This is a genomic window from Vibrio sp. 10N.247.311.13 (assembly GCF_041467595.1).
Classification (GTDB): domain Bacteria; phylum Pseudomonadota; class Gammaproteobacteria; order Enterobacterales; family Vibrionaceae; genus Vibrio; species Vibrio crassostreae_C.
The window spans coordinates 1-47,503 of the sequence record NZ_JBFSUX010000032.1 but is presented as its reverse complement, the minus strand read 5'-3'; the positions used below and the strand labels follow the sequence as shown (position 1 = coordinate 47,503).

Sequence of the window (47,503 nt, the reverse complement as noted above, 5' to 3'; positions counted from 1 at the left end):
GCTTGTACGGTGGTGTGAGAGGACGGAGGCCGTGAGGCCTCCTCCTACTCGATTGGTTGAGGTTTAGTTTGCCAGTGAGCTATTTGTATTTGGTCAGCTTACGGTATTCGGTAAAAGTTGCGTGTTAAATGGTGTTAACCGTTTCGCAAGCAGAGCTTGGTGCCATCGAACTTCAATTTTGCCAACAAGTGTTTAGCGTTAGCTCGACCAATATCATCAAATTCCACACCGTATCGAGCGTAGTGTGTCGATTTCTGTAGATTGCAGACGATGCCTCGCAATGGCGGAATCAGTGGTCCGTTGTAGTTCTCAGGGGTTATCTCAATAGACACGCGATCGGCAATCTGAATCGCACGAGAGGTTGGTGAGGTAACGAAACGACAACCACTTTTCGATAAGTCTCTTATCTCACAGTTTGCTCGCTGGTCGTTGAAGATGATTCTTGAAGCCAGATTCACTTCATAGCGTGTTTCTTTACGTAGCTGTGTCACTTGCATCGTGCTTGGTGTAGACAGCACTAGAATAGGGAAGGGTTCACCAATCTTATGGTGAATTTGGCTTCTAAAGTGGATAAGCGCGCCTTCACCTCGTAGAGAATACGCACGAGCGGTCATCCAAAAACCTTCTTGAAAGAAAAAGTTCAGATCTTCATTGGATACCTCGGGAACCTCAACCACAATACAGTTATCACTGTGCGTTCCGATAAACTTGGTGGTGGCGAGAAACTTCGTGCCAACGGGAGTCGAGACATTTAATGTCAGCTCACTGCCGTGCTCAATCATGGCCAGTGCATCAGTGCTATTGATAGTGGAAACGGTGCGATTACGAGGGTCTTGAAGTGCCTGATTATGCTCCAAAGGCTTCTTCAGGGGTGCGTTCATTATATGTTCTCCATGCGCCAACATGCGTCTGTTAGTTATATTGGTAACTTGCTAACAAGGGGTTATTACGTGCTAGATTTAGTGGACGTACTCACATAGATTTATAGAGTGCCTTTTATCATTGCTGATTTTATATTAAGCCGATTGCACTGAATTATTTGCTGTGTTTGTAAGTACTTAGTTTTATTTATATGCACTTGCGCTAGTCTATTACAAGGAACTCATACTTCAAACTTTTATTGTTTGTCGTATCAATTATTTGCAGGAGTTGAGAATGCAGGCAGTAAAATGGGATCAAGAAGTGAACCAGATCACGGTAGAGTTAGAACCCAACCAGTTCGCGGTCGTTAAGTATCAAAAGGACGGAGATGTACTACATATCACGTCGACACGCATTCCTGATGAACTGCAAGGCAAGGGCTTTGGGAAGGTGATGATGGAGTCGGTATTGCCTGAAATTGAACAAGCGGGCTTCAAAATTGTGCCGGTTTGTAGCTATGTGGTTCACTACATGAATAGGCAGCCACAGTGGTCACACCTTCTATCCGATAAAGCATAACAACGAGTAATATGTCTCAATCAATATCGTCGAATAATCGAGCTCAACCTGAAGCGGGTTCAAGTCAAAATCAGCCAGAGCTTTATCAACAAGAGTTTTATCAAAATGAGCTTTATCAAAAAATAGCGACCTCGCTGGGTTGTCATGAAGGGTTTGATGTCCAAGTGATTCAACGCCTATGGGGTGGATATGGCGAGTTAGTTCGCTTAGTCTTTTCTCAAGAAAGCAGTGCGGAACTCAAGAGTGTGATTGTTAAACATGTCGCGTTGCCAGATAAAGCTGAACACCCAAAGGGTTGGAATACCAAACTCTCTCACCAACGAAAGGTACACTCTTACCAAGTGGAAACAGCTTGGTATCAGTCATTCACCCAACAATGGGACGAGCGCTGCCCTGTACCTGTTGGGCTGCAATGTGAACTAGAAGAGAATGAGTGGCTGATAGTGATGCAAGACTTAGCGGATATAGGTTTTCCGTTAACCTCTCAGTTTGATGTACTTGCAGCTTCTGACTATCAGGTATCTAGTTACACACGAGAAGAGCAAAAACAACGTAATGCTTGCCTTAAATGGCTCGCTAACTTTCACGTAAAGCACATCAATATCAATCAAGAGCAGTTGTCATCATTGTGGCAAGTCGGTACTTATTGGCATCTAGATACACGTCCTGATGAGCTCAATGCCTTGGCTGATTTACCATTGAAGAACCAAGCCAAGCACATCGACCGTTTACTAAAAGAATCTCCATATCAAACCTTGGTACATGGCGATGCCAAGCTCGCCAATTTTTGTTTTGATTCTGAAAGCGAGCGAGCAGCTGCGGTCGATTTCCAATATGTGGGTTACGGCTGTGCGATGAAAGACGTCGCCTTGTTCATGAGCAGCGCGATTAGGCCACAAGATTGCGCAGAGCTTGAATCAGAAGTACTAGATGCTTACTTCCACTACTTGAAAGAGGCATTGGCGTACTATCAGCCACACCTTTCATTTGATGAGGTAGAAGCAGCATGGCGGCCAATGTTTTACGTGGCGTGGGCCGATTTCCAACGTTTCGTAAAAGGCTGGAGCCCAGAGCATTGGAAGATTAACCCTTATACTGAGCAGTTGACCTTACGAGTGCTCACTCAATTAGACGAACAGGAGTCCGTCAATGTTCGATAGAACCGCGAGCTGGAAAACGCCGCAAAACTTTTTATTACTGATTTCGATTGTTGTACCGATCGCGTTTTCGAGCTGGATGGCTTTACTTAATAACTTCGTGATTGAGAAGGCGAACTTTGATGGTGCGGATATTGGCTTGCTGCAAAGTGTGCGTGAGATCCCGGGTTTCTTAGCATTTACCGTAGTGTTTGTGTTGGCATTCATTCGTGAGCAACGCTTCATGTTGATATCGCTGGCGATGCTCACTGTAGGCACGGCGATAACCGGTTTATTCCCTTCACTCACTGGATTGTTGCTGACTACGGTTTTGATGTCGACGGGTTTTCACTATTTTGAAACGCTGAAGCAGTCTCTGTCACTGCAATGGTTGAGTAAAGAAGAAGCGCCCGAGATGCTGGGTAAAATGATCTCCGTTGGCGCGTTGGCATCCTTAATCACTTACGGATCTATCTGGGTGATGCTAGAACAGCTGAAGCTCGACTTTGCTTGGGTGTACGGCATTACTGGCGGCATTGGTTTTATTCTGGTTTTGGTGATGACCTTTGGCTTCCCTGAGTTTCAGACCAAAACGCCACAGAATAAGAAGTTGGTGCTGCGAAAGCGTTACTGGCTCTACTACGCGCTAACGTTTATGAGCGGTGCGAGAAGACAAATCTTCACTGTGTTTGCAGGCTTCTTGATGGTAGAGAAGTTTGGTTACTCGGCTGCCGACGTCACATTGTTGTTCTTGGTTAATTACCTATTTAACTTCTTGTTTGCGAAGCGCATTGGTCGATTTATCGGTGTGGTTGGCGAGCGTAAAGCGTTGATCTTCGAGTATGTTGGCTTGATTGGTGTGTTTGTCGGTTATGGTTTGGTGCAAAGTGCGGAATGGGCGGCGGCACTTTACGTGATCGATCACCTGTTCTTTGCATTGGCGCTGGCGATCAAAACTTACTTCCAGAAAATCGCAGACCCGGCAGACATGGCATCAACTGCTGGTGTCTCTTTCACCATCAATCATATTGCAGCGGTCGTTATTCCAGTGGTGTTTGGTGTGATTTGGTTGTCTTCTCCTGCAACGGTTTTCTATATTGGTGCAGTGATGGCCGTGGTTTCTCTAGCGCTATCTTTAAACATTCCGAAGAAACCTGAAGAGGGCAACGAAGTGCGAATGTTTAGCTGGCGTTAATGTTGGTCTCGATATTATGAAATAAGCAAAAAGCTCCAATAGTGATATTGGAGCTTTTTGTTTATGTGGGATATGTATATCTAATCCGCAAAATAGGTTTCACGCGGATCAGTTTCTTACGGTTTTTAATTCGGTACGCAGCTTGAAGATTCCCTTTGGTGCTTTGGTCAGTAAGATGCCGCAAAGTAGAGGAATCATCATTACAAGTGACTGTTCAGATAGAACCTCACCATTGATGTAGCAAGAGATCAGCAGCGCAACCACTGGGAAGATTAGGAAGCAGATAGACGCTTGGAAAGGGGGCGAAACCTGACCTAATTTAAAGTAAGCCACAATGCCGCCAACACTCGCCACAAAGCCTAGGTAAACCACAGCAAAGATTGAGTCCCAAGTGAAAGATTCAATATTCACGTTTTCACCTATAGCTGATACAGCAAATAAGAATAGAGCTGCAATTAAGCTTGGTACGGCGTTGTAGGTCAGTACTTCAATACCTTTGCAGTGCTTTTGAACCAGCACATACATCACTGCGTGAATCGCAACAGCAAGGCCTAAGCAAACCGTGCCAATTAGGTAGTCATCGCCACCCATCTGCATTTCATTACCAAGGATTAGACATAGGCTCACAACAGCAGCGATCAACCCGAATATCTGGTGCTTCGCTAGTCGTAGACCTAAGAATAAGCCAGACATCAACATCACAGCCACAGGCATGTTGGCGAAGATGATCGACGCTAAACCTGAAGAGATGTATTGCTCGCCATAGATCATCAACGTAAACGGAATCGCGAAATACATCAACGCAACAATAAGCAGCCATTGGCGCTTACCTTTAGGGAACAGCAGTGGTTGGTTGAAGACTTTCGCCAATACTGCAAGCAGAGGTGCTGCAAGTAAAAAGCGCAACGCAGTAGCAAAAATAGGTGGGATAGAATGCAATGCTACTTCCATAGCGAACCAAGTGGTTCCCCAAATTAAGCAAACAGAGACAAAAAGCAAAATAGTTAGCGACTTCGAATTCATGGTGACTACTCATTAATAATTATTTTAAATCATAGGCTTGTAGCGCCTTAATGACGTGGCACAGTATAGAAAGGTAGTCGGAGAAAAGTTTTGTCTTTTTATCTCTAATTTGAGTTTTTTGTGGAAATTAAATTTCTAGTATGATTATTTTATAGAAAATAAATTCGCTTTAGATAGTTAAAGTAAAGTCATTGTTCTTTGTGAGGGGTTGGTGGGAGATAGAAGGTTGAAATTGAGGCCGAAGTGAGAAGATTATTTAAGGTGATTGTTTTATTCTTGATTGGTACTAAAGACTTAGTACGAGGCAAAAAGCCCCTTTATTGAATCAGACTATAAAGGGGTGAGAGCTACCACACGAAACGGTAAACTAAAAACGTAGGTTGAAGCCTAACTCGACGATGCCATCAGAACGGGTACGGTCACTTGGACTAACGCGCTTTTGACCGAATGTATATTTCACATACGGTTCCACCCATTTGGGCTTTAGGGTAAAAGTAACGTCTTGGCTGTTGTAATAGCCTTTTGAACCCGTTAATTGACGATCATGGCTGAATGAATAAGAAAAGTTCATAAACTGTGTGGGAGAGTAACTGGTACCAACCGTGTTCTTCCATTCCCTATCTGTCATATCTATGAGGGATAAAGAAACATCGCGCCATTCATGCGATGTGTTCGCAAATACGATAATATTGTTCGTGATTGCAGTACCACCAAATAAGCCTATATCGTAGATATCGATCAGGTCTGCTCGGCCATAACTCACGAAAGCTTCAGTGTAAAAGTTACCCAACATCAAGCCGTAACCCGTCCCTATTTCTAGGTAACCTTCCGAGTCAATTTCTGCACTGATGTTGATTTCTTCAGTTGCTTGAATGACACCAGAGACTGTACCTATCCAGCTGTCTCCGGCTTTGGCTGTTTGAAAACTTAAACTTGGCTCGTGGTAGCTTAATGTTTGTAATTGATGGTCGTTTGCATATATGGCAAAGGGCATCAATAAAGTGATCAATAGTCGTTTCATCGTGTTCTCAACTCTCAAATAAAAAGGAGCCGCTAATAAGCGGCTCCTTTGCTTTTATCTTTATTATTTTTTATTAGCTACGACTAGCGCGGTCTTTTACTGCTTGTTTAATTTGCTGACGTTGCTCTTGAGAAAGAGATTGAATTTTTTGTTTCAGCTCTGCTTTTGTAACATCTTGGTTGTCACGGTCTATGTTGGAGCCATCAAATTTATTATTGATAACTGAACCGCCAACTTCAATGTACCGGATAGAATCGTCTTGGTTACGAACGATTGCTACTTGGTGCCAGTTATTATTATTGTTGTTAGTAATATTTAAAACAGTCAGATACTTACTATCGGTTTCGACTCGGATTTCGTAGGTATCTTTTAGTTTATCTTGGATCTTGTTTACGATACCTTCAATGTTACTACCGTCGAACTTGTGATTGAATATTGTCCCACCAATTTCAACATAAAGCAGATTACCGTCTACATCGCGACGCACAACAACTTGATGCCAGTTCCCATTTTCGTCATTCTTAATGTCGTAAGCAGTTAGGATCTTTGTATCGATAATTACTTCTGTGGTGAAGATGTCACCTAATTTATCTTTAAAGCCAGGTAGCTCGTTATTGGGGATTCCTTCGATAGGGTTTGATGGTGTAGCGTCTTCTATAGGATTAGATGGCTCTACATAAATCGGGTTTGAAGGTGTAACAGGAAGTCCATAGTCAGGATCGATAGGACCATGTACATCAGAAGCTATTAAGCGCCCGTCTTCTACACTGATTACAAATGTACCACCGTGTGTACCTACAAAGATTAGCTCACCATTTTTACTTTGAACATCACCAACTTTTTGTCCTTCTGCATCACTTACAATGTTATTTTCTACTGTGTACGCTTGTCCGTTAATTAGAACGTAACTTTTTCCGTCAGCGCCACGTACAATTAACGAATTATGTTCACCTTCATCGCCATTGATACGAGCAACTTCTACGTTTTCGCCTTGGAAATATGTAACATCTGCAATACCGTCTTGTGGATCAATACCGCCACCGTTGTCACTTGAACCAGAAGAAGAACAACCAGCTAGGAAAGAGGCTGCGATAAGGGTACTTAATAGTTTTAGTTTCATTGTTTACTCTCAAATATTGTATAGGAACAAGGTTTGCTTCTTGCAGTGTTATGTGGCGTTCCTAGCCGATGAGAGAAGTATATGGACTGAATAAAAAAGCCTCTAATTCCTTAAAAGAATAGAGGCCTTAACGATTAGTTATTAATGAAACAGAGTAAAGAGGGTGATAACTACTGGTTATTATTGAGAAGGTTATCCAATATCTTCTTAAGCCATAGAGTTGTAGGACTGTTACGATGTTTGTGGTGAAAGTATGCACACACGATAGGGTTGATATCCTTGTTGTCAAATAAGATGTCGATGGCCCGTAAGGAGGTTTTCTTCTCTATGCCTAAAAATTTCGAGGCAGGGAACATCATGTCGGAGTTTTGTACTACATCAATAACCGCTGATGGCAGCTCTGAACGGAAGCCTATTCTTGCTTCTAGTCCTTTGATTTTCATTATTTTTTCTGCAAGTGTTTGATGAGAGTTCCAATCTATCGCAATAATTGTAGCTAGCTCAAACTTAACGCCATCTTTGATTTCAATAAAATCTTTCTGATAAGGATGGCCTTCTCTCAAGTAACCTTTAAAACTGTCTTGGGCTATCGGTTGTTGTAAGAGCTCCTTGGGGGCGTGGTTAATTTCATAATTGAAACCAATCAGCACCTCATCATTAATGATGTCAGCCATCGTTGTTTTAGACCAGCTTAATAGCTGAACTTGAACATGCGGAGCTTGAGAGCGAATTGCTTTGAATAACTTACTTGATAGTGAGCTAAGGAGGAAAGGAGATAACGCTAACTTGAGGGGCCCGCGTAGTTCACTAGGGTTGAATTCATTACTATTATTGAGTGCTGAAGAAAGATCATCCAAGATTGGTGAAATGCTTTCCGCTAACATTGTCGCGTGATCAGTCGCGCGCAAGCCATGGTGTGTTTTTACAAACAGTTCATCGTCAAAATGGTCACGCAGCCTTTGTAGGGCTTTACTGACCGCTGGTTGAGATACAAAGAGACGTTCAGCTGCTTTTCGCATGTTTCGTTCTTGATGCAAGATGATAAAAGTGCGAAGAAGATTTAAGTCTAAGTTGGAGAAGAGATCTTTTGCCATATCGAACGCCTGAATTGATGATTGAATTCATAATAAGGTGTGCGTCGTTAGAGAACAAATAGATATATTATATAGATGTGAAGTCGGTAAAATAAAACCCGCACTTGGCGGGTTTTTGTGTAGGTCGTTACTATATGTAAATTCTATTGCGTAACAGGCTTAACTTGTTTGGTTTGTCTTACCGCAAGGATAAGTTGTGGTAGCAGTGACATCACTATCATGCCGGTCATTAGTGAGTATTGTACTGCAGTGAATGATTCACCCATCAACACCATACCGGTCACGATGCCAGCTACTGGGTTTGCGATGCCACCGAAGGTGAAATCAACCACCGACATACGCTGTAGCAACCACACATACATGCCGTAACCCAGCGCTGTGTTTAGCCCAATAACCCATACGAGTCCCATAGCATTACGAGTATCGAAATGAGTGACAGCGTTAATATAAGGCTGCGGATCGATGAATGCATGAACGCCAGACGCGACAGACAAAATCGTACCGCCCAGAATCAGTTGCCATGTTAATACCTTCCACCAGTGCATGCGGTTACCCAGTGACTTGGTAATGCTGCTGCCGATGACAATACACATTATTGCGGCAAACATTGCGCCTAAACCGATTGGGTTCAGAGCAATTTGGCTTGGGTTAAACAGTATCCACGCTAAGGTGATCAAGCCAATACCCGAAAGGGCTTGAATCAGATGCGGGCGCTGCTTTTTCACTACCCAATGGAAGATCATCGCGAACACAGGCACAGAGATCATACCCACGCCAGAAATCGCTGAAGGCAGCGTTAGTGCCATCACGAAGATCAGGCCAAAGAAGGTCGCAATATTGATAAGACCCAATGTGAAAATGATCTGCCACTCGCCGTTTTTAGGCAGTGTCGGCTTTACTGCTAGCAATAACAAACCAGCAGGTAACGCACGCAAAGCACCTAATAATAATGGTGGCCACTCCTGTAGCGTAAATTGCGTCACTGCATAGGTTGTTCCCCAAAAGAACGCGGGGATCATTGCTAATAATATGTTCATTTAAAATATCTTTACGTTAAGATAACTATTGTGTGAACTGTATACTGAGAACTAGTGGTTGTAAAGTATCTTTATGTTAAACTAGTTTGAAGTAAACAAGACTAATCACGGAGCTAGATTGCAAATGGATGCTATCGACCGCGTTGTAGAGCAATGGGCAAAGGAAAAGCCCGAATTAGAAACTGAGCCTATGGCAATGATGGGCCGGATTATGCGTATTGCCAAGTATATGGAGACGCAAGTTGCCGAGCTTCATAAAAAATACGACATGAAGCTGGGTGAGTTTGATGTGCTGGCGACGTTGCGACGTTCTGGAAAGCCTTACCGACTGACTCCGTCAGAATTGATCGGCTCGATGATGCTGACATCAGGCGCGATGACCAATCGCCTTGATAAGCTAGAAGCGAAAGGGCTGATCAGTCGTGAGCACAGTAAAGAAGACAGACGCAGCGTGAGTGTTCAGTTAACAAAAGATGGTCTTATTCTTATTGACCAAATGATGACTGAGCATGTTGAAACGCAGAAGAAGCTTGTGAAATCTCTGTCTGCGAGCCAGAAGAAAAATACTAACCAGCTGCTGAAAACATGGTTGAGTGCGTACGAGTAGTTTTTCTGATCTTCCTTTAGATTCAATAAAAAACCGAAGCTTAATCGCTTCGGTTTTTTTGTGCTTGTTTAAGAACTTCAAGTACAGCGAATTCGCGAGTTAAGCTTGCAGCATCTCGTCACTGAACAGTTCTGCACAACCAATGCCGTTGATGGCGCAACTTTCGTCGATGTCTGAGATGTCACCGCTGACCCCAATCGCACCAAGTACCGTTTTATCCTTATCTCGAATCAGTAGGCCCCCTGGCACTGGCACCATGTTTCCGTGTGCGAGTACGTTTACGGCGGAGATAAATGCTGGTCGATTATCAGCATCTTGGGCGAGTTTTCTAGAGGAACAACCCAGTGCGAGTGCTCCCCACGCTTTAGCAATCGCGATGTCTGGTCGCATCATGCTAGAGCCGTCTTGACGTTGCAGAGAAATCAGCTTGCCACCGCTGTCTAAGACGGCGACCGTCAAAGGTTCTGTGTGGATCTTGTTTCCTGCTTGTAAGGTGCCATCAATGATGGTTAACGCTTGTTGTAGAGTCAAACTTCCCATGTTATCTCCTAGTTTTTCAAGGGGCTGTGTACCAAGCTAAGTCAGCCAATCATTACTCTTGTTGTGAATATCATCGACTGATTCATCTCGGTACAAGAGTCCTAACTGGACTCTTGTAACAGCCCATAGCTGGGTAAAGTTAGGAAGGCGGCGAACTCTTCGGCTGTAGAAAGTTGATAGAAAAGATCAGCTGTCTCTTCAAATCGACCTGCTGAATAGCGCGAGTCTCCGACTTCATGTTTTATCGTGTCTAACTCCTGGTAAAGCCAAGAGTGGAACAGTTGTTTGGTAAAGGTTTGGCCGTCATCAAGCGTGACGCCGTGGTGGATCCATTGCCAAATATTGGCTCTCGAGATCTCAGCGGTCGCCGCATCTTCCATAAGGCCGTAGATAGGTACACAGCCGTAGCCTTGAATCCAAGCTTCGATGTAATAAAGCGCGATGCGTATATTCTTACGCACACCCGCTTCGTCGCGGCTGCCTTCGCAAGGTTTTAGTAACGAATCTGCATTGATCACATGCTCTGGGCTTTGGAAATCCATTTGGTTTACTTTGCCATCAAGGTGCTTATCGAATATCGACATCGCTAAATCAACCAGTGCAGGGTGCGCGACCCAAGTGCCATCGTGTCCGTTCTGAGATTCTCTCTGTTTGTCTTCAATTACTTTGGCAGTCACACGCGCCATTTCTTGCGGATCTTTTGCTGGAATAAAGGCCGACATACCACCCATCGCCAGTGCACCGCGAGCATGACAAGTGCGCACCAACAATTGGCTATAGGCGTTGAGGAATTCTTGATCCATGCCGATCCCGTGACGATCTGGCAGGATGCGGTCTTTATGGTTCTTCAGCGTTTTGATGTAGCTGAAGATGTAATCCCAGCGACCGCAGTTCATCGCTACGATATGATCGCGCATTGCATACAAGATCTCTTCCATCTGGAACACGGCTGGTAGCGTTTCGATCAAAACCGTCGCACGAATGGTGCCTTTGGGTACGTGGAAATAGTTTTCGGTGAAGCTGAAAATATCGTCCCACCATTGTGCTTCTTCCATGCTCTCAAGCTTGGGAATGTAGTAGTAAACCCCTAAGCCTTGTTTTGCACGTGACTGATAGTTATGGAAAAAGTACAAAGCGAAGTCCATCAAGCAACCGCCGATAGGCTGATTGTTGAATTGGATGGATTGCTCAGGAAGGTGGATCCCTCGTGGGCGTGCGATCAGCAGTGCAGGATCGTCGTTTAATTGGTAACGCTTCTGCTTCTTCTCATCGAAGTAGCTAATGGTGCCAAGGTTGGCGTCTCTTAGGTTGATTTGCCCTTCGACCATATTGGCCCAAGTCGGGGAAGACGCATCTTCAAAACAACACATGAAGACTTTCGCGCCTGAGTTTAGCGCGTTGATCACCATTTTTCTTTCGATAGGGCCGGTGATCTCTACGCGGCGATCCAGTAGCTCTGGTGGCGGTGTTGCTACCTTCCACTCTTTATTCTGACGAATGGAGATGGTGTCCTTTCTGAAATTGGGTAACTCGCCGTTGTCATATTGAGCTTGTTTTATGTCGCGGTCATTTAGCAGGGTATGACGGCGATCTCCAAACTTATTAACAAGGGCTTCTAAGAACTTTAATGCATCTTTAGACAAGATCTCTTTGTACTCGGAGTTGTCCATATTCCCGAGTACCTGCATACACTGTACTTCTTCTCTCTCTTTTACGTCATTCATCATTGTTGTCTCCTTTGAACAATACGATGTAACTTTGTATACAAAATGCTCTTTTTAAGGATATTTATATTGTAGAAATTGTAAACAAGCAAACGGTATTTAACATTTATTTATCATTTAATCTTTTTGTAATTTATTTTTACGTAAAGATATTTTATGTAAAGCAATGAATTGTAAGCTTTTCAGGATGAGTGCGTACTTAATGTGATGGGTTGATGTAACAAAATTGTTTCATTCTGGGGTTGATAAATAGCTAGGATGGTTCATAGTACACAAAAGTTAGTTTAATTGTATACAATCTGAACTGGAGGTTCGAATGGCAATTATGAAAGCGATTGAAGCAGCGGTAGAAGTGCTTAAACGTGAAGGTGTAGACATCGCATTTGGTGTTCCCGGCGCAGCAATAAACCCTATGTATGCGGCTATGAAAAAGCTCGGAGGAATCGACCACGTCTTAGCTCGTCACGTAGAGGGTGCATCCCATATGGCCGAAGGGTACACGCGTACTAATCAAGGCAATATAGGTGTGTGTATTGGTACCTCTGGCCCTGCGGGAACGGACATGATCACGGGTCTTTATTCTGCGTCTGCAGATTCGATCCCAATTATATGTATCACAGGCCAAGCGCCACGAGCACGTCTTCATAAAGAAGATTTCCAAGCGGTCGACATTGAATCGATCGCTAAACCAGTCACTAAATGGGCAACCACGGTGCTGGAACCTGCACAAGTGCCACGGGCATTCCAAAAAGCCTTTCATTTGATGCGTTCGGGTCGTCCGGGGCCAATCCTGATAGATCTACCGATTGATGTTCAGTTGGCTGAGATTGAGTTTGATATCGATACCTATGAACCGCTAGAACCTTACAAACCGCAAGCAACTCGCGCGCAGGTTGAGAAAGCATTAACCATGATGTCTCAATCAGAAAAACCGCTGATTGTATCGGGTGGTGGCGTGATTAACGCTGGCGCGTCCGAATTGCTACAACAGTTCGCCGAAATCACCGGTGTGCCAGTGATCCCAACCTTGATGGGCTGGGGCTCTATCCCAGATGACCATGACTTAATGGCGGGTATGGTGGGGCTACAGACTTCTCACCGTTACGGTAACGAAACCATGCTCAACTCTGATTTCGTGTTTGGTGTCGGTAACCGTTGGGCCAACCGTCATACCGGCTCTGTCGATGTTTACACCGAAGGTCGTAAGTTTGTTCACGTTGATATTGAACCAACCCAAATCGGCCGCGTGTTCTGTCCGGATTTAGGCATAGTCTCTGATGCGAAAGCTGCGCTAGAGCTAATGGTTGAAGTGGCGCAAGAGTGGCGTGACGCTGGCAAGCTGCCGAACCGAAATGCTTGGGCAAGTGAGTGTCAGGAACGCAAATCGACCATGCTGCGTAAAACCAATTTCGATGAAGCGCCAATGAAGCCTATGCGTGTTTATGAAGAGATGAACAAGGCATTTGGTCGTGACACTTGTTATGTGAGCACCATTGGTTTGTCGCAAATCGCTGCCGCTCAGTTCCTGCATGTTTATAAGCCGCGTAACTGGATCAACTGTGGTCAAGCTGGACCATTGGGTTGGACAACACCAGCCGCATTGGGTGTACGAGCGGCCGATCCAGATCGCGATATTGTTGCTATCTCTGGTGATTATGATTTCCAATTTATGATCGAAGAACTGGCAGTAGGTGCTCAATTCAACCTGCCATACATTCATGTGTTGGTGAACAACTCGTATCTAGGTTTGATTCGCCAAGCACAGCGTCAATTTGATATCGATTATTGTGTACAACTGGCGTTTGATAACCAGAATGCGCCAGAGCTTGAAGGCTACGGTGTTGACCATGTCGCGGTTGTTGAAGGTTTAGGCTGTAAGGCGATTCGAGCTCGTGAACCAGAGCAAATTGCCGCTGCGTTTGAACAAGCCAAAGAGTTGATGAATAAGCATAAAGTACCGGTTGTTGTTGAGCTGATTCTTGAGCGAGTGACCAATATTGCGATGGGCGTAGAGATCAACGCGATCAACGAATTTGAGCCACTTGCCGAAAGCCGCGGCGATGCTCCAACGGCGCTGGCGTACAAGTAATCATTAAGTAATGTGTATCCGTAGAGTTGAGGTTTAGCTCTACGGAAAGTCTCCAATAGAGCGAGGCTTTACTACAAGTAACCAGATTTTTACAGATAAAGAATAAGGACAGAGTCATGGCAAAATTTGCAGCAAACTTGTCAATGTTATTCACGGAAGTTGATTTTATGGATCGCTTTGAAGCTGCCGCAGAAGCGGGCTTTCAAGGTGTGGAATATCTTTTCCCTTACGCCTTTGATGCTCAGGCACTCAAAGCAAAGCTCGACGCTAATAACCTAGAGCAAGTGCTATTCAATTTGCCCGCGGGTGATTGGGACGCTGGCGACCGTGGTATCGCGGTCGACCCAGCACGAGTTGAAGAGTTTCAAGCGGGTGTACCTAAAGCCATCGCTTACGCAAAAGCGCTCGGTTGTACTCAAGTGAATTGCTTAGCCGGGATTGTCCCGCAAGGTGTGACCCAACAAGACGCGCAATCGGCTTTTGTGATTAACCTGCATTACGCGGCGAACGCGCTAGCAGCAGAAGGCATTAGCTTAGTGATTGAAGCGATCAATACCCGTGATATTCCGGGCTTCTTCTTGAACACGACTGAGCAAGCCAAAGCGATCATCAAAGAGGTAGGGAGCGATAACCTTTCTATCCAATACGATATTTATCACATGCAAATTATGGAAGGCGATCTTACGCCGACCATGCAACAAAACATTGGCCAAATCGCACACGTGCAACTGGCGGATAATCCAGGCCGACACGAACCGGGTACCGGAGAAATCAATTACCCATTCGTGCTCAATTATCTTGATGAGCTTGGCTATCAAGGCTGGGTTGGCTGCGAATACAAACCTAAAACGACAACGACAGAAGGCCTTGGTTGGTTGCACCAGTACCGTTAATTACGTCTGGTAACCCTCAAACGTTAAGGAGAACAACATGTCTAAAATTGCATTTATCGGAACTGGCATCATGGGTAAACCTATGGCGAGTAACCTTCAAAAAGCAGGTCACGATTTGATTCTGTCGGATCACTTTAATGCAGCACCTGCCGATCTTGTGGCAGCGGGCGCAACGGTCTGTCATTCACCAGCGGAAGCGGCTGAAGCAGCAGATATCATTATCTTAATGGTGCCGAATACACCTCAAGTAGAAGACGTCCTGTTTGGTGACAGTGGCGTCGAGCAAGGCCTCACCGCAGGTGGCGCTGCTGGAAAACTGGTTATCGATATGAGTTCAATCTCGCCAATCGCGACCAAAGCAATTGCAGCGCGAATCAATGAAGGTGGTGCTTCATACCTTGATGCACCGGTATCAGGTGGCGAAGTAGGCGCTATTAATGCAGCGCTGACTATCATGGTTGGTGGTGAGCAAGACGCCTTTGACAAAGCACGTCCGCTATTTGAAATCATGGGTAAGAATATTACGCTGGTGGGCGACAACGGTGCGGGTCAAACCTGTAAGGTGGCGAACCAGATCATTGTTGCTCTGAATATCGAAGCCGTGTCTGAGGCGTTAGTCTTTGCTTCGAAAGCAGGCGCTGATCCAGCGCGAGTACGTCAGGCTTTATTAGGTGGCTTTGCTAACTCTAAGATATTGGAAGTGCACGGTGAGCGTATGGTTGAAGGCACATTCGACCCTGGCTTTAGAATCTCACTTCACCAAAAAGACTTAAATCTTGCGCTAACGGGCGCACAGGAGCTAGGGGTTGCGCTACCGAACACGGCAAATGCACAAGAGCTGTTTGGCGAGTGTGCCGAAATGGGCGGTGAAGGTTGGGACCACTCTGCGCTTATTCAAGCGATTGAGAAACGTTCTGATCACTCGATTCGTTAATCTAGTTAACGGTTTGTTCGTTTAGTGGTTAGTCAATCAACCGATTATCCGTTAATTAATTAGGGCTGCTATCGATTCGTAGCCCAACAGTTTCAAACAGTTTGTTTATAAATCGCGTAGTTTCGTCTCCTTTTATACGCGTTCCTGATACGAGGCAGAGGTTGAAGTTGTTCCTTTCCAACTTGATCTTAGCAGGCACCCTTTGGCCTTGTATCGGGGTTCTTTTTTTCTCCGTCAACTAAGGAGTGGCTGATGGACATTGATGCTAAGCAGTTTCTACAAACCCTTTTCTCAAGTGCTGTTAATCAGGCGCTAGCTAAAAATCACATCGAACCTTTTCTTCCTCAAGACATTTTTTATCGCTCTGCTAATCAAGCCGGGCGTACTGTCGTTATAGGAGCAGGTAAAGCAGCCGCGTCGATGGCCGCCGAGCTGGAAGCGGTTTGGCAGGCAAAGAAACAACAAGACCTTGCACTGCGTGACCTTGAAGGCTTGGTGGTGACTCGTTATGAGCACACCGCCCCTTGCGAACATATCGAAGTGATTGAAGCTGCGCACCCCGTGCCAGATGCGATGGGCTTAGAAGTGAGCCAACGTATGCTGCAATTGGTGAGTGGCTTGAGCGCTGACGACACGGTTATTTGCCTACTGTCAGGCGGTGGTTCTGCTTTGCTAAGTCTGCCCGGTGGCGACATCAGCTTGGCAGAGAAGCAACAAATCAATAAAGCGTTGCTTAAATCAGGCGCCGCCATTGATGAGATGAACTGTGTTCGCAAACATCTATCTTCGATAAAAGGCGGTCGACTTGCTAAAGCGGCGTATCCTGCAAGGGTTGTGTCACTGGCGATTTCTGATGTGCCGGGCGATGACATTAGTGTGATTGCATCGGGCCCAACCGTACCCGACACCACCACGCGTTTTGATGCGATGGCCATTTTAGAACGTTATCAAATAGAAACACCATGCTCGGCATTTGAATGGCTAAATAATCCAGAGTCAGAGACGGTTAAACCAGATGACGTATGTTGGAAGAACGCGGAGCACCATATTATCGCGACACCAATGTCGGCATTGGAATCCGCTGCTGCAGAAGCTGAAGGCTTGGGTATTCCCGCTTATGTGTTGAGTGATTGCATAGAGGGAGAAGCGCGAGATGTCGCGAAGGTGCATGCTGCGCTAGCCAAACAAGTGGCTAATAACAAGCACCCATTTGAGACGCCTTGCGTGATACTTTCCGGCGGGGAAACCACGGTAACCGTTAAAGGGAATGGTCGCGGTGGGCGTAACTGTGAGTTCTTGTTGAGCTTGTATAACGAGCTTAAAGGCCAAGACAACATATTTGCATTGGCTGCTGATACCGACGGGATTGATGGTGTTGAAGACAATGCGGGAGCATGGATCGCGCCTCAAACATGGCAACTAGGTTCGAGCCTGTCGCTTAAAGCGCAAGACTATCTCGATGCCAACAACAGCTACGATTTTTTCAAGCAAGTCGATGTGCTTCTAACCACGGGGCCAACGCTGACCAATGTGAATGACTTCCGCGCGATATTGATTCTTTAACTTGAACAGTTCAAAAACACGGTATGGAATGGTCGCTTCTTAACAAATAGAGCGGCCATTTTATTGTTATCAATGCGGTGACCTTGAGTTCTGAGATTATCTTCTGGACTAATGAAGCACGTTGATTACTATGATTTTAGTAACGAGCTGTAAAGGATGCAATATGTCTAGGATCAGACAAAAGAATCAAGATTTAATCATCGAAGTCGCGTGTGAACAATTCGCCACTCATGGTTATGCCGCAACAAAAATGGCTGATATCGCAAAAGCGGCCGACATTCCCAAACCCAACGTCTTCTACTATTTCAGCTCAAAAGATAAGCTCTACAACGCTGTGCTTGAAACCGTCACTCAGCCTTTACTAGAAGCGTCTCGTCCGATTGAAGAGTTGAGCGATCCTGTTGAAGCCTTGTCTCAATATATTCAAACCAAGCTGATCATTTCTCGCGACCATCCACATGCTTCTAAGGTATTTGCCAATGAAGTGATGTCTGGCGCTAAAGTATTGCCGAAAGAGATTGGTGACGAGCTGTATAAGCAATCCCAGATGATTCTTGATAAGTTCTCGACATGGTCGGCGCAGGGCCTAATGGACGATGTTCCCGCTCATCACCTGATGTTTACCATCTGGGCGGCAACTCAAACCTACGCCGATTTTGGCTGGCAGATTTGCAGCGTGATGCAGAAAGAACAGCTCGATGATAAAGACTATGCCGATGCCGCTGAGTTCATCACTCAGCTAGTGATTAAAGGCTGTGGTGTGAAAGGGAGCACTTGAAAGCTGGAGAGTCTTGCTGAGAGTTGCTTTAAGCTTGCTCTTCAGGAAATTGAAATGCCTTATCGTAGAATAAGGCATTTTTTACGCTTGTATTTTAGCTGTATGAGGCTTAGCCAACTAACAAGAAGAAGAGAGCTGTTGCGACAATACCTATCAATGCGTAGGGGAATTGAGTGGTTGCGTGTTGCATTGAGGTACACCCGGAACCTTGAGCTGACAATACCGTTGAGTCACTAAAGAAACATGAGTGACTGCCCGCTGCTGATGCCGAAAGCAGAGCCGCAATAGTTAAATGTAGAGGTACGCCAAGTTGTTCGCCTAGAGGCAATACGATTGGCATAGCAACTGCAAAAGTTCCCCAAGAAGATGCGGTAGCAAACACCAATGCACCGGTGATCATAAAGATAATTGCTGGGAAGTAAGACGCCGATAGATAAGGGCTTACTGTCTCGATGACATATTGTGTCACTCCTAGAGAATCATTCACAGACTTCAGCATGAATCCACCAATCACCGTTGCCAATGGCAGCAGCATAACTTTGATTCCGTCGTAGACAGCTTCAAACATATCATTCATTGAGATTAGACGTTGAACACCATAGAAGCAGATAGTAAAGATAATTGCGACAAATACGCCTGCTAATAGATCAATACCGAAGTACCAGCTTGCACCAACTAACACCACCATAGGCAATAGGAAGTTGATTAATCCCATCGTTGGGTTGGTGTGCGCTGTAATATCTGCGCCAAAGTCGATGTCTGTTGCACCGTCAGGACGTACTTGACCTTTCTTCGCTCGTTCCTCAGCCTGCTTCATTGCGCCTAAATCCGGCATCTTTTCTAACGCAACGAGAAGGACGATTATCAGCGTAACCCAGCCATAAGCCATGTATGGAATCGCTTCAATATATGCTTTGATACCCTCACCAGCTTCAGCCACTCCATTCGCTTCAAGCAGTGAGCTAAAGAAAATAGCCCATGTTGATATTGGCACCAGAATACAAATCGGCGCAGCGGTGGAATCGACTAGATAAGATAGTTTTTCACGGGAGATGTTGTATCCGTCAGTAATCTTCTTCATCGATGATGAGATAGCGATCGCGTTCAGATAGTCATCAATAAAGATCATGATGCCGAGGAAAAAGGTCATCAGCATAGATTGTTTACGGCTCTTAACCTTTGTGACCAACATATCTGAAAAGCTTAAAATACTGCCGCCTTTTTCGAGAATTGCGATTAATCCCCCCATCAGTCCGCAAACTAGAACGATCCATGCAATGGTTTCGTTCATCATTACATCCATCGATATGCCGACAATTTGCTCAACGGCTTGCGCAGGATTGAGTAGTAGTACACCAGCGATGGTACCACTAAAAAGCGCCTCTACGGTGCGGTGTGTAGTTAGGGCGAATACCAAAACAAGTGCGGTAGGGAGAAGGCTCATCCATCCATAGGCCTCTCCTTCTTGGTGGTTCAATCCAATTGATGTGAAGAAAATGAAAGTCGCGACAACCAATAGAGATACCATGATGTGTTGACTGTTGATCTTCAGCGGCGCGTCCAACGCCTTAGTTTGCGTAGTCATACGTGTAGTTCCTTTGTTTATGCTGAGTGCAACATCCAGTCGATTTCTAATGGAGTGATGGCGCGTTCAAACTCTGCCAGTTCACTTCGTTTACAAGCTAAATATAGATCGACAAACTCTTTGGAGATGTACGGGGTCAGCTCACTGCGTTCTAGCTGATCGAGAGCTTCAGACATACGCAGAGGTAAGTCTATTGCATCATCACTGAGGGAGTTAGGACATTGGTCTTTGGTATAGTTTTCACTCGCTAATACTGCGGATAGTACTACTGCAGCGAGAATGTAAGGGTTAACGTCAGCTCCCGCAATGCGGTGTTCAATTCGGCGATTGTTGCTGTCGCTGATAGGAACACGCAGTGCGACACCACGATGGTTCTCGCCCCAGTCTGCTTTCGTTGGCACGTAAGCTCCTGGAACAAAGCGGCGGTAAGAGTTAACGTTAGGGCAAATCAAGGCCATGGAATCGGATGTTTGAGCAAGCATCGCGGCCATGGTTTGATAAAAGAGATTACTGGGTTCACCATCTTGTTGGCTGAAGTGATTATTGTCGTTGGAATCCACCAAGCTAAGGTGGATGTGCATACCGTTACCAGCTTGCTCACTAAATGGCTTAGCCATGAAGGTAGCATCGAAATCATGTTGATTAGCAATTTGACGAATTAGGCGTTTGACGATGATGATTTCATCACACACTCGTAGTACATCTTTAGAGTGGTTGAAGTTAATTTCGAATTGTCCTGGGGCGGATTCAGATAGTGCCCCCGAAGTATTTAACCCTTGTTCTTGAGCGACTTTGTTAAGATCGGCCAAAAAGTCTGCGTAATCATCCAAACCATCTAAGTCATAGACTTCGGTATCTTTTTCTCGTGATTTTTTGTTTGGGTTGATGGCTGTTTGTAGTGCTCCCATCTCACCCCGCTTCCTGTCTATTAAGTAAAACTCTAGCTCTAAGGCAACACATGGATGTTGATCTTTGGTGTGTAACTTTTCGAGAATTTCACTGACGATATTACGAATAAAGAGCGGGTTTGGGGTGTGGGCTGACTCATCCATCATACTCAACATTATTTGGCCCACTTGCTCTTTAGCGGTAGGCATCAATGTATCCGCAATTGGGAAACACATGTTGTCTGGTTCTCCCAATTCTTCACCTAACCCTGCTGTTTCAACCACATTACCTTTGGTATCTAAAGTAATTGTCGAGAGGGGAAGAGCTACTCCTTTATGCAGCTTGTGTAGTGCACTTACTGGGATGCGCTTGCCTCTTGGTGTGGCATTGATGTCGGTAAAAATCAGATCAACAAACTCGATGTTGGGCCATTTTTGTCGAAAATTTTTAACTTCCTGTAGATACGATTCCATTGTGTTCTCCAACTAGCCTCTATTTGGTAAATTAAAAGTAATAAAAAAGAAACAAGTCAATTGTACTAATTAGACTAAAGTCTAGTTTTAAAGGTTATTTCCTTTTAATACATAAGCTTGCGTTGATTACTTTGAAATTTACAATTTTATTGAAAGATGTTTCTGTTAACTATTTTGTAACAGTTGATTGTGTTTTGCTCAATATAATGTCCAAAATTAGTCGTTTTTTTGACCAAAAAGGTGGGTTTGGTCACGCTTTGGTCATAATATCGAACATCGGTGTTGATAATTTTGTACATGATTTGTAGTGTAAGTGTTAAATAAATCGAGCACGGAAGTAACATGTCTAGAACAAGCAAACCCATTATTGGAATTGTTAGTTGCGCTAAAGAATTGGGTGGCTATCAAATACAGGCAGTGAATAATTTTTACCTCACGGCTGTGAAAGACTTTGGTGGATTGCCACTGATATTGGCTCCGGATATGGCAAGTGAAGACGTTGAGCGTCTTCTTAACATCTGCGACGGTTTTTTATTTCCGGGGAGTCACTCAAATGTGGCACCACATCATTACAACGGCACTCATGAAGAGTCTAAGAAAGATGAAGCTCGAGATGAGCTTTCCTTTACTTTGATTCGTCAAGCGATAGACAAAGACATTCCGTGTTTTGGTGTTTGCCGTGGATTTCAAGAGATGAATGTTGCTCTGGGAGGCTCACTGAACCCAGCAGTTCATGATTCAGGTTTCAACGACCATAGAGAGAGTGAGGTCGAAGACTTTGAGGAAAAGTACGCTCCATCACACGCGGTGTTGGTGCAAAAACAAAGTTTGTTTGAGAAATGGCTGACTGAAAATCATTGGGAAAACACTATCTTTTTTGAGGTTAATACTCTTCATAACCAAGGGGTTGACCAATTAGCTCCCCAACTGACTGTGGAAGCTAAAGCACCGGATGGTTTAGTGGAAGCGTTTAGTCTTCCAGGGCAAAAATTCTTTGTTGGCGTGCAGTGGCACCCAGAATGGAAAGCAAAAACGAATCATTTCTCTCAAATTTTGTTTAAAGAATTTATGATGGCGGCCTCTCTATAAGTTAGGAGCCACCTACATGGACAACCAAGAGATTGGTAAAAATATTGTTCGATTAAGAAAAGAACATGGATTGTCACAACGAGAATTAGCCGAACGAGCAGGTATTACACATAGCGCGATCTCTTCGATTGAGAATGCGAAGGTAAGCCCTTCAGTAAGTTCGTTGCAAAAAATAGTGAATGTTTTTTCTTTATCTCTTTCGGAGTTTTTCACACTTGAACAACCCAAAAGCGATGAAGTGAAGGTTGTCGTTGCACCTGAAGAGTTGGTTGAAATGGGCAGTGAGTCGGTTTCAATGAAATTGGTAACCAACGGCAGCAAAGAACAGGTAATTGGATTTTTGATTGAAGAGTATGCCCCCCACGGCACAACGGGTGCGGCGGAAATTAAACATGAAGGCGAAGAGATCGGCACTATTTTAGAGGGCGAAATCACTCTGGAATACAAAGAGCAATCTTTTGTCCTTAAACAAGGTGAATCGTACATTATTGATACGACGCAGCCGCACAAGTTCACAAATCACACAGACAAGGCTTGTCGAATGATAAGCGCGCATACGCCAACCACATTCTAAGTGGGCCTTGCCTTGTTGTGATAACAAGGAGAGCGTATGAAAACCCAAGAACAATGGATTGAACTGAGAAACAATCTAAACATCGAAAATCGTGCCTTTATTAATGGCGAATATAGCGCAGCTATCAGTGGAGAAACTCTAGATGTTGTTAACCCGGCTACCGACGAGACACTGACCCAGATAGCTCGTTGCCAAGAAGAAGATGTTGAGCTTGCGGTAACATGTGCTCGTCAAGCTTTCCTTTCTGGTGAATGGAGCAACAGCGCTCCGTCATATCGCAAAGCGGTACTCAGCCAATTTGCAACGCTGATTGACCAACATCGTGAAGAACTTGCGTTGCTGGAAACCCTAGATACGGGTAAGCCAATCAGCCATAGCTTTTCAACCGATATCCCTGGTGCTGCAAGTGCACTGCGTTGGTATGCAGAAGCCATCGATAAAGTGTATGGGGAAGTCGCGCCAACGGAACAAGATGTACACGCCTTTGTTTCTCATCAAGCTATCGGTGTTGTTGCAGCGGTAGTTCCATGGAACTTTCCATTATGGTTAGCTTGCTGGAAACTTGGCCCTGCATTAGCAGCAGGTAATAGCGTTATTCTTAAACCCTCTGAAAAATCTTCTCTCACTGCTATTTATATTGGTCAACTCGCCAATCAAGCAGGCTTACCACGTGGCGTTTTTCAAGTCGTTACAGGCTTTGGCCATGAAGCCGGTGATGCTTTAGCGAAACACCATGACGTCGACTGTATTGCATTTACGGGTTCCACTCGTATTGCTGGTCAATTAATGGTTCGTTCTGGTGAAACCAATCTTAAGCGTGTGTTTGCTGAGGCTGGTGGTAAGAATGCCAATATCGTATTTGAAGACTGCGAAGACCTCGATCGTGCAGCCGCAGAAACCGCTGGTGGTTGCTTCTATAACCAAGGCGAAGTCTGTGTCGCTGCAACTCGTTTATTAGTGCACGAAAGCATCAAAGATCGCTTTGTTGATAAAGTCATTTCTGCGGCTCAATCCTTTATGCCGAAAGACCCAATGGACACCTCATCTTCGATGGGAGCGCTCATCGATCAAGGTCACAAATCAAAAGTGCTTGAATATATAGAGCTTGGCCAAGCGGAAGGTGCAGTTCTTCGTTGCGGGGGTGATGTTGAAGGCAAAGGTGCATTTGTTGAGCCGACCATTCTTGATAACGTTGACAATAAAATGCGTGTCGCCCAGGAAGAGATCTTTGGTCCTGTACTTTGTGTTATCTCATTTAAAGATGAAGCTGAAGCCGTCGCAATCGCCAATGACTCAAAATACGGTTTAGGTGCGGCGCTTTGGAGCAATAACATTAACCGCGTACACCGTGTAGCTAAACAGCTTCAGGCAGGTTCTGTTTGGGTGAACAACTACAACGAAGGTGATATGACCGTCCCTTTTGGTGGGTTCAAAATGAGTGGTAACGGCCGTGATAAATCACTGCACGCCATCGAAAAATTCACAGAAACCAAAACCACTTGGATTCGCCTTCACCCTTAGCCTGCTGATGATTAATAAAGGAATATCACTATGAATAAGCATACGGATTCGTTTTACGCCCACTCTATCCCGAACATGCCAGAGTTCCCACAACTGCAAGACAACATTGAGTGTGATGTGTGTGTGGTTGGGGCTGGGTTTTCAGGTTTATCTTCGGCTCTTCATTTAGCCGAGAAAGGTTTTAAGGTAGTGGTACTAGAGAGTGCCAAAGTTGGTTTTGGAGCAACTGGTCGTAATGGTGGACAGATCGTCAATAGCTACAGCCGAGATGTTGATGTAATAGAAAGCCGTTACGACCAACCCCAGGCTAAAGCCCTGTGTGACATGATTTTCGAAGGCGGAGATGTCATTCGTGGCCTAATCGAAAAATACGATATTGAGTGTGACCACAAACGCGGTGGCCTATTTACCGCGCTAAACAAAAAGCAGTTAATAGGTTTAGAGCATCATAAGAAAAACTGGGAGCGATATGGTAATGACCAGCTCACCATGTTGGATGCTAGCCAAGTAGAAGAGGCGGTTGGTACTCAAGCTTACACCGGTGGCTTGCTTGATATGCGAGGTGGGCACATTCATCCGCTTAAACTCGCATTGGGGGAAGCCGCAGCATTTGTTTCTCTTGGTGGCCAAATTTTTGAACAATCAGCGGTAACGTCCATTGAAAAAGGTGCGAATCCTGTTGCAAGAACAGCGAGCGGTAGCGTGAAGAGTAAATACTTGGTGTTAGCTGGCAACGCCTACTTAGGTGGGTTGGCTCCGAATATCAGTAACAAAGCCATCCCATGTGGAACTCAAGTCGTGGCGACAGAGCCGCTTACCGATGAGCAACTAAAACAGGTTTTACCAAGTGACTACTGCGTTGAAGACTGTAATTACTTACTGGACTATTTCCGATTGAGTGCCGACAAACGCTTGTTGTTTGGGGGCGGGGTGGTTTATGGCGCTCGTGACCCTCAAGACATTGAGTCTCTGATTCGTCCTAAGTTAGAAGGTATTTTCCCTCAACTTAAAGGTATCAAGATTGATTACACATGGACTGGTAACTTCTTACTTACCTACTCACGTATGCCGCAGTTCGGCGCATTCGACGACAATATTTATTATTTGCAAGGCTACAGTGGTCATGGAGTTACCTGTACTCACTTGGCTGGCAAGTTATTGGCAGAAGCCTTAACAGGGCATGCCGAACGATTTGATGCCTTCGCACAACTCAAGCACTACGCCTTCCCTGGTGGACGTCACTTCCAAATACCATTCACAGCAGTTGGCGCAGCGTATTACAACCTAAGAGATAAACTGGCTATCTAACCGGACGATAAGGAACATCCAATGAGTAGAGTAGTAAAATTCGCGGCCCTGCAACTGACCAAAAGCTGGGATCTGGAAGATAACCTAAATAAAGCTAAGCAAGCGATTCGTGAAGCTGCGAGTAACGGTGCCAATGTGGTTTTGCCGCAGGAATTGTTCGCTGCTCCTTATTTTTGTAAGAAGCAAGAAGCTAAGTATTTTGAGTTGGCTGAGGAAGTAGACAATTGTCTGTTGATAACAGAGATGAGTGCATTGGCAAAAGAACTCGGGGTCGTGATTCCAGTTAGTTATTTTGAAAAAGCGGGCAATACCTTCTTTAACTCATTAGTGATGATTGATGCCGATGGCACTGTGCTAGATAACTACCGCAAATCACACATCCCGGATGGTCCGGGTTATAGCGAAAAATACTATTTTAGTCCTGGAGATACTGGTTTCAAAGTATGGCAAACCCAGTTTGGTAAGTTCGGCGCTGGTATTTGCTGGGATCAATGGTTTCCCGAGCTTGCTCGTAGCTTAGCGTTACATGGTGCAGAAGCCATTTTTTACCCAACCGCTATTGGCAGCGAACCACAAGATCCAACTTTAGATTCTCGTGATCACTGGCAACGCACTATGCAAGGCCATTCCGCTGCAAACTTGGTTCCTGTGATTGCGTCTAATCGCGTAGGCACAGAATGTGATGATGGCATTGAAACCACATTCTACGGTTCTTCTTTTATTACCGATCATACTGGTGGCAAGTTGGCAGAAGCGCCACGTGATGAGGAAGCTATCATTTACGCGGAGATTGATTTAGCCGCAACGGCTCAAGCGCGTCACTCGTGGGGGCTGTTCCGTGACCGCCGCCCAGATCTATATGGCTCTGTGGGCAAACTAGCAGTTTAAAGGGGCAGACTATGCAGTTATCGACAACACCACTGCAAGATGGGTTCTACTTTCCAGCTGAGTTTCATCCTATTGAAGAAGTTTGGTTGGCTTGGCCAGAAAGACGAGACAATTGGCGTGATAACGCCCTTCCTGCCCAGCAAACATTCGCTAGCATTGCGAATGCAATAGCAGAAGTGACTAAGGTTTGTGTCGCCGTGAGTGCGAAGCAATTTGATAAGGCGAGAACATTGCTTCATTCAGATATTCGGCTTGTTGAAATCCCATTCAATGATGCGTGGATGCGTGATATTGGGCCCACAGTGTTGGTGAATCAAGACGGCGAGCGTCGTGGAATCAACTGGCAGTTTAACGCTTGGGGTGGTGACTATAATGGCCTCTATGAAAACTGGCAGCAGGACGACCTAGTGGCTAGCTCAGTATGTGACATTATCGGAATTGATCACTACAACGCCCCATTCGTTTTAGAGGGGGGCTCAATTCATACTGATGGCGAAGGTACGCTCTATACAACAGAAGAGTGTTTGCTTAGTCCGGGACGCAACCCTGAGTTGAATCAACAACAGATAGAAACACATCTCAAAGAATATCTAGGTATTGAAAAGGTCATTTGGCTGCCTAAAGGACTATTCGATGATGAAACTGACGGACATGTTGATAATTTGATGCATGTAATTGCCCCGGGGAAAGTGGTATTGAGTTGGACAGATGATCCATCAGACCCACAATTCGCATTATCTCGTCAGGCGGAACAAGTGTTAAAAGATCAATCTGATGCTAAAGGTCGAGAGATTGAAATCATCCGTTTACCGTTGCCAGGGCCTTTGCACTATAGCGAAGCAGAAGCAAGCGGAATTGATAAAAGTGATGGAATGACACGTGATGCAGGGGAAAGGTTAAGTGCTTCTTATGCCAACTTTCTTATCGCGAATGGTTATGTGTTTTTGCCATTGCTCGATGATAGAACTGACGAGCAGGCAATAAAAATATTGCGGCAAGCGATGCCTGAACATCAAGTCGTTGGTATACCAACGCGTGAGGTTTTGCTGGGTGGAGGTAACATCCACTGCATTACTCAGCAGATCCCTGCTTAGGAAAACCATTATTAAAACAATGAACTATTGGTTTTCTGCTTGGTAGGGTAACTATCAGTAGACGCCAAGGTAAAGCTGTCAAAAGGAATCCCCATGCAACAAATTACAAATCAATCATTGCTGTCGTTTATGGTGCTAAATCAAGACCAAGGTATTGCTGTAAGTAACCCCGCGACGGGTGAAATACTTGGTTATGCACCAGTGTCGTCTGAACATGACATTTTAGATGGGGTCGACCGTGCAAGCGTCGCGCAAAAAGAGTGGGCTTTGCTGCCAGCCAAAACCCGTTCTGGTTTGCTACAAAAATGGTATCAGTTATTACTTGAAAACAAGGAAGATCTAGGTCGCCTGATGACGTTAGAGCAAGGAAAACCATGGGCAGAAGCACAAGGTGAGGTGTTGTACGGCGCAAGCTTTATCGAGTGGTTTGCTGAAGAAGCGAAGCGTACCTATGGTGAGACAATCCCAGCGCCAAGTAGCGACAAACGCCTTGTTACTATTAAACAACCTATTGGAGTAGCTTGTGCGATTACTCCGTGGAATTTTCCAATTGCAATGATAACTCGTAAGGCAGGTCCAGCACTTGCGGCTGGCTGTAGTTTTATTGTGAAGCCGTCTGAATCCACACCGTTATCTGCTTTTGCTGTAGCAGAGCTAGCATATCAAGCGGGCATTCCTCGTGATGTACTGCAAGTGGTATTGGGAGCGAATTCTCGTCAAGTTGGCGGTATTTTCACCTCACATCCTCTGATTCGTAAGCTCTCTTTCACGGGCTCTACGCAAGTTGGAAGAGTGCTGATGCAGCAAAGTGCAAACGACATCAAGCGAACGTCAATGGAGCTTGGTGGAAATGCACCATTTATCGTATTTGATGATGCAGATATTGATGCGGCTGTGCTTGGTGCAATGGCGTCTAAGTTTCGTAATGCCGGTCAAACCTGCGTCTGCGCTAACCGTTTTTATGTACATAACAAGGTGTACGATGAGTTTGTTGAAAAATTCAATGCGGCAGTGCAGCAGCTTAAAGTAGGCAATGGTCTAGAAGAGGGTGTAAATGTTGGTCCGGTAATCAGCGAATCAGCAAAACAAGGTATTCAGTCCCTCATTGACGGTGCAATCGAACAGGGCGCGAAACCAGTTACTGAGCCGAAAACTCTTGATGGTTTATTCATGCAACCTGTCGTTCTCAAAAACGTTACGCATGATATGGATATTGTCTCGCAAGAGATCTTTGGCCCAGTCGCTCCGGTGATCAAATTTGATGATGACCAACAGCTTATCGAAATGGCTAACGACACTATCTATGGCTTAGCGTCTTACTTCTATAGCCAAAATATCCACCGTGTATGGAAGATAGCAGAAGCGCTGGAATACGGCATGGTAGGAATTAACGAAGGCATGATCTCTACCGAGGTAGCCCCTTTCGGTGGAGTTAAGCAGTCCGGTATAGGGCGTGAAGGGGCAAAACAAGGTATCGATGAATACATGAGCATCAAATATCTCTGCTTTGGCGGCAACTAATCAAAGGACATGACAATGACAAATCAACAACTACATCAAAGAAGAAGCCAAGTTATCGCTCAAGGCATGGGCGCACTGTACCCACTTTATGTTGAAAAAGCAGAGAATGCTCACGTGTGGGATGTGGATGGAAATAAATATATCGACTTTGCTGCTGGTATCGCGGTGACGAATACAGGGCATGCAAATAAGCGTATCAACGAAGCGGTAAAGGCTCAACTGGATAACTTTTCACACACTTGTGCGATGGTAACGCCGTATGCCTCCTTTGTTGAACTGGCAGAAAAGCTCACAGAACTCGCCCCCGGTGACAGTGATAAAAAAGCGATTTTCCTGACAACAGGAGCTGAAGCGGTTGAGAATGCTGTGAAAGTAGCGAGAGCTCATACTGGCCGCAGTGGTGTGATTGCTTTTAAAGGTGGCTTCCACGGCCGCACTAATATGACCATGGGGCTAACGGGTAAAGTCGCGCCTTACAAAGCGGGCTTTGGCCCATTTCCAAATGAAATATTTCATGCACCTTACCCAAATGCTTTTCATGGCGTAAGCACAGAACAAAGCCTGCAAGCGCTCGATGATTTGTTTGCGTGTGATATTGAGCCATCACGCGTGGCGGCGATAATCTTTGAGCCTGTGCAAGGTGAAGGCGGTTTCTATCAAGCCCCCGCGGAGTTTGCTCAAGGCCTGCGTGAGTTGTGTGACAAATACGGCATTATGCTTATCGCGGATGAAATTCAAACGGGCTTTGCGCGCACGGGTAAAATGTTTGCCACTGAATATCTGGGCATTGAACCCGACATGATAACAATGGCAAAAGGTATTGCGGGTGGTTTCCCTATCTCAGCAGTAGTGGGAAAAGCCGGTGTTATGGATTCGGCACTACCAGGTGGCTTAGGTGGTACTTACGCTGGCTCTCCGTTGGGGTGTGTGGCTGGTTTAGAAGTCCTAAAAATTATCGAAGAAGAGCAATTGTGTGCTAAAGCAATGGGCATTGGTGAGGTTGTGAATGCCCGTATGAGCAAGCTACAGGAATCGGTTCCAGCTATTGGTGAAATACGTACCACTGGAGCGATGATGGCTATTGAGTTTACTGATCCAGAGTCAGGCAAGCCATTGCAGGACTTAACTAAAGCGGTGATAACGAAAGCACAAGAAAATGGTCTTATTCTGCTTTCGTGTGGTGTAAAAGCGAATGTAATTCGTCTGCTTCCACCATTAACTATTGAATCTGAAGTACTCAGCGAAGGCTTAGATAAGCTTGAGAAAATTATTCTGGAAGTTGTTTAGGATTTGAGTTAAGACATTGTATTTTAATATAAAGGTCATTGTAGATATTCTTTTCGTGCTTATAATGTCCCTTCCTGAAATGTATTTACACATTGAGGACGGGGCTGTGAATGAATAAGTAAGGCCGACATCACGTCGGCCTTTTTTCGCTTTTCTAGTTAGAGAGTATTTAATTATTCATCGCCAGTTTACCTAGCTTCATTGCAGCTGCATGGTGGCGGTGCATTAGTTGTTCCATGTCTACGCCAATCACAGCGCCATCGTTCACTCGCCACTTACCTGCAACCATCACTTTATCCGCTTGTTGAGCACCACAAAGTAGTAATGCGGCCAGTGGGTCGTGGCTGCCAGAAAAACGAATATCATCGAGCTTGAACATCGCGATATCGGCTTGTTTGCCAACCTCTAGTGTACCAATGTCGGTTCTGCCCATTGCCGCGGCAGAACCGGATGTCGCCCAGCGCAATGCATCAAAGTGTGAAACGTTGGCGGAACCATATTGCAGGCGTTGTAGATACATCGCCATGCGCACTTCGGCAATCATATTAGAGCCGTCGTTTGAGGCCGAACCATCCACACCTAGCCCGACTTTTACGCCTGCTGCTTCTAGATCGTTGTTTTTACAAATACCGGAAGCCAACATCATATTGGAAGTTGGGCAGTGACTGATACCAATGCCTGCTTTACCCAAACGTTTGATCTCTTCTGGATTGAAGTGAATACCATGAGCGAGCCAAGTGCGCTCGTTCAGCCAACCCACATCTTCTAGGTAATCAACTGGGCGCAAGCCAAACTTCTCTATACAGAAGTCTTCTTCATCGAGCGTTTCGCATAGGTGCGTGTGCATCATGACGTTTTCACGCTCACTGATCTTGGCGGTCTCTTTCATCAGGTCGGTAGTGACTGAGAACGGCGAACAAGGCGCGAGCGCGATTTGAATCATCGCCCCTTCATCACGCTGGTGGTAATCACGAATCAAGCGCTGGCTGTCATCAATGATGGTTTGTTCGGTTTGAATGGTGTGTCTTGGTGGCAATCCACCCTCATCTTCCCCTAGGCTCATGGAACCTCGGGTAAATATCACTCTAACGCCCAGTTTCTCTGCGGCCTCGACTTGCAAATCAATAGCGTGCTCAAGCCCGTCTGGTAGCAAGTAATGGTGATCGGAAGCAGTGGTACAGCCCGACATCATCAGCTCAACCAGAGCAAGCTCTGTTGCGAGGCTCATCATCTCCGAATCGAGGTTGGCCCAAACTGGGTAGAGGCTTTGTAGCCAATGGAAGAGTTCTTTATTGAGTGCGCCGGGGTAGGCTCGCGTTAGGGTTTGATAGAAGTGGTGGTGCGCATTGATAAGCCCAGGAGTCACAACATGACGAGAGGCGTCGGCGCTGTAATCTACGGGTAAGGTCGGCTCTTTGTGTTTGCCAACCAGTTCAATGATTTTATTATCTTTTATGACGATTCCGCCTTCTGCATCAGCCTGCGAGCCAGTGTAGATTGCGAGAGGATTCTTAATCCAGATGGTTTCCATTCATAGTAGTCCTTAGCCATCTCAGCCTTTTCAGGGAAGAGGGTCTTTGTTGGTATTTGCTGTTGAAAGATAAATTCGAATCAGGGCGTTAAAACGTTCAATGCTCTAATCAGCCCTGATCCTACGGAAATCGGTTTTACGTTAGTCAGTGAACCAGCTAGTTCGTTTTTGGCTCAGGGTCATCTGATGCTGCTTGAACGTCTGCTTCTGTACTTGCTTGATGAATCTCTAATTGCTCGTCTGAGTGTCGTTCTTCTTCAGCTTGTTCTTTCATTTCTAGCTCAACTTGCGCTTGGCTTTCGGCCAGTGCTTCTTGCTCTTCTGCTCGTGAAGACTTTGGTAAAACAAGGTTCAATAGCACCGTCATGATAGTACCGGTAGTGATGCCTGAGTGAAGAAAGTTCGCTAGATCATGCGGCAAGTGTTGCAGCAATCTTGGTTCGAAGGTGACGGCTAAGCCAGACGCTAAACCTACACAGATTACTAAGGCATTTCGCTTGGTGTCTGCGGCCTTGATCAACATGCGGATACCCGCGTAAGCAATCATCCCGAACATCACAAAGCCCACACCACCCAAAACAGGTTTCGGAATCGTGACGGCAATAGCGGCTAATTTCGGGAATAAACCACCTAAAATTAACAAACCACCGGTTGCAGCTACTACATAGCGACTTGCTACACCTGTGATACCCACAATACCGACGTTTTGGCTGAATGACGCCAGTGGCATCGCTGTTAAAATCGAAGACAAGGTACTACCAAGACCATCGCCTAGCAGTCCACGTTTTAGATCTTTACCGCTGACTTGGGTTTGGCAGTTGTTGCCAAGCGCCATGAAGTCACCGGTTGCTTCAGCGATAACCACGATGTACACCAAGCTCATGCTGATGATGGCACTAGCAGAAAACGTAAAGCCATACTTAAATGGTTCTGGGCCACCGACCCAAGCAGCAGAGCTGATCTGCTCAAGATCGACCATGCCGAGTGACAGCGCCACAATGTAACCACCCGCCAAACCAATCACGATGGCCGAAGCGGCAACCGCGCCTTTACAGTAAACCGATACGCCAACCACAATCCCCAAAGAGATCAGTGCTAGAAACAGCTTTGGCAGCGTGGCGAATTGTTCTGTGTTGGCAGGAGAGTCTCCGACCCAGTTCATGGCAACCGGTAAAATGGTTAAGCCGATTAAGGTAACCACTACACCACTTACCACGGTTGGGAACAGTTTCCGAACCTTGTCCATGTAGAAGCTGGCACCAATCACCACGAACGAGCCGATAAGCGCTGAGCCCATGATTGCGGCGACACCGCCTTCGTTGCCGATTGAAATGGCGACGCCCAAAAAGGCAAAGCTCGAACCCATCACCACGGGCAGTCGAATGCCAACAGGGCCAAAACCGAGACATTGAGCGACGGTCACAATACCTGACGCCAGCAGCGCAGCATTGATCAATGAAACGATCTCGGTGTTAGGCAAGCCAATTGACGCGCCGACAATAAGGGGAACAGCGACGATGCCACCAATCGAGGCGAGCATGTGCTGTAATGCGAGTAGGAAGGTTAAGCCGTGAGGCGGTCTTTCATTTAGGGTGTACAGAAGTTTCATTTGATATTCCTCTGCCTGTGTTTCCGTTTACAGGCGATTGGCGGTCAAATAATGACTTCTACAAACTGCGTAGGGTCATAAAAAAGGTGCATTAACCGAGCGGATATTTGTGTGTTCCGCTGATTAGTACAATTAGCTTTTTCTTAAAAACGTTGTTCTAGCATGTGTCTTGATAGCTCGGCCTGCGAACAAGCCAAGCGATAGTTACGTTGGGTGATTAACCGATGAACACGAGCTTCGCGACAAAAATAGCCGCTAAGAAGTACATCGAAATCGAGACGTCTTTTGTTTTACCTGTCGCCAGTTTCAGCACTGTGTAGGTAATGAAACCCAGTGCGATACCATTCGCGATAGAGAAGGTCAGAGGCATCATTAACGCTGTAATGGCTGCGGGAGCACCGTTGGTGAAGTCTTTCCAATCAACGTGCTGCATGCTGCTCATCATCACGAACGCTACGTAAATTAACGCGCCAGAGGTTGCGTAAGCTGGGATCATGCCTGCAAGTGGAGATAGGAAAATTGCCGCTAAGAACAACACCCCAACCACAATCGCAGATAGGCCTGTTCTTGCGCCTGCTGCAACGCCCGCTGCACTTTCTACGTAACTGGTTACTGGCGGACAACCCACACACGCACCTGCCACACTTGAGATACTGTCGGCTTTGAGCGCTTTGCTCAGGCCTTCAATTTTTCCTGTTTCAGGGTTAGTTAGGTTTGCACGCTCGGCCACGCCCATCAAAGTACCCGCGGTATCGAACATGTTTACAAAAAGGAAAGCTAAGATAACGCTGATCATTGAAACATCGAGAGCGCCCATAATGTCCATTTTTAGGAACGTAGGCGCTAAGCTTGGTGGAGCTGCGAAGAAGCCGTTGTAATGCACTAAGCCAAGCATCATGCCGACCAGAGTTACACTCAAAATACCGATTAGCACCGCACCAAACACTTTGCGTTCACTGAGAACCGCGATGATAAGGAACGCGATAGCGGCCAGTAGCGCTTCAGGTTTAGTGAAGTCACCTAATGATACCAGTGTTGCTGGGTTTTCGACGACGATACCTGCTGTTTTAAGGCCAATTAGACCTAAGAACAAACCAACACCCGCTGTCATGGCATAACGTAGACTCACTGGGATACTTTCAATTATCCATTGGCGGACTTTGTAGAAGCTCATCCCGACAAACAAGATGCCGGAGATAAACACCGCACCCAGTGCCACTTCCCAGCTGTAGCCCATTTCGCTTACTACCGTGAACGAGAAGAAGGCATTCAAGCCCATGCCCGGCGCAAGGCCGACAGGCCAGTTCGCAAATAACCCCATTAACAAACAACCGATAGCTGCACCAATACAGGTTGCGACGAATACCGCTCCTGCATCCATACCCGATGCGGCCATAATTTGTGGGTTAACGAAGATGATGTAAGCCATGGTTGCGAAGGTGGTGACACCGCCGACCAACTCATTTTTCACACTGCTTCCGTGGGCCTTAATTTTAAAGAGTTTCTCTAAAATTCCGTTATTCGCATCTTGGTTGAGTATTTCTGTTTTACTCTCACTCATGTCAGCAAGTCCTTTTATGTTGTGATCCATTTATTGAATACAGCGAGATTTCAATATTAAGTTTTAAGGTTTTTTCCTAGCCGCTATTTCTTTAGTTATCTGTTCTTTAGTCATCAACTTCTAACTAATAACGTTGTTAGTATTTTTATATGAGCGTGTTTAATGAGCGCGCATCATTTTAGATGCACGCACTAATCTGCTTAATACTTGTCGGTGAGCCTAGTTCGAAGCTCTAGGTCACGAGACTAACTGCCCCGATAGGTTGAGAAACTGTAAGGCGAGACGAGAAGAGGAACGTGATAATGCGCTTCTGGATCATCTAAGCCGAAACGAATAACCACATCGTCTAGGAAAGGCACGCCATCCAGCTCCACGCCTTTACTTCTGTAGTAATCGGCTACGTAAAACACCAATTGATATTTCCCCGGTCGGAAATCATTCCCTGCCAGAATCGGCGCATCGGTTCGGCCATCGGAGTTAGTGATTACCGTCGCCAGCTTTTCTGTTGAGTCTTCATTGACCTTATAAAGCTCTACCTTGATCTCTGCACCCGGTAAGCCGTGAGTCGTGTCTAATACGTGTGTTGTTAATCTTCCCATAGTCCTTTAATAGCGCTTTTGGCGCTCCTCTGTTCCGTGGTTTATCTGTCTGTTTCGACCTTGCAAAGAATGCAACTGGTCACTTTGTTATCACTAACTATGTACGAACTGTACACAATTAGTAAAGCGAATTGTTGGGAAAATGTTAACTATTGTGTCGTTTTTTCTGACTTTATAGATCTTGATTATCGTTTTTTGGTGAGCTTTTACTTTGTTAAGCTGTTGTTTTTAAATGACAATAGTGCGTAAATTTAACTTGAATAACAAAATCTTTACATTGAGATAAATAATTGTATACAATAAGTGTACAGGGGTAAGGTTGCTCTGTTTATCGAGAATCCATTTGGTTGAATCATTTGGCGACTCACTTAAAGAGCGGCTAAGCCAACCACTTATGTTAGGAGTACTTGGATGAATAAGGATTATTCAAGAAATTTGATCGGTTACGGAGCTAACCCTCCAAACCCTCAATGGCCAGGTAATGCGCGCGTCGCGGTTTCTTTTGTATTGAACTATGAAGAGGGCGGTGAGCGTTGTTTGTTACATGGAGACGACGAGTCTGAAGCTTTTCTTTCAGAGATCCCGTCAGCACAGCCGATTAAAGGCGAACGTCACATGAGCATGGAATCCATCTATGAATATGGTAGCCGTGCGGGTGTGTGGCGTGTTCTTCGCTTGTTCGATGAATATGAAATCCCACTGACCGTATTTGCTGTCGCAATGGCGATTGAGCGTCACCCAGAAGTAGCCAAAGCCATGGTCGAAGCGGGTCACGAAATCTGTAGCCACGGCTACCGCTGGATAGACTATCAATACATTGATGAATCTGAAGAGCGCGACCACATGACCAAAGCGATTGAGATCATCCAACAAGTGACGGGTCAACGCCCACAAGGTTGGTACACAGGTCGAACTGGTCCAAATACGCGTCGCTTAGTCGCAGAAGAAGGCGGCTTTCTTTACGACTCAGATGCCTATGATGATGACCTGCCTTATTGGCACACCGAGACTGGTCATCCTCAGCTAGTGATCCCTTATACACTCGATGTGAACGACATGCGTTTTTCAACGGCGCAAGGCTTTAACTCTGGTGAGCAGTTCTTCCAATATCTGAAAGACACGTTTGACACCCTTTATATGGAAGGCGAAACCGCACCGAAAATGATGTCGGTTGGGCTGCATTGTCGTCTGATTGGTCGCCCCGGTCGTATTGCTGCATTAAGACGTTTCTTAGATTACGTAAAACAGCACGACAGCGTGTGGTTATGTCGTCGAATCGATATCGCCAACCACTGGCACCAACATCATCCATATCAACCAAATAACGCTAATCATCAACAGCAAAAGTAACAGTGAAGCAAGGAGGCTTAACGTGACTGAATTTCGATCATGCCAACCAACAACCATGGACCGCGATACCTTTGTCGCTCACTTCGCTGATGTTTACGAGCACAGCCCATGGGTCGCAGAAGTGGTGTATGACCAAGGTTTGAATGCCGAAGATGACCATATCGAGAATCTTCATCTGAAAATGGCATCGACCTTGTTAAGTGCAGACCAAGGCAAACAGTTGGCTTTGATCAACGCTCACCCGGATTTAGCCGGTCGAGCAGCAGTAAACGGCGAACTCACCGAGTCGTCGACCAAAGAACAAGCGGGGGCGGGCATCGACCAGTGCAACGCCGAAGAATTTGAAAAATTCACTTCTTACAACAACAGCTACAAAAGTCGCTTCAATTTCCCTTTTATCATGGCGGTGAAGGGAGCCAATCGTTACCAAATTCTTGAGTCGTTCGAGATGCGATTAGGAAATGATAGTGAAACTGAGTTTGCTACGGCGATTCAAGAGATCAACAAGATCGCGATGTTTCGTCTCTGGGATATGTAAGTTAACGGAGTTAACAGCTATCTCAGCCCAGTCTTAGTGCGCTAAGAGCTCGCTTTATAAGCGAATAAGCCACTAAGTTCTCATTTTATTATTACTTGATTAATTGGATAGGATTACACGGACATGACCCAAACATTTGAACAATACATAAACCTTGCAGACGAAAAACTCGGCGCAGAAGCTATCTTCGCAACAGACGATTTTTTCGCGGATAAAAGCCGTCTACTCAGCCACGCAGCACCAGAGTGGAAAGACGACTTATATGACGATAACGGCAAGTGGATGGACGGTTGGGAAAGCAGACGTAAACGTGGTGAAGGTTACGACTACTGTGTCGTTCGCCTTGGCCTAGCTGGCACCATTGCCGGCGTTGATATTGATACCTCATTCTTCACAGGTAACTTCCCACCTTCGGCATCAATTGACGCGTGTTATTCACCACAAGGTGAGCCAACAGACGCAACAGAGTGGCAAGAAATTCTGCCTTCAATGGCACTACAAGGTGATCATCATCATCTTGAAGCGATCGAAAGTGACCAAGTATTTACGCACCTACGTTTGAACATCTACCCAGATGGCGGTGTTGCACGTTTACGTGTTTATGGCCGACCAAGTGTAGATTGGGACGCAATAGATTCTCAGCAACAAGTCGACCTAGCATCGGTTGAACACGGTGGCCGAGCACTCGCATGTAGTGACGAACACTACGGAAACAAAGCCAACATCTTAGGTCCTGGCCGCGGTGAAAACATGGGTGATGGCTGGGAAACAGCGCGTCGTCGTACACCAGGTAACGACTGGGTTATCGTGGCACTAGGCCACCCAGGCAACATCGAACGCATCGTAGTGGATACGGCTCATTTCAAAGGTAACTACCCTGACAGCTGCTCAATTCAAGCTGCTTACGTGAAAGGTGGTACCGACGACCAAGTAGAAACACAAAGCTTATTCTGGCGTGAACTGTTGCCTGCACAAAAGCTGCAAGCGCACGAGGTTCACGAATTCATTTCTGAGGTAAACGACCTTGGTGCGATTACCCACGTACGTGCAAACATATTCCCAGATGGTGGTATCAGCCGTTTGCGTCTGTTTGGTACGAAAGCGAAATAGGTAAGGAAATGAGTATGAGTAATGGAATACGTCGTTTATCCATCGAACCGTTAACCAAGCAGGCTTTTGCAGAGTTTGGCGATGTTATCGAGTCCGATAATAGTGATTTCTTCATGATCAACAGTGGATCAACACGTCGCTACCACAAGCTAGCGACAACGGATGTGCAAGACCAAGACGGAGAAGCGATCATCAGCATCTTCCAAGCCACACCGTTGAGCTACCCACTGACCATCAAAATGTTAGAGCGTCATCCACTTGGCTCTCAGGCATTCATTCCATTACTTGGTCAACCCTATTTAATTGTTGTTGCGCCAAAAGGCGACGATCCAACATTAGCCAATAGCCGAGCTTTCTTGAGCAACGGTCGTCAAGGAGTGAACTATCACAAAGGGGTGTGGCATCACCCAGTTCTCGCCCTCACCGAGCAAGACCAGTTCTTGATTGTCGATAGAGGCGGCGAAGGACACAACTGTGACGAAGTTTATTTCGACAGCGACCGAGTGGCGTTGCATTTGGACGATCTGCCAACGGACGACAATAAGGAAGAGCAACGCTTAGCTAAAGCGTTGTGATACAGGAGTTTATTATGGATCCGCATATTACAGAATGGTTGAATCTAGCAATACGCTGGGCTCACATGATTGTTGGTGTTGCGTGGATAGGCGCATCATTTTACTTTGTTTGGTTAGAGAACAACCTTAACCGAGTAAACCCAAAAACGGGCCTTTCAGGCGACTTATGGGCAATTCACGGCGGTGGTATTTATCACCTAGAAAAATACAAACTTGCGCCACCAGAGATGCCAGAGCACCTGCACTGGTTTAAATGGGAAGCTTACTTCACGTGGATCACCGGTGTGTGTCTACTGGGTGTGGTTTACTACCTCAACGCGGAGATTTACCTGATTGCACCGGGCTCTGGCCTTGATTCAACAACGGCAATCGCGATTGGTATTGGTTCATTCGTTGCCGGTTGGTTTATTTACGACTTACTGTGTGACTCACCATTAGGCAAAACCCCCGTGTTGCTTGGCGTTGTGCTGTTTGTGCTGCTTGTTGCTGCGACCTATGGTCTAACCCAAGTGTTCAGTGGCCGTGGTGCTTACATTCATGTTGGTGCAATTATTGGTACCATCATGGTGGGTAACGTATTCCGCGTTATCATGCCTGCACAGCGCAACCTGGTGAAAGCGATTGAAGAGAAGCGCGAACCGGATCCGGCACTGCCAGCGAAGGGCTTACTGCGTTCTCGTCACAACAACTACATGACACTGCCAGTGCTGTTCATCATGATCAGTAACCACTTCCCAAGCACTTATGGCTCGGAATACAACTGGCTGATTCTTGCTGGCCTAGCAATCTTCAGTATCTTGGTGCGTCACTACTTCAACACACGTCATGGTAGCCAAAAGTTTGCATGGACTGTACCTGTAGCTGCATTAGGTATGATCACGCTTGCGTTTGTTACCTCGCCTTACGCGAAAAAACAGATGACTCCAGTTGTACAAGCTCCAGTGGTTCAAGAAGTGCAAGTAAGCGCGACTGAATCAGCGACAGAAGAGGCTGCTTCGATCGCCACCGCTTCAACGACGGCCAGTTCTCAAGCTGTTCCTGCAGACCACGCAATGCAAACGGCTAGCGCAGGTGTAAGCTTTGAAACCATCAACAAAGTCATTCAAGAGCGCTGTTCTGTGTGTCACTCATCAACCCCGAGCCACGCTGCTTTTGCTGCTGCGCCAGCCGGTGTGATGTTTGATACCCCAGAAGAGATTAAAGCCAACGTACCAAGGATTATTGCTCAAACGGTAACAACCAAGGTGATGCCGCTTGGTAACATGACTCAAATGACCGACGAAGAACGCGCACTCATCGGCACTTGGGTAGAGCAAGGCGCTACGCTTCAATAATGATGTGAATCCTTTACCTAAGAGCATGAGTCTTAGGTGAGGCTTGGGGAGAGTTTGGTTTACGGGTACGCGCCAAACTCATCCCACCCTGTTTCCCCGGTTCCTATAACCGGGGCTTTTTGTTTTTGGACAAAGGTAATGCAGATTTATCATTCAGTTGGTGACTCTAGGTGCATATGTGAATTAAAGTGTGCTGTTGGTTGTTCCTGTCTAGTCGGGCAGAGTGTTGATGTTCAAGATCAGTTGAGAGAGTTATGAAAAATATCGTTGTATTTAATACTGAAACAGCAGAGCACCGAGTTTTTGACGTATCAGATTCTGATGCGGAGAATTATCAAGAGATACGTTCTTTGCTAGTCAAAGCTTTAGATCTAGAAATTATTTATGACCAAATAATTGAAGCATATTGGGACTTCAAAAATAAAGTTAATTATTGGAATTTAAGGTCTATTTCAACCCCGTTTGCTGACTATGTACTAAACCATGAAATTCGTAGCTCTTTGAATAGTTTGGCTTTTAACTTGTTCAACTTAAGTAAGTTATATCTTGATTGGCATTTTAATGAACGGAAGAAGCGATGTTTTGCATTTGAGATTACGAATGACGAAGCTGCTAGAGTTGCTGTCGAATCACAACGTCAGGATATTTACGACTCAAATATTCATTACGTAGTTGGCTGCGACTTGAGAGGACATAGCCAACATAGCGCTTTACCTGTAAGAACTTTTACTACTGGTGTTCGCTACGATCACGAAACATCAAGTCGCACTGCTCATTTCAGTATTTTTTACGATTACGATGACCTAGTTAAAGCTGGTGTCCCAAAGAAAAAATTATCACATGATATTAAGCTAGAACTCTCAGAAATTATCGACGGTTTCGTATACGCGATTTCTCAAAAGCACATGTTGAATCGTGAGTTATCCGATTCAATTGTTCGTGATGGCCGTGAAAGATATTTGACTAAGTGGCAAAGTTTGGTCAATGACACGAATTTTGAACGGTATCGTTGCGAACTACATTTGGAAGGTGGTGAAAAGCATGTGTTATCTCTTGAGTGGTTTGAGGTGTACGGTCATCTCCAATTAAAGCATCGTAGGTCAATAGATTACTCAGCGATTCGGTTCGAAAAGTGAGTTAGATATAATCAAAAATGAGTTGTATGTAGTTTTAATCACAGTGTCTGAGCTATTAAATAGGGTTTAAGGAAAAGACAAATATGGATATTGCCGTACTAACATTTGATGGATTTAACGAGCTAGATTCTTTCATCGCATCGGGTATTTTGAATCGAATGAAAGAGTTTGGTTGGAATGTGCAGATTACTAGCCCTACAGAATCAGTGACTTCAATGAATGGAGTCACAATTAAATCTCAACAGCCTTTAGAGTTCGCGAATACAGCTGATGCGGTGTTGTTTGGTAGTGGCATGTTGACCCGCGATGTCGCCCAAGATGATAAATTACTCTCAAGGTTAAACCTTAATCCACAAACACAATTGATTGGTGGTCAATGCTCAGGGACTTTATTGATGTCGGTATTGGGGTTACTGAATCAAGTTCCAGCCTGTACTGATTTAACAACGAAGCCATGGGTAATTGAATCCGGTGTGAACGTGTTGGACCAGCCGTTTTATGCGGAAGGTAACATTGCTACAGCGGGTGGCTGTTTGTCGTCTAAATACTTAGCTGCATGGGTTATCAGTAAACTCGCAGACCAAGCACATGCCGAAGCTGCAATTCACTATGTTGCGCCTGTTGGTGAGAAAGAAGACTCTGTGAATCATTGCATGTCGATAGTAAGTACTTACGTTTAAACTGATTCATTGCGTGCGCAGTCCTGTATAAGGTTCTTGATATGAATCTCTACCCATGGCATTTTTAGTCCAAATTGACTTTACTTAGGACAAAAAATGGAAGACTTGATAGTCGCGTATTTTAGGGCATTGAGCTCATTCTTTAGGTATCTGTTTCAGTCGATATTGATTGAGTTCATTGGTTACGGAGCTGGCTGGATAGTCTGTAAAGTATTCACATTAGGGCGCTTTCCCCCATTGATTCCAATTGAAAAAGAGCGAACCAGAATTTCTTATGTCGGGGCGATTAGCATCGTATTGTTTCTGTTAGCAATTGGTGTGTTCAATAGTTTGTGATTCGGAGTGAAGATATATGAAATTTTACCCTGCGGAACAATACCAAGCGGCTTGCAACGAGCTGTTTGTCCGATACGAACGTGACATCAAAAAGCTAATCCTTAATGCGAGAGTTGAGCACGTAGGCGCATCTTCTATTCCATCTGCAGTATCTAAAGGCGACTTGGATATATTCGTCGGTATTGAATCGAGTGAACTTGAGTACGCCATTGAACAACTCACAACACTCGGCTTCAATGAGAAACTCGATACCTTAAGAACGCCGGAACTGTGCATGTTGGAGTCTACATCAGGACATGACGTGGCCTTGCAAGTAGTTGCCAATGGTTCTGAGTTCGAATGTTTTCTAAGGTTTCGTGACAAGCTACGTGCGGATCCGGAATTAGTGGAGCAATACAACACCCTCAAAATGTCTTGTGAAGATTGGTCGCAAGAAGAGTACCGTGAAAAGAAGTCGGCTTTTATCGAGCATGTGTTGGCTTTGAAATAACAACAAGTTTCGATTGGATATTATTCATCCAAATCCTAACTTTTTGTGCTGTTTTTACTTTCCTCTTACACTCTTTTCAAATATCGAACCTAGTATCAAATTTCTCTTTGTTATACAGGCAAGTATCTCATTATGAAGAACTTCTTTGATAGCGAACTCATGCTCTCTAGCTCTTTGAATTTCGTTTTGCTATCGCTTGGGCTAACGCTCCTTTTTCATCTTCCGATTTGGTGTGGGTTCAACTTGAGCCGACGAAAATGGAAGCTCATGGATTATTTATGGCCGTTCTTGGCGGGTATCGGGATGCTGGGTGCGGTGTCTGAGATTCGTGCGAAAGTAGCGGGCGATTGGGTTGAAACCGAACAAACCAGAGCGGTGGCGATTTTAGAATCGGTTCAGCAGTTTTCTTTGGATAAGCTGCGAAGTGATACCTGCACAGGTCAACCATCTTTGGATAATCACGCTCAGCACCATGAAGCGTGTTTGTGGTATTTGAATACGGCGATCACGTTCAAAGACGTTGATTTCACCTTGTTACCCAACGCATCGGATTTTACAGTTCCTGCGCCTAGTGTATCGCTGGTGGAAAGTGATGCCGTGTGGGTGGATGGTATGCTGAGTCAGTATGAGATGCAGAAAAACCAATACATAAAAACCAGAGAAGCGCAGGTGAAGCAGCCATTAGAAAGCCTCTTCTGGTATGTGAGTCCTTACTTAGTCTGTTTCGCTATTGCTCTGCGCCTTACTAAAGTGACGGCAGAGCTTAAACTGGATAAGTGCGTAAACAATTAACTCGACATAGACAGCGCGAACGACAGTAAAATAGGCAAGGTAACCACACTTAGGAAGTTGCCGAACAACACCATAGATGCGACCTTGGGAGGCTCGACATTGAACCTTTCTGCAAACAGGTAGTTCATCACGGCAGGTGGCAGCATGGTGAACAGCACCATCATTTGTAGGTGCAGCGTTGGCAGCGGGATAAAGAAGTAGATGATGGCGAAGGCGATGGCACCAGTAAACAGCGATTGAGCCGTACACAGCAAGCCAACTTTGAGTCCGCTTAGCTTCAAGTTCACCATTTGCGAACCCAACGACAACAGCATGATGGGCACGGCTGCTTGGCCGAGTAGCGATGTTGCTTCGTAGATTGGATTCCATACTGCAATGCCAGACAGGTTGAGAGTCATCGCTAATGCTGCGGCTAAGAATATCGGCATCTTGAGGATCTGTTTGATCGGATTACCTTCGCTTAGTAGCGCTAAACCGACACTAATGTGCACGCATGCCGATACCACAAACAGCAATACCGCAGGGGCTAATGCACTCTCACCAAAGGTATAGGTGAACAGGGGAATGGCCAAGTTGCCACTGTTGCGGAACATATGTGGCGGCGCCCAAGCTTTGAAGTTGAGCTTAAAGATCTTACAGATTGGTATCATCAATAAAGCGGGCACCAACACCGCGACCAAAGAGGCGGTGATGAGTGGCAGTTGTTCGGTGTCGAGAGGCATGGTGGTCAGCGAGGCAAACACTAGCGCAGGAATACACACATCCATGTTGATGCGATTGATCGGTTTGAAATCGGGCTTGAGCCAACGACCCACCGCAAAGCCAGCACTGGCTAAAGCAAAAACGGGAAACAGAATGCTGACGACCTGTTCGAACATAGAATTCCTTTCTAGATTGAGTGCTTCCATTTAGCTGAGAAACGAATGTTTTAGAGAGACGCTAAAGTGAAGTATGAAGTCGATATGTATAAACATTAACCTATCAATATAATGACTTGGCGTCACCGAAGATCGTTGTTTGTGAACGGTTAATTTATATTTCTTTGAATGAAGCACAAAAAAGACCAGTGGCATCAGCAACTGGTCTTTCAAGGCTAGATAAATCTGGACGGATTTTTAATTAACGACGGCTGTCGCTGTCTAGCGATTGTTACTCGGTTTTCAGTCTAGCTAACGAGCTTTTGATAATCTTTGAAATTCACATCGTAGGCTTTCTCGCCGTAGATGTAAGTCTCGCTGACGGTTCTGTCGTCACCCAGGCTCATCAATACAAATAGCTTCTCTTCAAGCTTGGTCGCTTGTTCCATTCTAAAGCGCATCAATTGTGTGGCGTGTAAGTCCAACACCACGAAATCGGCTTCTTTTCCTACTTCCAAGTTGCCAATCTTGTCTTCTAAATGCAGTGAACGTGCACCACCTAATGTGGCTAAGAATAGCGACTTAGCTGGGTGCAATTTCTTATGTTGAAGCTGCATGATCTTATAGGCTTCACTCATGGTTTGTAGGATTGAGAAGCTAGTGCCTGCGCCGACATCAGTCCCCATACCAACACGAATGCCGTGCTCTTCCATTTCTGGTAATCGGAATAAACCTGAGCCTAAGAACAGGTTAGAGGTCGGGCAGAAAGCAATGGCAGATTCCGTGTCGGCTAGGCGCTTACATTCGCAATCAGACAAGTGAATGCCATGGGCGAAAACCGAACGTTTGTGCAGTAGGCCATAGTGGTCATACACATCCAAATAGCTGTCGCGCTCTGGGAACAGTTCTTTTACCCATTCAATCTCTTTCTCGTTTTCAGAAAGGTGCGTGTGCATATACACATCTGGGTACTCTTCTAGCAATTTACCAACGGTAGCCAATTGTTCTGGTGTACTGGTTGGCGCGAAACGAGGTGTCACGGCATAAAGCAAACGGCTGCGGTTGTGCCATTTCTCAATCAGTTCTTTGGAGTCGGCGTAGCCAGATTCTGGCGTGTCGGTGAGGTAATCAGGCGCATTGCGATCCATCAAAACCTTACCCGCAATCATACGTAGGTTGCGCTTCTCAGCTTCTTCAAAGAAAACGTTAACCGACTCTTTGTGTACCGTGCCGAACACGAGTGCCGTGGTGGTGCCGTTGCTTGCTAATTCATCTAGGAATAGCTTCGCCACTTTGTGTGCGTAGACTGGGTTTTTGAAGCGCTTTTCTTCTGGGAAGGTGTAGTTCTCTAACCAATCAAGAAGTTGCTCACCGTAAGACGCGATCATCCCTGTTTGAGGGTAGTGGATGTGCGTATCAATAAAGCCAGAGGTAATCAGCTTGTCTTTGTATTCTTTTACTTCGAGTGTTTTAGGTTGGCGAGCCAATACCTCATCGGCATGGCCTAAGTCGACGACATGGCCGTTCTCAACCACTAAAACACCGTCTTCAAAATAGTCGTAAGACTCATCGATACCGACATCTTTTGGGTCGGCGACGCTGTGTAAAATGCTGGCGCGATAAGCTTTGCGTTGCGTTGTCATGTTTACTTCCTTTTAATGACTTCAGCGACGTTATGGCCACTGAAGCTTTGCGACTTGTGTTAGGCGATCTTCTCTTCCAATGGTGGTTCGCCTACGTCGCTTGGTTGACTGTGTTGATCGGTCAAATCCTGATTTCGATATTGTTTGGTTGGGCGCTTTTGTTCAAGTGCTTGGCCTTGATAGTGTGCGATCAGTTCACCGGCAACCGATACTGCGATTTCCGCAGGATGTTTGCCATTCACCGCACTTATACCAATCGGGCAAAGCATGGTTTCAATTTGTTCTTGGCTATAGCCGCGTTGCTCTAAGCGGAAATCGAACTTCTTGCGCTTAGTGAGTGATCCAATCATTCCGAAGTAACGGCTGTCTTCACGGTCGATAATCGCTTTGGTTAAATCGAAATCAAGCTGGTGGTTGTGGGTCATCACAAGGTAATAGCTGTTCGGTGGCATGTGTTTTACTTCACCGACTGGATCATCTGAGACAAGCTTCTTCACACCGTGTGGTAGCGTTTCAGGAAATACTTCTTCACGCTCATCAATCCAGGTCACACGGAAGGGCAGAGTCGCCACAATGTGCAGCAGCGCCTTGGCAACATGACCTGCGCCGAACAGCACAAGGTGGTTCTGTTGAGTGCCAATCGGCTCAAAGCTTAACGTTGCCATTCCGCCACAACACTGGCCTAAGCGAGCACCTAGGTTGAAGCGTTCCACTTTGAGTGATTTTTCGCTGGCAATCAGCATTTCACGCGCCATTTTAGTGGCCACATGTTCAAGGTGACCACCACCAATCGTAGCGATGATTCGGTCACGAGTGACAAGCATTTTGGTGCCCGCATCGCGTGGAACGGAACCTCTGTCTTCAAGAACCGTCACCATCACACATGGTTCGTAGTTCTCTTCAAGTTTTGCCAGTTCGTGAATCCAATTATCCTTAAACA

General features: G+C 45.6%; 44 protein-coding genes. 27 read left to right on the top strand and 17 right to left on the bottom strand.

What is annotated here, in order from left to right; all coding sequences use genetic code 11:
* Positions 1-134: 134 nt before the first annotated feature.
* On the bottom strand, positions 135-881 hold the full coding sequence (locus AB6E52_RS14175) for a flagellar brake protein (protein WP_017065025.1): 747 nt from the start codon (positions 879-881) through the stop codon (positions 135-137).
* Positions 882-1,155: 274 nt separating this feature from the next.
* Here AB6E52_RS14175 and AB6E52_RS14170 point away from each other — a divergent pair, with 274 nt between their 5' ends.
* Genes AB6E52_RS14170 through AB6E52_RS14160 form a run of 3 tightly spaced genes read left to right on the top strand, consistent with a single transcriptional unit; the run spans position 1,156 to position 3,771 of the window.
* The gene (locus AB6E52_RS14170; RefSeq protein WP_004732803.1) at positions 1,156-1,440 is read left to right on the top strand and encodes a GNAT family N-acetyltransferase; all 285 of its coding nucleotides are present in this window, start codon (positions 1,156-1,158) and stop codon (positions 1,438-1,440) included.
* Between the two features lie 11 nt (positions 1,441-1,451).
* The gene (locus tag AB6E52_RS14165) at positions 1,452-2,600 is read left to right on the top strand and encodes a phosphotransferase (RefSeq protein WP_102320831.1); all 1,149 of its coding nucleotides are present in this window, start codon (positions 1,452-1,454) and stop codon (positions 2,598-2,600) included.
* On the top strand, positions 2,590-3,771 hold the full coding sequence (locus AB6E52_RS14160; protein ID WP_102320832.1) for an MFS transporter: 1,182 nt from the start codon (positions 2,590-2,592) through the stop codon (positions 3,769-3,771). Before AB6E52_RS14165 ends, AB6E52_RS14160 begins: the two co-directional genes overlap by 11 nt.
* A gap of 108 nt (positions 3,772-3,879) precedes the next feature.
* Here the strand turns inward: AB6E52_RS14160 and AB6E52_RS14155 are convergent, their stop codons facing one another.
* From AB6E52_RS14155 to AB6E52_RS14135, 5 genes are all read right to left on the bottom strand, one after another.
* Positions 3,880-4,794 carry a DMT family transporter gene (locus tag AB6E52_RS14155; protein WP_102320833.1) on the bottom strand — a complete coding sequence of 305 codons (915 nt, stop codon included), beginning with the start codon at positions 4,792-4,794 and terminating at the stop codon, positions 3,880-3,882.
* 367 nt (positions 4,795-5,161) lie between these two features.
* On the bottom strand, positions 5,162-5,815 hold the full coding sequence (locus AB6E52_RS14150) for a hypothetical protein (protein ID WP_102320912.1): 654 nt from the start codon (positions 5,813-5,815) through the stop codon (positions 5,162-5,164).
* 73 nt (positions 5,816-5,888) lie between these two features.
* Positions 5,889-6,935 (bottom strand): hypothetical protein, encoded by a 1,047-nt coding sequence (locus AB6E52_RS14145; RefSeq protein ID WP_241910595.1) that lies wholly within the window; start codon positions 6,933-6,935, stop codon positions 5,889-5,891.
* 170 nt (positions 6,936-7,105) lie between these two features.
* The gene (locus tag AB6E52_RS14140) at positions 7,106-8,029 is read right to left on the bottom strand and encodes a LysR family transcriptional regulator (protein ID WP_017071978.1); all 924 of its coding nucleotides are present in this window, start codon (positions 8,027-8,029) and stop codon (positions 7,106-7,108) included.
* A 143-nt stretch (positions 8,030-8,172) separates the two neighbouring features.
* Positions 8,173-9,066 (bottom strand): DMT family transporter, encoded by an 894-nt coding sequence (locus AB6E52_RS14135; protein WP_102320834.1) that lies wholly within the window; start codon positions 9,064-9,066, stop codon positions 8,173-8,175.
* Positions 9,067-9,190: 124 nt separating this feature from the next.
* Here AB6E52_RS14135 and AB6E52_RS14130 point away from each other — a divergent pair, with 124 nt between their 5' ends.
* Positions 9,191-9,673: a MarR family winged helix-turn-helix transcriptional regulator gene (locus AB6E52_RS14130; protein ID WP_010432677.1), complete on the top strand. Its 483-nt coding sequence runs from the start codon at positions 9,191-9,193 to the stop codon at positions 9,671-9,673.
* A 99-nt stretch (positions 9,674-9,772) separates the two neighbouring features.
* Here the strand turns inward: AB6E52_RS14130 and AB6E52_RS14125 are convergent, their stop codons facing one another.
* Positions 9,773-10,213: a heme-binding protein gene (locus AB6E52_RS14125; RefSeq protein WP_004732837.1), complete on the bottom strand. Its 441-nt coding sequence runs from the start codon at positions 10,211-10,213 to the stop codon at positions 9,773-9,775.
* Between the two features lie 101 nt (positions 10,214-10,314).
* Positions 10,315-11,940: a malate synthase A gene (gene aceB, locus AB6E52_RS14120; RefSeq protein WP_102320835.1), complete on the bottom strand. Its 1,626-nt coding sequence runs from the start codon at positions 11,938-11,940 to the stop codon at positions 10,315-10,317.
* Positions 11,941-12,253: 313 nt separating this feature from the next.
* Between aceB and gcl the strand changes: the two genes are divergently transcribed.
* The 5 genes from gcl (at position 12,254) to AB6E52_RS14095 (ending at position 18,194) form a co-directional block, all read left to right on the top strand.
* The gene (gene gcl, locus AB6E52_RS14115) at positions 12,254-14,026 is read left to right on the top strand and encodes a glyoxylate carboligase (protein WP_102320836.1); all 1,773 of its coding nucleotides are present in this window, start codon (positions 12,254-12,256) and stop codon (positions 14,024-14,026) included.
* Positions 14,027-14,142: 116 nt separating this feature from the next.
* The gene (gene hyi, locus AB6E52_RS14110; protein ID WP_102320837.1) at positions 14,143-14,919 is read left to right on the top strand and encodes a hydroxypyruvate isomerase; all 777 of its coding nucleotides are present in this window, start codon (positions 14,143-14,145) and stop codon (positions 14,917-14,919) included.
* 37 nt (positions 14,920-14,956) lie between these two features.
* Positions 14,957-15,853, top strand: coding sequence for a 2-hydroxy-3-oxopropionate reductase (locus AB6E52_RS14105; RefSeq protein WP_102320838.1), 897 nt, complete (start codon positions 14,957-14,959; stop codon positions 15,851-15,853).
* 252 nt (positions 15,854-16,105) lie between these two features.
* A complete protein-coding gene (locus tag AB6E52_RS14100; RefSeq protein WP_102320839.1) occupies positions 16,106-17,416 on the top strand; it encodes a glycerate kinase in 1,311 nt (436 codons plus the stop codon).
* A 163-nt stretch (positions 17,417-17,579) separates the two neighbouring features.
* Positions 17,580-18,194, top strand: a complete 615-nt coding sequence (locus AB6E52_RS14095; RefSeq protein ID WP_102320840.1) for a TetR/AcrR family transcriptional regulator — start codon at positions 17,580-17,582, stop codon at positions 18,192-18,194.
* A 109-nt stretch (positions 18,195-18,303) separates the two neighbouring features.
* Here the strand turns inward: AB6E52_RS14095 and AB6E52_RS14090 are convergent, their stop codons facing one another.
* Complete coding sequence (locus AB6E52_RS14090; RefSeq protein ID WP_017067343.1) at positions 18,304-19,779, bottom strand: Na+/H+ antiporter NhaC family protein; 1,476 nt, start codon at positions 19,777-19,779, stop codon at positions 18,304-18,306.
* 17 nt (positions 19,780-19,796) lie between these two features.
* Positions 19,797-21,140 carry a glutamine synthetase family protein gene (locus AB6E52_RS14085; RefSeq protein ID WP_017065013.1) on the bottom strand — a complete coding sequence of 448 codons (1,344 nt, stop codon included), beginning with the start codon at positions 21,138-21,140 and terminating at the stop codon, positions 19,797-19,799.
* A gap of 342 nt (positions 21,141-21,482) precedes the next feature.
* Here AB6E52_RS14085 and AB6E52_RS14080 point away from each other — a divergent pair, with 342 nt between their 5' ends.
* The 8 genes from AB6E52_RS14080 (at position 21,483) to gabT (ending at position 30,422) form a co-directional block, all read left to right on the top strand.
* A complete protein-coding gene (locus tag AB6E52_RS14080; RefSeq protein ID WP_017065012.1) occupies positions 21,483-22,229 on the top strand; it encodes a gamma-glutamyl-gamma-aminobutyrate hydrolase family protein in 747 nt (248 codons plus the stop codon).
* A gap of 16 nt (positions 22,230-22,245) precedes the next feature.
* Positions 22,246-22,803 carry an HTH-type transcriptional regulator PuuR gene (puuR, locus tag AB6E52_RS14075; protein ID WP_017065011.1) on the top strand — a complete coding sequence of 186 codons (558 nt, stop codon included), beginning with the start codon at positions 22,246-22,248 and terminating at the stop codon, positions 22,801-22,803.
* 36 nt (positions 22,804-22,839) lie between these two features.
* Positions 22,840-24,324 carry an aldehyde dehydrogenase gene (locus AB6E52_RS14070; RefSeq protein WP_017065010.1) on the top strand — a complete coding sequence of 495 codons (1,485 nt, stop codon included), beginning with the start codon at positions 22,840-22,842 and terminating at the stop codon, positions 24,322-24,324.
* A gap of 30 nt (positions 24,325-24,354) precedes the next feature.
* Positions 24,355-25,632, top strand: a complete 1,278-nt coding sequence (locus AB6E52_RS14065; RefSeq protein ID WP_017065009.1) for an FAD-binding oxidoreductase — start codon at positions 24,355-24,357, stop codon at positions 25,630-25,632.
* A 21-nt stretch (positions 25,633-25,653) separates the two neighbouring features.
* Positions 25,654-26,520, top strand: a complete 867-nt coding sequence (aguB, locus tag AB6E52_RS14060; RefSeq protein WP_017067340.1) for an N-carbamoylputrescine amidase — start codon at positions 25,654-25,656, stop codon at positions 26,518-26,520.
* Between the two features lie 11 nt (positions 26,521-26,531).
* Positions 26,532-27,614 carry an agmatine deiminase gene (aguA, locus tag AB6E52_RS14055; protein WP_017065007.1) on the top strand — a complete coding sequence of 361 codons (1,083 nt, stop codon included), beginning with the start codon at positions 26,532-26,534 and terminating at the stop codon, positions 27,612-27,614.
* 93 nt (positions 27,615-27,707) lie between these two features.
* On the top strand, positions 27,708-29,135 hold the full coding sequence (locus AB6E52_RS14050) for an NAD-dependent succinate-semialdehyde dehydrogenase (protein ID WP_198594326.1): 1,428 nt from the start codon (positions 27,708-27,710) through the stop codon (positions 29,133-29,135).
* A 15-nt stretch (positions 29,136-29,150) separates the two neighbouring features.
* Entirely contained in the window at positions 29,151-30,422 is a 1,272-nt protein-coding gene (gene gabT / locus AB6E52_RS14045; RefSeq protein ID WP_102320842.1) for a 4-aminobutyrate--2-oxoglutarate transaminase, read from the top strand.
* A 169-nt stretch (positions 30,423-30,591) separates the two neighbouring features.
* Here gabT and AB6E52_RS14040 read toward each other — a convergent pair whose 3' ends face one another.
* The 4 genes from AB6E52_RS14040 to uraH all read right to left on the bottom strand — a co-directional run bounded on the left by AB6E52_RS14040 (position 30,592) and on the right by uraH (position 35,722).
* Complete coding sequence (locus AB6E52_RS14040) at positions 30,592-31,953, bottom strand: 8-oxoguanine deaminase (RefSeq protein WP_102320843.1); 1,362 nt, start codon at positions 31,951-31,953, stop codon at positions 30,592-30,594.
* A 157-nt stretch (positions 31,954-32,110) separates the two neighbouring features.
* Complete coding sequence (locus tag AB6E52_RS14035; protein WP_102320844.1) at positions 32,111-33,562, bottom strand: nucleobase:cation symporter-2 family protein; 1,452 nt, start codon at positions 33,560-33,562, stop codon at positions 32,111-32,113.
* Positions 33,563-33,779: 217 nt separating this feature from the next.
* Positions 33,780-35,123, bottom strand: a complete 1,344-nt coding sequence (locus AB6E52_RS14030; protein WP_102320845.1) for an NCS2 family permease — start codon at positions 35,121-35,123, stop codon at positions 33,780-33,782.
* A 245-nt stretch (positions 35,124-35,368) separates the two neighbouring features.
* On the bottom strand, positions 35,369-35,722 hold the full coding sequence (uraH, locus tag AB6E52_RS14025) for a hydroxyisourate hydrolase (RefSeq protein WP_017083063.1): 354 nt from the start codon (positions 35,720-35,722) through the stop codon (positions 35,369-35,371).
* A 411-nt stretch (positions 35,723-36,133) separates the two neighbouring features.
* On the opposite strand from uraH, the gene puuE reads away from it, so the two are divergent.
* From puuE to AB6E52_RS13975, 10 genes are all read left to right on the top strand, one after another.
* Positions 36,134-37,072, top strand: coding sequence for an allantoinase PuuE (puuE, locus tag AB6E52_RS14020; protein WP_017076962.1), 939 nt, complete (start codon positions 36,134-36,136; stop codon positions 37,070-37,072).
* Positions 37,073-37,094: 22 nt separating this feature from the next.
* Positions 37,095-37,610 carry a 2-oxo-4-hydroxy-4-carboxy-5-ureidoimidazoline decarboxylase gene (gene uraD, locus AB6E52_RS14015; protein WP_017067791.1) on the top strand — a complete coding sequence of 172 codons (516 nt, stop codon included), beginning with the start codon at positions 37,095-37,097 and terminating at the stop codon, positions 37,608-37,610.
* Positions 37,611-37,733: 123 nt separating this feature from the next.
* Positions 37,734-38,720, top strand: coding sequence for an allantoicase (gene alc, locus AB6E52_RS14010; protein WP_102320846.1), 987 nt, complete (start codon positions 37,734-37,736; stop codon positions 38,718-38,720).
* A gap of 14 nt (positions 38,721-38,734) precedes the next feature.
* Positions 38,735-39,295 carry an ureidoglycolate lyase gene (locus tag AB6E52_RS14005; protein WP_017083066.1) on the top strand — a complete coding sequence of 187 codons (561 nt, stop codon included), beginning with the start codon at positions 38,735-38,737 and terminating at the stop codon, positions 39,293-39,295.
* Between the two features lie 14 nt (positions 39,296-39,309).
* A complete protein-coding gene (locus AB6E52_RS14000) occupies positions 39,310-40,629 on the top strand; it encodes a urate hydroxylase PuuD (protein WP_102320847.1) in 1,320 nt (439 codons plus the stop codon).
* Positions 40,630-40,883: 254 nt separating this feature from the next.
* On the top strand, positions 40,884-41,765 hold the full coding sequence (locus AB6E52_RS13995) for a hypothetical protein (RefSeq protein ID WP_050647480.1): 882 nt from the start codon (positions 40,884-40,886) through the stop codon (positions 41,763-41,765).
* A gap of 83 nt (positions 41,766-41,848) precedes the next feature.
* Positions 41,849-42,445 (top strand): DJ-1/PfpI family protein, encoded by a 597-nt coding sequence (locus tag AB6E52_RS13990; protein ID WP_102320848.1) that lies wholly within the window; start codon positions 41,849-41,851, stop codon positions 42,443-42,445.
* A gap of 96 nt (positions 42,446-42,541) precedes the next feature.
* Complete coding sequence (locus AB6E52_RS13985; protein WP_102320849.1) at positions 42,542-42,781, top strand: hypothetical protein; 240 nt, start codon at positions 42,542-42,544, stop codon at positions 42,779-42,781.
* Positions 42,782-42,797: 16 nt separating this feature from the next.
* A complete protein-coding gene (locus tag AB6E52_RS13980; RefSeq protein WP_017064997.1) occupies positions 42,798-43,271 on the top strand; it encodes a GrpB family protein in 474 nt (157 codons plus the stop codon).
* 267 nt (positions 43,272-43,538) lie between these two features.
* On the top strand, positions 43,539-44,063 hold the full coding sequence (locus AB6E52_RS13975) for a hypothetical protein (protein ID WP_102320850.1): 525 nt from the start codon (positions 43,539-43,541) through the stop codon (positions 44,061-44,063).
* On the opposite strand, the gene AB6E52_RS13970 is transcribed toward AB6E52_RS13975, so the two are convergent.
* The 3 genes from AB6E52_RS13970 to xdhC form a co-directional block, all read right to left on the bottom strand.
* Positions 44,060-44,941: an AEC family transporter gene (locus AB6E52_RS13970; protein ID WP_004732869.1), complete on the bottom strand. Its 882-nt coding sequence runs from the start codon at positions 44,939-44,941 to the stop codon at positions 44,060-44,062. The genes AB6E52_RS13975 and AB6E52_RS13970 overlap by 4 nt on opposite strands.
* A 287-nt stretch (positions 44,942-45,228) precedes the next feature.
* Positions 45,229-46,563 carry a guanine deaminase gene (guaD, locus tag AB6E52_RS13965; RefSeq protein WP_102320851.1) on the bottom strand — a complete coding sequence of 445 codons (1,335 nt, stop codon included), beginning with the start codon at positions 46,561-46,563 and terminating at the stop codon, positions 45,229-45,231.
* 59 nt (positions 46,564-46,622) lie between these two features.
* Positions 46,623-47,503: xanthine dehydrogenase accessory protein XdhC (xdhC, locus tag AB6E52_RS13960; RefSeq protein WP_372189957.1), on the bottom strand; the 881-nt coding region annotated here is incomplete at its 5' end.

Bases quoted from the DNA above. Each gene is read 5' to 3' on its own strand.
- AB6E52_RS14175 (WP_017065025.1), bottom strand. From the start codon at position 881: ATGAACGCACCCCTGAAGAAGCCTTTGGAGCATAATCAGGCACTTCAA.
- AB6E52_RS14170 (WP_004732803.1), top strand. From the start codon at position 1,156: ATGCAGGCAGTAAAATGGGATCAAGAAGTGAACCAGATCACGGTAGAG.
- AB6E52_RS14165 (WP_102320831.1), top strand. From the start codon at position 1,452: ATGTCTCAATCAATATCGTCGAATAATCGAGCTCAACCTGAAGCGGGT.
- AB6E52_RS14160 (WP_102320832.1), top strand. From the start codon at position 2,590: ATGTTCGATAGAACCGCGAGCTGGAAAACGCCGCAAAACTTTTTATTA.
- AB6E52_RS14155 (WP_102320833.1), bottom strand. From the start codon at position 4,794: ATGAATTCGAAGTCGCTAACTATTTTGCTTTTTGTCTCTGTTTGCTTA.
- AB6E52_RS14150 (WP_102320912.1), bottom strand. From the start codon at position 5,815: ATGAAACGACTATTGATCACTTTATTGATGCCCTTTGCCATATATGCA.
- AB6E52_RS14145 (WP_241910595.1), bottom strand. From the start codon at position 6,935: ATGAAACTAAAACTATTAAGTACCCTTATCGCAGCCTCTTTCCTAGCT.
- AB6E52_RS14140 (WP_017071978.1), bottom strand. From the start codon at position 8,029: ATGGCAAAAGATCTCTTCTCCAACTTAGACTTAAATCTTCTTCGCACT.
- AB6E52_RS14135 (WP_102320834.1), bottom strand. From the start codon at position 9,066: ATGAACATATTATTAGCAATGATCCCCGCGTTCTTTTGGGGAACAACC.
- AB6E52_RS14130 (WP_010432677.1), top strand. From the start codon at position 9,191: ATGGATGCTATCGACCGCGTTGTAGAGCAATGGGCAAAGGAAAAGCCC.
- AB6E52_RS14125 (WP_004732837.1), bottom strand. From the start codon at position 10,213: ATGGGAAGTTTGACTCTACAACAAGCGTTAACCATCATTGATGGCACC.
- aceB (WP_102320835.1), bottom strand. From the start codon at position 11,940: ATGATGAATGACGTAAAAGAGAGAGAAGAAGTACAGTGTATGCAGGTA.
- gcl (WP_102320836.1), top strand. From the start codon at position 12,254: ATGGCAATTATGAAAGCGATTGAAGCAGCGGTAGAAGTGCTTAAACGT.
- hyi (WP_102320837.1), top strand. From the start codon at position 14,143: ATGGCAAAATTTGCAGCAAACTTGTCAATGTTATTCACGGAAGTTGAT.
- AB6E52_RS14105 (WP_102320838.1), top strand. From the start codon at position 14,957: ATGTCTAAAATTGCATTTATCGGAACTGGCATCATGGGTAAACCTATG.
- AB6E52_RS14100 (WP_102320839.1), top strand. From the start codon at position 16,106: ATGGACATTGATGCTAAGCAGTTTCTACAAACCCTTTTCTCAAGTGCT.
- AB6E52_RS14095 (WP_102320840.1), top strand. From the start codon at position 17,580: ATGTCTAGGATCAGACAAAAGAATCAAGATTTAATCATCGAAGTCGCG.
- AB6E52_RS14090 (WP_017067343.1), bottom strand. From the start codon at position 19,779: ATGACTACGCAAACTAAGGCGTTGGACGCGCCGCTGAAGATCAACAGT.
- AB6E52_RS14085 (WP_017065013.1), bottom strand. From the start codon at position 21,140: ATGGAATCGTATCTACAGGAAGTTAAAAATTTTCGACAAAAATGGCCC.
- AB6E52_RS14080 (WP_017065012.1), top strand. From the start codon at position 21,483: ATGTCTAGAACAAGCAAACCCATTATTGGAATTGTTAGTTGCGCTAAA.
- puuR (WP_017065011.1), top strand. From the start codon at position 22,246: ATGGACAACCAAGAGATTGGTAAAAATATTGTTCGATTAAGAAAAGAA.
- AB6E52_RS14070 (WP_017065010.1), top strand. From the start codon at position 22,840: ATGAAAACCCAAGAACAATGGATTGAACTGAGAAACAATCTAAACATC.
- AB6E52_RS14065 (WP_017065009.1), top strand. From the start codon at position 24,355: ATGAATAAGCATACGGATTCGTTTTACGCCCACTCTATCCCGAACATG.
- aguB (WP_017067340.1), top strand. From the start codon at position 25,654: ATGAGTAGAGTAGTAAAATTCGCGGCCCTGCAACTGACCAAAAGCTGG.
- aguA (WP_017065007.1), top strand. From the start codon at position 26,532: ATGCAGTTATCGACAACACCACTGCAAGATGGGTTCTACTTTCCAGCT.
- AB6E52_RS14050 (WP_198594326.1), top strand. From the start codon at position 27,708: ATGCAACAAATTACAAATCAATCATTGCTGTCGTTTATGGTGCTAAAT.
- gabT (WP_102320842.1), top strand. From the start codon at position 29,151: ATGACAAATCAACAACTACATCAAAGAAGAAGCCAAGTTATCGCTCAA.
- AB6E52_RS14040 (WP_102320843.1), bottom strand. From the start codon at position 31,953: ATGGAAACCATCTGGATTAAGAATCCTCTCGCAATCTACACTGGCTCG.
- AB6E52_RS14035 (WP_102320844.1), bottom strand. From the start codon at position 33,562: ATGAAACTTCTGTACACCCTAAATGAAAGACCGCCTCACGGCTTAACC.
- AB6E52_RS14030 (WP_102320845.1), bottom strand. From the start codon at position 35,123: ATGAGTGAGAGTAAAACAGAAATACTCAACCAAGATGCGAATAACGGA.
- uraH (WP_017083063.1), bottom strand. From the start codon at position 35,722: ATGGGAAGATTAACAACACACGTATTAGACACGACTCACGGCTTACCG.
- puuE (WP_017076962.1), top strand. From the start codon at position 36,134: ATGAATAAGGATTATTCAAGAAATTTGATCGGTTACGGAGCTAACCCT.
- alc (WP_102320846.1), top strand. From the start codon at position 37,734: ATGACCCAAACATTTGAACAATACATAAACCTTGCAGACGAAAAACTC.
- AB6E52_RS14005 (WP_017083066.1), top strand. From the start codon at position 38,735: ATGAGTAATGGAATACGTCGTTTATCCATCGAACCGTTAACCAAGCAG.
- AB6E52_RS14000 (WP_102320847.1), top strand. From the start codon at position 39,310: ATGGATCCGCATATTACAGAATGGTTGAATCTAGCAATACGCTGGGCT.
- AB6E52_RS13995 (WP_050647480.1), top strand. From the start codon at position 40,884: ATGAAAAATATCGTTGTATTTAATACTGAAACAGCAGAGCACCGAGTT.
- AB6E52_RS13990 (WP_102320848.1), top strand. From the start codon at position 41,849: ATGGATATTGCCGTACTAACATTTGATGGATTTAACGAGCTAGATTCT.
- AB6E52_RS13985 (WP_102320849.1), top strand. From the start codon at position 42,542: ATGGAAGACTTGATAGTCGCGTATTTTAGGGCATTGAGCTCATTCTTT.
- AB6E52_RS13980 (WP_017064997.1), top strand. From the start codon at position 42,798: ATGAAATTTTACCCTGCGGAACAATACCAAGCGGCTTGCAACGAGCTG.
- AB6E52_RS13975 (WP_102320850.1), top strand. From the start codon at position 43,539: ATGGATTATTTATGGCCGTTCTTGGCGGGTATCGGGATGCTGGGTGCG.
- AB6E52_RS13970 (WP_004732869.1), bottom strand. From the start codon at position 44,941: ATGTTCGAACAGGTCGTCAGCATTCTGTTTCCCGTTTTTGCTTTAGCC.
- guaD (WP_102320851.1), bottom strand. From the start codon at position 46,563: ATGACAACGCAACGCAAAGCTTATCGCGCCAGCATTTTACACAGCGTC.